Origin of the sequence: Acidaminococcus sp. HCP3S3_G9_1, from assembly GCF_052122455.1 — a bacterium.
Lineage (GTDB): Bacteria > Bacillota > Negativicutes > Acidaminococcales > Acidaminococcaceae > Acidaminococcus.
This window is the reverse complement of sequence record NZ_JBQKCH010000003.1, coordinates 111,927-169,597: the sequence shown is the minus strand read 5'-3', so window position 1 is coordinate 169,597 and position 57,671 is coordinate 111,927. Positions and strand designations below refer to the sequence as shown.

Annotated in this window: 51 protein-coding genes (1 of these 51 only partly in view); 12 read left to right on the top strand and 39 right to left on the bottom strand. The window is 55.8% G+C overall.

Annotation, left to right across the window (positions count from 1 at the left end; genetic code table 11):
* Nucleotides 1-47: 47 nt before the first annotated feature.
* The 3 genes from fba to crcB are packed head-to-tail and all read right to left on the bottom strand — an operon-like array spanning nucleotide 48 to nucleotide 2,217.
* Nucleotides 48-977 (bottom strand): class II fructose-1,6-bisphosphate aldolase, encoded by a 930-nt coding sequence (fba, locus tag ACTQY1_RS03380; RefSeq protein WP_022488060.1) that lies wholly within the window; start codon nucleotides 975-977, stop codon nucleotides 48-50.
* A 23-nt stretch (nucleotides 978-1,000) separates the two neighbouring features.
* On the bottom strand, nucleotides 1,001-1,858 hold the full coding sequence (locus tag ACTQY1_RS03375; RefSeq protein WP_281739027.1) for an RluA family pseudouridine synthase: 858 nt from the start codon (nucleotides 1,856-1,858) through the stop codon (nucleotides 1,001-1,003).
* The gene (crcB, locus tag ACTQY1_RS03370) at nucleotides 1,858-2,217 is read right to left on the bottom strand and encodes a fluoride efflux transporter CrcB (protein WP_012938360.1); all 360 of its coding nucleotides are present in this window, start codon (nucleotides 2,215-2,217) and stop codon (nucleotides 1,858-1,860) included. Before crcB ends, ACTQY1_RS03375 begins: the two co-directional genes overlap by 1 nt.
* 405 nt (nucleotides 2,218-2,622) lie before the next feature.
* Between crcB and larE the strand changes: the two genes are divergently transcribed.
* From larE to ACTQY1_RS03320, 10 genes are all read left to right on the top strand, one after another.
* Nucleotides 2,623-3,450: an ATP-dependent sacrificial sulfur transferase LarE gene (gene larE, locus ACTQY1_RS03365; RefSeq protein ID WP_441368676.1), complete on the top strand. Its 828-nt coding sequence runs from the start codon at nucleotides 2,623-2,625 to the stop codon at nucleotides 3,448-3,450.
* A 2-nt stretch (nucleotides 3,451-3,452) separates the two neighbouring features.
* Nucleotides 3,453-4,205 carry a nickel pincer cofactor biosynthesis protein LarB gene (gene larB / locus ACTQY1_RS03360; RefSeq protein WP_074704312.1) on the top strand — a complete coding sequence of 251 codons (753 nt, stop codon included), beginning with the start codon at nucleotides 3,453-3,455 and terminating at the stop codon, nucleotides 4,203-4,205.
* 4 nt (nucleotides 4,206-4,209) lie between these two features.
* Nucleotides 4,210-5,613 carry a nickel pincer cofactor biosynthesis protein LarC gene (gene larC / locus ACTQY1_RS03355; protein ID WP_441368677.1) on the top strand — a complete coding sequence of 468 codons (1,404 nt, stop codon included), beginning with the start codon at nucleotides 4,210-4,212 and terminating at the stop codon, nucleotides 5,611-5,613.
* A 3-nt stretch (nucleotides 5,614-5,616) separates the two neighbouring features.
* The gene (locus tag ACTQY1_RS03350) at nucleotides 5,617-6,609 is read left to right on the top strand and encodes an energy-coupling factor ABC transporter permease (protein WP_288310675.1); all 993 of its coding nucleotides are present in this window, start codon (nucleotides 5,617-5,619) and stop codon (nucleotides 6,607-6,609) included.
* Nucleotides 6,606-7,376: an energy-coupling factor transporter transmembrane component T family protein gene (locus tag ACTQY1_RS03345; RefSeq protein WP_022486973.1), complete on the top strand. Its 771-nt coding sequence runs from the start codon at nucleotides 6,606-6,608 to the stop codon at nucleotides 7,374-7,376. Before ACTQY1_RS03350 ends, ACTQY1_RS03345 begins: the two co-directional genes overlap by 4 nt.
* 46 nt (nucleotides 7,377-7,422) lie before the next feature.
* The gene (locus tag ACTQY1_RS03340; RefSeq protein WP_288310674.1) at nucleotides 7,423-8,172 is read left to right on the top strand and encodes an energy-coupling factor ABC transporter ATP-binding protein; all 750 of its coding nucleotides are present in this window, start codon (nucleotides 7,423-7,425) and stop codon (nucleotides 8,170-8,172) included.
* 70 nt (nucleotides 8,173-8,242) lie between these two features.
* Complete coding sequence (locus ACTQY1_RS03335; RefSeq protein ID WP_288310673.1) at nucleotides 8,243-8,980, top strand: NifB/NifX family molybdenum-iron cluster-binding protein; 738 nt, start codon at nucleotides 8,243-8,245, stop codon at nucleotides 8,978-8,980.
* A 101-nt stretch (nucleotides 8,981-9,081) separates the two neighbouring features.
* Nucleotides 9,082-9,609, top strand: coding sequence for a TlpA family protein disulfide reductase (locus tag ACTQY1_RS03330; protein WP_022486976.1), 528 nt, complete (start codon nucleotides 9,082-9,084; stop codon nucleotides 9,607-9,609).
* Entirely contained in the window at nucleotides 9,609-10,295 is a 687-nt protein-coding gene (locus tag ACTQY1_RS03325; protein ID WP_308664293.1) for a cytochrome c biogenesis CcdA family protein, read from the top strand. The genes ACTQY1_RS03330 and ACTQY1_RS03325 overlap by 1 nt, the downstream gene beginning before the upstream one ends.
* A gap of 143 nt (nucleotides 10,296-10,438) precedes the next feature.
* Complete coding sequence (locus ACTQY1_RS03320; protein WP_022486978.1) at nucleotides 10,439-11,659, top strand: dicarboxylate/amino acid:cation symporter; 1,221 nt, start codon at nucleotides 10,439-10,441, stop codon at nucleotides 11,657-11,659.
* A 46-nt stretch (nucleotides 11,660-11,705) separates the two neighbouring features.
* On the opposite strand, the gene ACTQY1_RS03315 is transcribed toward ACTQY1_RS03320, so the two are convergent.
* The 4 genes from ACTQY1_RS03315 to ACTQY1_RS03300 form a co-directional block, all read right to left on the bottom strand.
* A complete protein-coding gene (locus ACTQY1_RS03315) occupies nucleotides 11,706-12,305 on the bottom strand; it encodes a TIGR04100 family radical SAM protein (protein WP_288174347.1) in 600 nt (199 codons plus the stop codon).
* Nucleotides 12,280-12,846 (bottom strand): TIGR04002 family protein, encoded by a 567-nt coding sequence (locus ACTQY1_RS03310; RefSeq protein ID WP_022486980.1) that lies wholly within the window; start codon nucleotides 12,844-12,846, stop codon nucleotides 12,280-12,282. The genes ACTQY1_RS03315 and ACTQY1_RS03310 overlap by 26 nt, the downstream gene beginning before the upstream one ends.
* A complete protein-coding gene (locus ACTQY1_RS03305; RefSeq protein ID WP_022486981.1) occupies nucleotides 12,846-13,742 on the bottom strand; it encodes a bifunctional hydroxymethylpyrimidine kinase/phosphomethylpyrimidine kinase in 897 nt (298 codons plus the stop codon). Before ACTQY1_RS03305 ends, ACTQY1_RS03310 begins: the two co-directional genes overlap by 1 nt.
* Before the next feature lie 159 nt (nucleotides 13,743-13,901).
* Nucleotides 13,902-14,192, bottom strand: coding sequence for a hypothetical protein (locus tag ACTQY1_RS03300; protein ID WP_154488079.1), 291 nt, complete (start codon nucleotides 14,190-14,192; stop codon nucleotides 13,902-13,904).
* 98 nt (nucleotides 14,193-14,290) lie between these two features.
* On the opposite strand from ACTQY1_RS03300, the gene lexA reads away from it, so the two are divergent.
* Entirely contained in the window at nucleotides 14,291-14,941 is a 651-nt protein-coding gene (gene lexA, locus ACTQY1_RS03295) for a transcriptional repressor LexA (protein WP_441373787.1), read from the top strand.
* A gap of 144 nt (nucleotides 14,942-15,085) precedes the next feature.
* On the opposite strand, the gene ACTQY1_RS03290 is transcribed toward lexA, so the two are convergent.
* From ACTQY1_RS03290 to ACTQY1_RS03155, 28 genes are all read right to left on the bottom strand, one after another.
* A complete protein-coding gene (locus ACTQY1_RS03290) occupies nucleotides 15,086-16,330 on the bottom strand; it encodes a methionine gamma-lyase family protein (RefSeq protein WP_022486983.1) in 1,245 nt (414 codons plus the stop codon).
* A gap of 42 nt (nucleotides 16,331-16,372) precedes the next feature.
* A complete protein-coding gene (gene hflX, locus ACTQY1_RS03285) occupies nucleotides 16,373-18,187 on the bottom strand; it encodes a GTPase HflX (protein ID WP_154488078.1) in 1,815 nt (604 codons plus the stop codon).
* 19 nt (nucleotides 18,188-18,206) lie between these two features.
* The gene (locus ACTQY1_RS03280) at nucleotides 18,207-19,835 is read right to left on the bottom strand and encodes a DEAD/DEAH box helicase (protein WP_370834571.1); all 1,629 of its coding nucleotides are present in this window, start codon (nucleotides 19,833-19,835) and stop codon (nucleotides 18,207-18,209) included.
* A 45-nt stretch (nucleotides 19,836-19,880) separates the two neighbouring features.
* Entirely contained in the window at nucleotides 19,881-21,125 is a 1,245-nt protein-coding gene (locus ACTQY1_RS03275) for a competence/damage-inducible protein A (RefSeq protein WP_022487818.1), read from the bottom strand.
* 6 nt (nucleotides 21,126-21,131) lie between these two features.
* A complete protein-coding gene (gene rimO / locus ACTQY1_RS03270; RefSeq protein WP_022487817.1) occupies nucleotides 21,132-22,460 on the bottom strand; it encodes a 30S ribosomal protein S12 methylthiotransferase RimO in 1,329 nt (442 codons plus the stop codon).
* 14 nt (nucleotides 22,461-22,474) lie between these two features.
* Nucleotides 22,475-23,989: a helix-turn-helix domain-containing protein gene (locus ACTQY1_RS03265; RefSeq protein ID WP_154488077.1), complete on the bottom strand. Its 1,515-nt coding sequence runs from the start codon at nucleotides 23,987-23,989 to the stop codon at nucleotides 22,475-22,477.
* A gap of 47 nt (nucleotides 23,990-24,036) precedes the next feature.
* A complete protein-coding gene (locus ACTQY1_RS03260; protein ID WP_326831113.1) occupies nucleotides 24,037-26,358 on the bottom strand; it encodes an FtsK/SpoIIIE family DNA translocase in 2,322 nt (773 codons plus the stop codon).
* A 36-nt stretch (nucleotides 26,359-26,394) separates the two neighbouring features.
* Nucleotides 26,395-28,068, bottom strand: a complete 1,674-nt coding sequence (locus ACTQY1_RS03255; RefSeq protein WP_022487813.1) for a ribonuclease J — start codon at nucleotides 28,066-28,068, stop codon at nucleotides 26,395-26,397.
* A 205-nt stretch (nucleotides 28,069-28,273) separates the two neighbouring features.
* Entirely contained in the window at nucleotides 28,274-29,251 is a 978-nt protein-coding gene (locus ACTQY1_RS03250; RefSeq protein ID WP_022487812.1) for a TAXI family TRAP transporter solute-binding subunit, read from the bottom strand.
* Nucleotides 29,252-29,279: 28 nt separating this feature from the next.
* Complete coding sequence (locus tag ACTQY1_RS03245; RefSeq protein WP_022487811.1) at nucleotides 29,280-30,197, bottom strand: NAD-dependent epimerase/dehydratase family protein; 918 nt, start codon at nucleotides 30,195-30,197, stop codon at nucleotides 29,280-29,282.
* Complete coding sequence (locus tag ACTQY1_RS03240) at nucleotides 30,194-31,198, bottom strand: lysylphosphatidylglycerol synthase transmembrane domain-containing protein (protein WP_154488074.1); 1,005 nt, start codon at nucleotides 31,196-31,198, stop codon at nucleotides 30,194-30,196. Before ACTQY1_RS03240 ends, ACTQY1_RS03245 begins: the two co-directional genes overlap by 4 nt.
* 116 nt (nucleotides 31,199-31,314) lie before the next feature.
* Entirely contained in the window at nucleotides 31,315-32,280 is a 966-nt protein-coding gene (locus ACTQY1_RS03235; protein WP_441373781.1) for a ribonuclease HIII, read from the bottom strand.
* Nucleotides 32,277-33,173 (bottom strand): Asp23/Gls24 family envelope stress response protein, encoded by an 897-nt coding sequence (locus tag ACTQY1_RS03230; protein WP_022487808.1) that lies wholly within the window; start codon nucleotides 33,171-33,173, stop codon nucleotides 32,277-32,279. Before ACTQY1_RS03230 ends, ACTQY1_RS03235 begins: the two co-directional genes overlap by 4 nt.
* A gap of 21 nt (nucleotides 33,174-33,194) precedes the next feature.
* A complete protein-coding gene (locus ACTQY1_RS03225) occupies nucleotides 33,195-34,028 on the bottom strand; it encodes a PHP domain-containing protein (RefSeq protein ID WP_022487807.1) in 834 nt (277 codons plus the stop codon).
* A gap of 262 nt (nucleotides 34,029-34,290) precedes the next feature.
* The gene (locus ACTQY1_RS03220; RefSeq protein WP_154488110.1) at nucleotides 34,291-35,514 is read right to left on the bottom strand and encodes an MFS transporter; all 1,224 of its coding nucleotides are present in this window, start codon (nucleotides 35,512-35,514) and stop codon (nucleotides 34,291-34,293) included.
* A gap of 138 nt (nucleotides 35,515-35,652) precedes the next feature.
* Nucleotides 35,653-36,582 (bottom strand): LysR family transcriptional regulator, encoded by a 930-nt coding sequence (locus tag ACTQY1_RS03215; RefSeq protein WP_022487805.1) that lies wholly within the window; start codon nucleotides 36,580-36,582, stop codon nucleotides 35,653-35,655.
* Nucleotides 36,583-36,678: 96 nt separating this feature from the next.
* Nucleotides 36,679-37,557 carry a serine hydrolase gene (locus ACTQY1_RS03210; protein WP_022487804.1) on the bottom strand — a complete coding sequence of 293 codons (879 nt, stop codon included), beginning with the start codon at nucleotides 37,555-37,557 and terminating at the stop codon, nucleotides 36,679-36,681.
* A complete protein-coding gene (locus ACTQY1_RS03205; protein WP_022487803.1) occupies nucleotides 37,554-38,282 on the bottom strand; it encodes an N-acetylmuramoyl-L-alanine amidase in 729 nt (242 codons plus the stop codon). The genes ACTQY1_RS03210 and ACTQY1_RS03205 overlap by 4 nt, the downstream gene beginning before the upstream one ends.
* 109 nt (nucleotides 38,283-38,391) lie before the next feature.
* Nucleotides 38,392-38,862, bottom strand: coding sequence for a hypothetical protein (locus ACTQY1_RS03200; protein WP_279127177.1), 471 nt, complete (start codon nucleotides 38,860-38,862; stop codon nucleotides 38,392-38,394).
* 252 nt (nucleotides 38,863-39,114) lie between these two features.
* Nucleotides 39,115-41,025 carry a heavy metal translocating P-type ATPase gene (locus ACTQY1_RS03195; protein WP_022487801.1) on the bottom strand — a complete coding sequence of 637 codons (1,911 nt, stop codon included), beginning with the start codon at nucleotides 41,023-41,025 and terminating at the stop codon, nucleotides 39,115-39,117.
* A 35-nt stretch (nucleotides 41,026-41,060) separates the two neighbouring features.
* Complete coding sequence (locus ACTQY1_RS03190; protein WP_022487800.1) at nucleotides 41,061-41,279, bottom strand: cation transporter; 219 nt, start codon at nucleotides 41,277-41,279, stop codon at nucleotides 41,061-41,063.
* A 147-nt stretch (nucleotides 41,280-41,426) separates the two neighbouring features.
* Nucleotides 41,427-43,508, bottom strand: a complete 2,082-nt coding sequence (gene feoB, locus ACTQY1_RS03185; protein ID WP_441373780.1) for a ferrous iron transport protein B — start codon at nucleotides 43,506-43,508, stop codon at nucleotides 41,427-41,429.
* Entirely contained in the window at nucleotides 43,501-43,737 is a 237-nt protein-coding gene (locus ACTQY1_RS03180; protein WP_022487798.1) for a FeoA family protein, read from the bottom strand. The genes feoB and ACTQY1_RS03180 overlap by 8 nt, the downstream gene beginning before the upstream one ends.
* Before the next feature lie 315 nt (nucleotides 43,738-44,052).
* Complete coding sequence (locus ACTQY1_RS03175; protein WP_154488070.1) at nucleotides 44,053-47,442, bottom strand: DEAD/DEAH box helicase family protein; 3,390 nt, start codon at nucleotides 47,440-47,442, stop codon at nucleotides 44,053-44,055.
* A gap of 25 nt (nucleotides 47,443-47,467) precedes the next feature.
* Nucleotides 47,468-48,040 carry a restriction endonuclease subunit S gene (locus tag ACTQY1_RS03170; RefSeq protein ID WP_229778462.1) on the bottom strand — a complete coding sequence of 191 codons (573 nt, stop codon included), beginning with the start codon at nucleotides 48,038-48,040 and terminating at the stop codon, nucleotides 47,468-47,470.
* A gap of 22 nt (nucleotides 48,041-48,062) precedes the next feature.
* Nucleotides 48,063-49,046, bottom strand: coding sequence for a site-specific tyrosine recombinase/integron integrase (gene xerA / locus ACTQY1_RS03165; RefSeq protein WP_154488068.1), 984 nt, complete (start codon nucleotides 49,044-49,046; stop codon nucleotides 48,063-48,065).
* Between the two features lie 37 nt (nucleotides 49,047-49,083).
* Nucleotides 49,084-50,172 carry a restriction endonuclease subunit S gene (locus ACTQY1_RS03160; RefSeq protein ID WP_154488067.1) on the bottom strand — a complete coding sequence of 363 codons (1,089 nt, stop codon included), beginning with the start codon at nucleotides 50,170-50,172 and terminating at the stop codon, nucleotides 49,084-49,086.
* A 29-nt stretch (nucleotides 50,173-50,201) separates the two neighbouring features.
* The gene (locus ACTQY1_RS03155; RefSeq protein ID WP_288174676.1) at nucleotides 50,202-51,659 is read right to left on the bottom strand and encodes a type I restriction-modification system subunit M; all 1,458 of its coding nucleotides are present in this window, start codon (nucleotides 51,657-51,659) and stop codon (nucleotides 50,202-50,204) included.
* A gap of 654 nt (nucleotides 51,660-52,313) precedes the next feature.
* On the opposite strand from ACTQY1_RS03155, the gene ACTQY1_RS03150 reads away from it, so the two are divergent.
* Nucleotides 52,314-54,752 (top strand): EAL domain-containing protein, encoded by a 2,439-nt coding sequence (locus ACTQY1_RS03150; RefSeq protein WP_288174674.1) that lies wholly within the window; start codon nucleotides 52,314-52,316, stop codon nucleotides 54,750-54,752.
* A 35-nt stretch (nucleotides 54,753-54,787) separates the two neighbouring features.
* On the opposite strand, the gene ACTQY1_RS03145 is transcribed toward ACTQY1_RS03150, so the two are convergent.
* From ACTQY1_RS03145 to ACTQY1_RS03130, 4 genes are all read right to left on the bottom strand, one after another.
* Nucleotides 54,788-55,057 carry a TIGR04076 family protein gene (locus ACTQY1_RS03145; RefSeq protein ID WP_022487793.1) on the bottom strand — a complete coding sequence of 90 codons (270 nt, stop codon included), beginning with the start codon at nucleotides 55,055-55,057 and terminating at the stop codon, nucleotides 54,788-54,790.
* A 10-nt stretch (nucleotides 55,058-55,067) separates the two neighbouring features.
* Nucleotides 55,068-55,718 carry a cupin domain-containing protein gene (locus tag ACTQY1_RS03140; RefSeq protein ID WP_022487792.1) on the bottom strand — a complete coding sequence of 217 codons (651 nt, stop codon included), beginning with the start codon at nucleotides 55,716-55,718 and terminating at the stop codon, nucleotides 55,068-55,070.
* Between the two features lie 114 nt (nucleotides 55,719-55,832).
* Nucleotides 55,833-57,200 carry an MATE family efflux transporter gene (locus ACTQY1_RS03135; RefSeq protein ID WP_229778474.1) on the bottom strand — a complete coding sequence of 456 codons (1,368 nt, stop codon included), beginning with the start codon at nucleotides 57,198-57,200 and terminating at the stop codon, nucleotides 55,833-55,835.
* Between the two features lie 124 nt (nucleotides 57,201-57,324).
* Nucleotides 57,325-57,671 carry the end of a glycerol dehydrogenase gene (locus tag ACTQY1_RS03130; protein WP_154488160.1) on the bottom strand. It continues 733 nt past the right edge of the window, so only the last 347 of its 1,080 coding nucleotides appear in the window; its start codon lies beyond the right edge, outside the window; its stop codon occupies nucleotides 57,325-57,327.

The window sequence follows — 57,671 nt, the reverse complement described above, 5'->3', positions numbered from 1 at the left end:
GGTCCCGTAGGGGCCGCACGCCGGGCGGCCCGGAATCCCGCACTTTCTTACAGACGGTGGGAGGAATTCAGCACATCCCGCATCTTGTGGGCCACCATCATCTTGATGGCTTCCCGGCCCTTGCCCAGATAGGAGCGGGGATCAAAATCTTCCGGATGTTCATACAGGTACTTCCGGATGGAGGCGGTCATGGCCAGACGCAGGTCGGTATCGATGTTGATCTTGCAGACCCCGTAGGTTCCGGCCTTTTTCAGCATGTCTTCCGGACAGCCCTGGGCACCGGCCAGTTTGCCGCCGTATTTGTTGCATTCTGCCACGAATTCCGGGATAACGGTGGAAGCTCCATGGAGCACCAGCGGGAACCCGGGAAGCATGTTGGTGATCTTTTCCAGACGGGCAAAATCCAGTTCCGGTTTGCCTTTGAACTTGTAAGCCCCGTGGCTGGTGCCGATGGCGATGGCCAGGGAGTCCACACCGGTCCGTTCCACAAATTCCACAGCCTGGTCCGGATCCGTATAGGTGGCGTCTTTGGTGTTGACCTTTACGGCATCTTCTACGCCGGCCAGTTTGCCCAGTTCGGCTTCCACCACGACCCCTTTGTTGTGGGCATAGTCCACCACCCGTTTGGTCAGTTCGATGTTTTCTTCAAAAGGATATTTGGAGCCGTCGATCATGACAGAGGTAAAACCGCCGTCCACGCAGGCCTTGCAGATATCGAAATCAGCGCCGTGATCCAGGTGCAGGGCAATGGGCAGACCGGTGTCTTCCATGGCGGCTTCCACCAGGTGCAGCAGGTAGCTGTGCTTGGCATATTTCCGGGCCCCGGCGGATACCTGCAGGATCAGGGGAGATTCTTCTTCTTTGGCAGCATCCACAATGCCCTGGACGATTTCCATATTGTTGACGTTAAAGGCGCCAACGGCATAATGGCCTTCGTAGGCTTTCTTGAACATTTCTTTCGTGGTTACAAATGGCATGGTGAAACCTCCTTGAGTATCAGTTATTTTTTATTATACCATACTTTCCGGAAATCGGGCGGCAGGGGAGCGGTGATTTCCACCGGTCTGCCCGTAAAGGGTTCCCGGAAGGCCACCTTCCAGGCATGGAGATAATGGCGGCCGGGAGCCCCGGGGGTGCCGTAGAGGGTATCCCCCAGAAGGGGGTGGCCGGCGGCTGCCGCATGGACCCGGATCTGGTGGGTGCGGCCGGTTTCCAGCTGGAACCGGACCAGGGACAGGCCCTCCTTTTCGCCCAGTACCTGGTACCGGGTACGGGCAGGCTGTCCATCCGGGTCCACCTGCCGTTCCACAATGGAACCGGGCCGGCGGCCGATGGGCCAGTCCAGGATCCCTGCCGGCTGTTCCCAATGGCCCAGGGTCAGAGCCAGATAGGTCTTTTCCAGCCGGTTCCGGGACAGCATATGGTGGAGACAGGCGTTTTTGGCAAAAAGCACCACTCCGGATGTTTCCCGGTCCAGCCGGGATACCGGATGGACGGCGCTGGAAATGTGATGGGTCTGGAAATACCAGGCCACCCGGCGGCTGAGAGCGGGAGTCCGTTCCTTTCCTGCATTGTGGGTCACCAGGCCGGCCGGTTTGTCCACAGCCAGATACAGCTCCGTTTCCTCCAGGATGGACAGGGGTGCTTCTTCCGGTTCCAGGGTGCAGGGTTCCGGCAGAAAGGTCCAGGAAACCCGGTCTCCCGGCTGGAGCAGCAGATCCCGCTGGATGATTTCCTCGTTCACCTGGAGGGCACCGGCGGCCTTCAGCTTCTTCCAGTAGGTGCCGGAAAGGCCCTGGTCCCGGAGAAAGGATTTCAGTCGCTGGGGCAGGGCGGACGGGGCGAGACAAAGTTCCATTACAGCACCTTCTGGCCCAGGATGCAGGCCAGGATCCCGAAAAACAGGCTGAGCCCCATGTAGAGAGCTGCGGTGATTCCGGCTCCCTTATCCACCAGCTGCTGGCTTTCCAGGGCAAAAGAGGAAAACGTGGTGAACCCGCCGCAGATGCCCACTTTGAGGAACAGGGCCAGCCGGGGATGGAGGGAGTTCCGGGCGGCCAGGGCCGTTACCAGGCCGATGAGAAAGGCACCGGCAATATTGATGAAAAAGGTCTTCAGGGGAAAGCCGCTGCTGTGGCTCAGGGGCAGCAGCCCGATGAGATACCGGCAGATGGCGCCGATACAGCCCCCCAGACCAACGATCACACATTCAGTCATGGAAAAGTCTCCTTTGCATAGTCATACGGCATATTATACCATACTCAGTGCAGAGTGCAGAGTGAAGAGCACGGACGCTGAAAATCCAATGACCCATTGCGATGCCGTAGGGGCCGCACGCCGGTTGCCCGCCAGATCTGGATTTCGTGGTGCTGATGGTGCTGCCGGTGTGGATTTTCTTCAACCTGCCCCTGATGCTGTTGTATGAAATCAGCCTGGGGCTGATCCGGGTGCTGCTGAAATGCTGAGGAACCTGTCCTTTTGGAGGCGCTCATGGTATAATAAACAGGATGGAATGAGGGGATACCTCTTAATAAATTGAATAGGCTGTCTTAGAAATAGAGTCTTCCTTTCAAGACTCTATTTCTGTAAGATGGAAGAAACAGAACCAGAAAGGATTTTCACATGCAGAATTCTGAAGATACAGCGAAACTGAAACAGCTCCAGGCCATCCTCCGGGACCTGGGCAGTGTGGCGGTGGCTTTTTCCGGAGGGGTGGATTCCACCTTTCTCCTGAAGGTGGCGCATGATACACTGGGAGACAAGGTACTGGCCGTAACGGCCCGTTCCTGTTCTTTCCCGGAACGGGAACTGAAGGAAGCCAAAGCTTTTTGTGAGAAAGAAGGGATCCGCCATCTGGTAGTGGATTCGGAAGAACTGTTCATTCCGGGCTTTTCCCACAATCCCACCAACCGGTGCTATCTGTGCAAACATGAACTGTTCGAAAAGATCCTGGAAGTGGCCAAAGAGAACCACCTGGCGGCTGTGGTGGAAGGTTCCAACCTGGATGACGAGGGCGATTACCGTCCCGGGCTCCAGGCCATTGCGGAACTGAAGATCGCCAGCCCCCTGCGCCGGGCGGGCCTGTACAAAAAGGAAATCCGGGCGCTTTCCAAAGAGCTGGGGCTCCCCACCTGGAACAAGCAGTCCTTTGCCTGCCTGTCCTCCCGGTTCGTCTATGGGGAAGAAATCACGCCCCGGCGGCTGGGTATGGTGGACAAGGCAGAACAGCTGCTGCTGGATATGGGCTTCCATCAGCTGCGGGTGCGGATCCACGGGGGGAACCTGGCCCGGATCGAAGTGATGCCGGAAGAACTCTGGAAAGTGCTGGATCACCGGCTGGAGATCACGGAAAAACTGAAGGGATACGGTTTTGCCTATGTGACACTGGACCTTCTGGGCTACCGGACCGGCAGCATGAATGAAACCCTGTCCCCGGAAAAGAAGGCCTGACCATGGAAGCGAAAGAGATCCTGGAAAAAGTCCGGAACGGAGAGATTTCCGTGGAAGCCGCGGAAAAATTCTTCCGGCAGAAGCCTTTTGACGACCTGGGCTTTGCCAAACTGGATACCCACCGGAAGATCCGTACGGGCTTCGGGGAAGTGGTGTTCTGCAGCGGAAAAAAGGATGAGCACCTGCAGCAGATTTTCCGGAAACTGGCGGAAGAGGAAGGCAATGTGCTGGGGACCCGGGCCAGCCGGGAACAATATGAACTGATCCGCGCCCTGTGTCCGGATGCGGTATATGACTCCCTGTCCCGCCTGGTGAAAATCATCCGGAAACCGGTGGAACTCCGGGGCTCCGTAGCAGTGTGCACGGCCGGTACGGCGGATATCCCGGTGGCGGAAGAGGCGGCCCAGACGGCGGAATTCTTCGGTAGTAAAGTGAACCGGGTCTATGATGTGGGAGTCAGCGGACTCCACCGGCTCCTGGCCAGCCTGGACCCCATTCAGGAAGCCAACTGCGTCATTGCGGTGGCGGGCATGGAAGGGGCCCTGCCCAGTGTGCTGGGAGGCCTGGTGAGCAATCCGGTGATCGCCGTCCCCACCTCCATCGGCTACGGGGCCAGCCTCCAGGGGATTTCGGCTCTTCTCACCATGCTCAACAGCTGTGCCAACGGCATTGCGGTGGTGAACATCGACAACGGCTACGGAGCCGGATACATGGCCACCCAGATCAACCGGCTGGCCTGCGGAAAGGAACGGTGACGGTATGGAAAAAATGCTCTATCTGGAATGCAAAAGCGGCATCAGCGGGGATATGACCGTAGGGGCCCTGCTGGATCTGGGTGCGGATGAACAGGTGCTCCGGAAGGCCCTGGCCTCCCTGCCCCTGACCGGATATACGGTGGAAATCAGCCGGGTAAAGAAGGCCGGCCTGGACTGCTGTGACTTCCTGGTGCGGCTGGATGCAGAGCACGAAAACCACGACCACGATATGGACTATCTCTACGGCTTTGCCAAAAACCAGGCAGCACCGGAAGCCCCGGAAGGAGAAGGCCACCAGTACGGGAACCATGGACATCATCATGGACATGACCATGAGCACCAGGAGGGTGGCGCCGAAACCCATGCCCATCATCACCATCATGCCCACCGGGGGCTCAGGGAAGTGCTGGACATCCTGGCCCAGGGAGAACTGACGGAAGGGGCCCATGCCCTGGCGGTGAAGATCTTTACCATCCTGGGAGAAGCGGAAGCCAAAGCCCATGGTACTACCCTGGAAGAAGTCCATTTCCACGAAGTGGGAGCGGTGGATTCCATTGTGGACATTGCGGCGGCAGCCGTGTGCCTGGACAACCTGGGGATCCGGGACGTGGTGATCCCGGTACTCCATGAAGGGACCGGAAGTGTCCGCTGTGCCCATGGCATCCTGCCCATTCCAGTGCCGGCGGTGGCCAATATCGCAGCCGCCCACCATCTGCCCCTCCACATCATGCCCTTTGCCGGGGAATATGTGACTCCCACCGGGGCTGCCATTGCCGCTGCCATCCGGACCCGGAGCCAGCTGCCGGAAACCTTCACGGTAGCCAGAGTGGGGCTGGGAGCAGGGAAACGGGAACAGGCCATGCCCAGCCTGCTCCGGGCCATGATCCTGGAAGTACCGGAAGAACCGGTTCCGGCTCCCTGGGAAGAAGACACCATCTGGAAACTGGAAACCAACCTGGACGACTGCACCGGGGAAGCCCTGGGCCACGTGATGGACCAGCTGCTTTCAGCCGGCGCCCGGGACGTGCAGTATGCCCCGGTTTACATGAAGAAAAACCGGCCAGGTTGGCTGGTCACCGTACTTTGCAAAGAAGCGGAACGGACCGGCCTGGAAGCCCTGCTGTTTGCAGAAACCACCACCATCGGCATCCGCCGGAGCCGGATGGAACGGAGCATCCTGGAACGGCAGAGCCAAATGGCGGAAACCTCCCTGGGGCCGGTAGCGGTGAAAGCTGTCCAGGTACCGGTTGTGGATATTGAAGGCAGCGTGACAGGAGAAACGGAAACCCGGCTTTATCCGGAATATGACGCCATTGCCGGCCTGTGCCGCAGTACTGGCCGCAGCTATCAGGCAGTATGGCAGCAGGTGCTGGGAGAACTGGCTCCTGCCCCGAAAAAGGAGGAATGACCCATGCATATGGCGGACGCTCTGCTGTCTCCCGGTGTAGCCGGGGCCATGTACGCCCTTTCGGGAGCGGCGGCCTGGTACGGGGCCCGGAAAGTAAAAAAATCCCATGATCCGGGACTGGTGCCGGAAATGGGGGTACTGGGGGCCTTTGTGTTTGCTGCCCAGATGCTGAATTTTGCCATCCCCGGCACCGGTTCTTCCGGCCATCTGTGCGGGGGGATGCTTTTATCGGCAGTGCTGGGACCCAGTGCCGGCTTCCTGACCCTGATCGGAGTGCTGGCCCTCCAGTGCCTGGCTTTTGGGGATGGGGGCCTGCTGGCTTTGGGAGCCAATGTGTGGAACATGGCTTTTTACGGTTGTTTTGTGGGGGGCGGCATCCTGTGGCCCCTTTTGACCCGCAAAGGGCTGACAAAAGGGCGGATTGCTGCCTCCAGCATCCTGGGCAGCGTACTGACCCTCCAGCTGGGTGCCTTCTCCGTGGCGGCAGAAACCACCCTGTCCGGGATCACCCAGCTGCCTTTTGCCGCCTTTCTCCTGCTGATGCAGCCCATCCATCTGGCCATCGGCTTGGTGGAAGGGCTGATCACCACAGCGGTGCTGGTATTCCTCTATGAAAACCGTCCGGAGCTGCTCCGGCAGCCTTTTGGAGAAGGGAGGGCAGGGAAGAGTGCCTGGAGCCGGAAGAAGACCCTGGGGGTACTTACCGGCCTGGCCCTGGTGCTGGGGGGTGCCGTCTCTCATTTTGCGTCGGAAGATCCTGACGGACTGGAATGGTCCCTGGCCCGGCTCACCGGTTCCCCTGAACTGGATGGACCGGCAGGGGGAATCTACGGACTGGCGGCCAGGATCCAGGAAGTCACAGCGCTCTTCCCGGATTACCAGATTCCCGGACTGGAGGCCGGTTGGGGGACAGCTTTTTCCGGGATCATCGGGACGGTCCTGGTGCTGGGGCTGATCCATCTGGCCGGCCGGAAACTGACCGGACGGCAGTCATGAAGTCCCTGGACGGGGCCATCGGGACCCTCCATCTGCTGGATGACCTGGCGGCAGAGGATACGCCGCTCACCCGGCTGGCTCCTCTGGCCAAAATAGGGTCCCTGTTCCTGTACCTGGCCGCTTTTGCCAGCCTGGGCCCAAACCACCTGGCCGGGGCCTGTCTGCTGCTCCTGCCTTTGCCGGTGCTGTACCAGGTGGGGAAGATTCCCTGGAAGCCGGCTCTCCGCCAGTGTCTGCCGGTCCTGCTCCTTTTGGCCGGAGTGGGGGCGGTGAACCTGTTTTTTGCCCAGGGTACTGCTGTTACCTTGGGGACTTTCCGTCTTTCTGCAGGGGCTGCAGCCTTTCTGCTGCTTTTGCTCAAGGGCCTGGGCTGTGTGCTGTCCGGCTGGCTGCTGCTGGCTACCACCAGTCTGGAACGGCTGGCCTGCGCCCTCCAGAAACTGCCCCTGCCCCAGGTACTGATCATTTCCACCCTGCTTACCTGGCGGTACCTGGTGCTGCTGCTCCAGGAAGGCCGCCGGATGCAGCAGGCCTATGCTCTCCGGGCACCCCGGACCAGAGGGATCCCCTGGAAGATCAGCGGCAGTTTACTGGGACTGCTGTTTCTCCGGAGCCTGGACCGGGCCCGGACTGTCTACGAAAGTATGGAACTCCGGGGATTCCAGGGCCGCTTTCCGGAAACCGGAGCCGAAAGTTCTGTTTGCGCCAGCCTGCTGCTGGTGATCCTGACCCTGGTCTGGTGCCTGGTGTGCCGGAACCTGGGATAACTTGTCTTGCCATTTCATCCATTCTGCTGCTGAAGGAGTCCTGCCCATGTCTGCCATCCTCAAACTGTCCCATATCCGCTTCCAGTATGCCCTGCCGGGCCCGAAAAAAGCCGCTGTCCCGGTATTCCACGACCTGTCCTTTACTCTGGAACCAGGGGAAAAGGTGGGGCTCATCGGCAGCAATGGGGTGGGAAAGTCCACCCTGCTGAAACTGCTGGTGGGTCTTCTGCCCTTGCAGGCAGGGAACCTGGAGGTCTGCGGCCTGCCCCTGGACCGGGACCATCTTCCGGCCATCCGGGAAAAGACCGGGTACGTGTTCCAGGATTCGGACAGCCAGCTGTTCCTGCCAACGGTGGAAAGCGACGTGTCCTTTGCTCTGCGGAACCGGGGCGTGCCCCGGGAGGAAGCGGAACGGCGGACAGCAGAAGTCCTGGCCCAGGTGGGGATGGCGGACATGGCCCGGCGGCAGATTTACCGGCTGTCCGGAGGCCAGAAGAAGCTCACGGCCATTGCGGGCCTTCTGACCCAGAAACCGGACCTGCTGCTGATGGATGAACCCTCCGCTGCCCTGGATCCCCGGAACCGGCGGAACCTGATCCGGATCCTGGGTCAGCTTCCCTGTGCCCAGCTGATTGCTTCCCACGACCTGGACTTCATCTGGGATACCTGTGACCAAGTGATCCTGCTGCACCAGGGACAGGTGGAAAGAACGGGACCCACCCGGGAAATCCTCCAGGACGGTCCCCTGTTGGAAGCCTGCGGTCTGGAACTTCCCCTGCGTCTGCAGGAAATCTAGTCCTTGACAGTTGTTGGCATATACCATATACTTTCGTTAGTGGCATATGCCATTTATAAGGAGAGATGAGATGCCAAGACCTGTACGGAAACGAACGATTTACCAGAAGCCGGATTGTACTTTCTTTACCGCAGAAGAAGCCGGAAAGAAAACGGTCCAACTGACTCTGGACGAACTGGAGGCTCTGCGGCTGATGGACGAAGTGGGACTGGACCAGAAGGAATGCGCCCTGCGGATGCATGTGGGACGGAGCACCTTCCAGAACATCCTGAACGAAGCCCGGAAAAAAGCGGCCGGCGCCCTAGTCCATGGCTGGAATATCGCCCTGTATGGGGGCCAGGTGGAAGTTTCCGACGATGCAGAGCTGGGCTGCTGCCGGTTTGCCCTGCGGACCCTGGAACGGATAGGCGGCATCTCCCAAAGGGAGGAGAAAACGATGAAACTTGCAGTGACCTACGATCCGAAAAACGGAGAAATCTTCCAGCATTTTGGCCGGACGGAGTATTTCAAAATCTATGATCTGGCAGACGGGAAGGTACAGAAGGCAGAAGTGCACAGCACCCAGGGACAGGGGCACGGGGCTCTGGCCGGTGTGCTCCAGCAGCTGGGTATCGATGGGGTGATCTGCGGTGGCATCGGCGGAGGAGCCCAGGAAGGGCTGAAAAAGGCCGGAATCGCCTTTTACGGTGGCTGCAGCGGCCAGGCGGATCAGGCGGTAGAAGATTTCCTGGCGGACAAACTCCAATACCAGGAAGACATCCAGTGCGACCATCATGGGGAACATCATCATGGAGAATGTCATCATTGATGGATGATCCTGCTTCTAAGGGACCTGTTGCGTGCAGCAGGTCCCTTATGGTATTATAAAGAAAAATTCCTGATTACAATTTATTCTACAGGAGGACCATTATGAAGACAAAGATGATCGTTTCTGCTCTTTTGACGGCGGCCGTCCTGCTGGCATCCGGGTGCGGAGGCTTTTCCGGCAGTTCCCAGAGCAATGCCCCGGCTTCTTCCCAGGCTTCCGCCCAAAAAGCCCAGGCACCGGGATTCACCCTGAAGGATACAGCCGGGACTTCCCATTCCGTCCAGCCCGGTGACGGGAACGTCTATGTAATCAATTTCTGGGCCACCTGGTGTCCTCCCTGTCGGAGCGAAATGCCGGAAATGAACACCTTTGCCCGGAAGCACAAGGAGAAAGTCCGGTTCTACGCTGTCAACCTCCAGGAAGAAGGCGCCCAGGTCCAGGATTTCCTGAAGAACAACGGATACACCATGCCGGTGCTCCTGGACCGGGACGGGAAAGCCGCCACCCTGTACAAGGTCCGGGTGATCCCCACCACGGTGATCCTGGATGAAAAGGGCAATATCCTCCAGCGCCATGAAGGGGTGGCCACCGCCCAGCAGCTGGAAGACGTGCTGAAAGGGAAGCTGTAATGGGCTCCCTTACCCTGGGAGCGGCCTTCGGGGCCGGCTTCCTTTCCTTCATCTCCCCCTGCGTCCTGCCCCTGCTGCCCACTTTCCTGCTGCTGCTCACCGGTTCCGGCATGGGAGAGGCACAGGGGAAGGGACGGCTCCTGGCCAATACCCTGGCCTTCCTGGCCGGATTCACGGCGGTGTTCCTGGCCATGGGGGCCACGGCGACGGTTTTGGGGCAGCTGGTGCTGGACAATTGGAAAGTACTGGAAAAAGCGGCCGGGGTGATCCTGATCCTTCTGGGACTCTTTATGAGCGGTTTATGGACGCCGCTGTTCCTGCTGAAGGACCGGCGTCCTTTCCTCCAGCAGAAAAAACAGGGGGTATTGGGTTCCTTCCTGCTGGGAGGTTCCTTTACCCTGGGGTGGACCCCCTGTACCGGCCCCATCCTCACCGCCATCCTGATGGCAGCTGGCAGCCGGCAGACCGCCCGGGAAGGGCTGTTCCTGCTGCTGGCCTATGCCCTGGGGTTCTGTGTCCCCTTTCTTCTGGCGGCCCTGTCCTGGGAGAAATTCGGGCCCTGCCTGCGCCGGCACTACGCCTGGCTGCCCCGGATCCAGAAAACCATGGGCCTGTTCCTGATATTTTTCGGCATCCTGATGCTCAGCGGCATGACCCTGCGGATCATGGCCTTCCTGGCAGGGTAGGGAGGCCATGGATTTTCCTTCGTAATATTCTCTATTTTCAGATTTCTTCTCCATATAGAGTATGCTATAATGATTTTACAGTATACTGTAGAAGAATACGATACAATTTTTTACCAAAAGTTCTGCAAAGGAGGCTGGTTTGTATGGATGGAGAAGGAAAGAAGAAAAAAATCCCTCTGGCGGGGCAGATTTTCATTGCCCTGATCCTGGGTATCATTGCCGGGCTGGCCCTGCAGGGGAACGTGGCTTTTGCCGTCACCTACATTAAACCTTTTGGCACAATCTTTCTGAATCTTGTGAAATTCATCGTAGGTCCCATTGTGCTGTTTTCCATTATGGCAGGGGTGGTCTCTCTCAGTGATATCCGGAAACTGGGTTCCATCGGCGGCATTACCCTGGTCTATTACTTTATTACCACCGCCATTGCCACCACCATCGGCCTGATTATCGCCAACAGCTTCAAGCCCATGTTCCCGGTACTGTCCACAGCGGATCTGGCCTTTAAGGTGAAAAACACCAGCACTGGCCCCATGAAGATGCTGGTGGACCTGTTTCCCTCCAACTTCCTGGCGCCGCTGACCAGTGCCAACATGCTCCAGGTAATCGTTATGGCTCTATTGATCGGCATCGCCATTATCGCCCTGGGCCAGAAAGGGGAGAAGGCTGCTGATTTCATCAACACCTGGAACGATGTGTTCATGAAGGTCATGGAAATGATCCTGGCCCTGTCTCCCATCGGTGTATTCTGTCTGCTGTGCCCGGTGATTGCCCAGAACGGCACCGCGGTCATCGGTTCCCTGGCCAAAGTCATCCTCTGTGCCTACATTGCCTATGCTCTCCATGCCATCCTGGTGTATTCCATGGCAGTACGGGCCATCGGGGGCATGAGTCCCCTGAAATTCTTCAAGGGCATGATGCCTGCCATGCTGTTTGCCTTTTCCAGTGCCTCTTCCGTAGGGACCCTGCCCATTAATATGGAATGCGCCAACAAGCTGGGAGCCTCCAAGGAAGTCACCAGTTTCGCCCTGCCCCTGGGAGCCACCATCAACATGGATGGGACGGCCATTTACCAGGGCGTGTGCGCCGTGTTCATTGCGTCCTGCTACGGCATCGACCTGACCCTGCCCCAGATGCTCACCATTGTGGTAACCGCCACCCTGGCCTCTGTAGGGACGGCCGGAGTGCCCGGTGCCGGGATGATCATGCTGGCCATGGTGCTGGCCTCTGTGAACCTGCCGGTGGACGGCATTGCCCTAGTGGCTGGTGTGGACCGGATCTTCGACATGGGCCGGACCACCCTGAACATCACCGGAGACGCCTCCTGTGCCATTATCGTGACCCATTTGCTGAAGAAAAAGAAATAGATAGGAAAAGAGGGCTGTGAAAAATGATTTTTTCACAGCCCCTTTTTCATGCAAAATGCCGTACCCGCAGCTTGATCCCGCAGCTTTCTGCCACTTTCCGGCTGGCTTCGATCTGGTCCGGGGGCAGCACGTCCACCACGGTCATCCGGGTATCCGGGATCATTTTTTTGCATTCCCGGGCAAAATCCAGCATGGCCTGGTAGGCTCCCGGCAGGGTGGGGCGGGTCACCTTGTTGTAGTCCGCCTCATCCGGGGCGTTCAGGCTGATGGAAACCGCATCCAGCACCTGGGCCAGTTCCGGTACGATATCCCGGCCGTTTTCCAGGTTCCCCAGCCCGTTGGTGTTCACCCGCAGCTTCAGTTCCGGATGGATCTGCCGCACATACCGGGCCGTTTTCAGCATCAGATCCAGGGCACAGGTGGGCTCCCCGTATCCGCAGAACACCAGCTCTTTGAACCCGGTGAAATCAAAAGCATCCACCGCTGCCTTTACCTGTTCCCAATTGGGGTTCACCTTGTGCCACAGGGTGGGCGCATCCCCGATGCCCTCATGCTGGAACCGGACGCAGAACGTACACCGGCAGTTGCACAGATTGGTCAAATTGGCATAGACGCCATCTTTATAAGTATAAAGAATCTGAGCCATGATCATTCATCATCCTTTCTCCATGAAACAGTCTGGCTTTTACATCCTGTCTGTCCAGGACTCCGGCCACCAGATAATAGAACAGCAGACTGCCTCCGGACTGGAGAGCACTGCCCATAATGGAAGTCACCAGAGCTGCATAGGTCCCAAAAATCAGTCCTTCTGCCAGGTAATACCCGATGGTGGAAATGATCCAGGACAGGAACGGGGCGATCCGGTTCCGGGTGCACAGCAGCTTCTGGGCTTTCCAGGTAAAAGGCAGCGTAATCAGCGCCTTGATCACAATGGTGGCCGGTGCCCACATGGGTGCCATCAGCAGATCCGCCAGCCCGCCTCCAATGGCTGCCGCCACCAAAGCATAGGGCTGAGGCAGCAGGGACGCAGCCACGTAAATCAGGGTATCACCGAAATGGAGATATCCTCCATTGGATCCCATAGGGATATGACAGATATAGGCGGTGAACAGGCAGATCAGCCCGGCGAACACACCAGTCAGTACCAACAAATGGAGTTTTTCCTGTTCTGTTCGTTGTTGTTTCATCAGGTATCCTTCCTTTCAGCTTGGGAACCATGGGGCAGGGGAGGGGCCAGGAGCCCCAGATAGGGTTCATAATTGATGCCGTCATTGCAAGGGGTGTTTTCCCGCCGGGCATCCCCAATGCCCCTGGCAATGAACCCCACAGCCAGCCGGACTGCTTCTTCCAAAGACCTTTTCTGGAGCAGGGCCCCCAGGACCACCGCGGCAAACAGGTCCCCGGTGCCGGAATAACTGCCTCCCAGATGAGGACTGGAAACCACGGAGGATTTTCCTCCAGCCATTTTTACAATGAAATTCGAAAGAATCAGCGTTTCCCGGTTCTTATCCAGTACAGGGATCCCGGTGATCACCAGGGAACGGCCCTGGAAGCAGCCTGCTTTTTCTTCCAATATAGGGAACAGCGCTTCCGGATCTGTTTGTCCCAGTTTCTGGATGGGCCTCATATCCGTACCGGTGAGGATACAGAATTCCGTGAGATTGGGAGTCAAAAGATCCGCCTGGAAAGCCAGCTGCCGGACGGCCTCAATGGAAGCCTCGGTAAAGCCCCGGTAGGCCCTGCCATTGTCTCCCAGCACCGGGTCGCACAGGTACAGCACCCCGGGTCTGTGGAACCGGTCCAAAAAGGCCCGGACCTTTTCCGCTGCATCAGGCGTGGCAAGATACCCGGAAAGGATCCCGGCAAAGGAAACCTGGAGTTCCTGCCAGTGCTCCGTATAGTCATCCATACGATCGGCAAAGGACAGGCACCGGTATCCCGGGTAGCCGGTCTGGGATGTAAGCACTGCCGTAGGCATGGGACAGGCTTCGATGCCCATGGCTGCCAGCACGGCTATATCGGCTGTAAGCGAACATCTTCCTAGGCCGGAAAGATCATTGATGGCTGCAACACGCAGATGCATAACAAAAGCTCCTTTTGGTTAATATTGTAACGTTTTGACAAACTCTGTTATAACATAGAAACAATTGAAAGAAAAGGAACGGTTTGGGAAATTCTTGAGCCAAACCGTGTCTGAACGGCCGGAAGCACCGGTTCTCCAAGGCGCTTTATCCACACTATTTTACATAATATATATTATTGGACGTAAATTTTCTGGAAAACCAGAGATCTCGATTTGTCCAGAAACTGAGATTTTTCCCGGTATTTCCTTTGGGATCCTTCTTTCAGGACCGGGTTCCCGATCCGGCCGGGTCATTTTTCTGCTGATGCACCGGCCCTGGATTTTATTTTCATACTTCGGGATTTGGCCATACTCTTTAGGATTTATCCATACGGATTCACGGCTTGCACCTGGCTGGATTCCTGATTTTCTTCCAGGTTCCTGTTTCCTTTCTAAACACTCGTTTGACACACAATTGTTTTCCTGTTATACTTATTCTAATTAGATTGGACTCTTGTACCACAAATCCATCCTGTTCAAAGGAGATTTATACCATGACTGATACAGAAATGACGACGGATACGGAACAAAAGAAACCCTCCCGCTCCCATGGGATCAATGCCCGGCAGAGCCAGATCCTCGATTTTATCCGGCAGTACATCTTCACCAACGGCTATCCCCCTTCTGTGCGGGAAATCGGCAGTGCTGTGGGTCTGTCTTCCAGTGCTTCCGTCCACAACAACCTGAAAAAGCTGGCGGAAGTCGGTTTTGTCAGCTGGGATCCGGAAAAGCCCCGTACCTACGGGCTCCGAGAAGAAATCAGCTGGCGGAAGAAAAGCATGGTTCCGGTGCCTCTGGTGGGCGCTGTCCACGCAGGTGATCCCATGCTGGCTGTGGAAAACATCGAAGACACCTACCCCATCCCCCTGGATCTCATCGGCTGCAAGGAAGATGTGTTCATGATGGTGGTGGAAGGAGACAGCATGAAGAATGCCGGGATCCTGGACCATGATTATGTATTTGTCCGGAAACAGAATTATGCCACCAACGGGGATATTGTAGTGGCCCTCCTCAACGGGGAAGAAACCACCATCAAACGGTATTTCCGGGAACTGAAACAGATCCGTCTCCAGCCGGAAAATGATGCCTACCCTCCCATTGTGGGCACCGACAACATCGAAATCAAGGGAAAAGTCATTGCGGTATTCCGTACTTTATAAAGGTTGATGCCTTCCATAGGGCAAATTCCTTTCAGACGCTCAAATCTTTGATTTGAGCGTTTTTCTTTGGCTTTGCCATCCCAGTATAGCACGCATATGAAAAACAGCCTCTGAAGCGAAATTCAGAGGCTGTTTTTTGCTTTCTTATTTTTGCTTTTCCATAATCTGCCGGGCAGCGGCCATCACGGCGATCCGGCCGTGTTCAAAGGTCAGGCCCCCCTGCATGAACACCTTGTAGGGTGCCCGCATGGGTCCGTCGGCGCTCAGTTCGATGGAAGCCCCCTGGACGAAGGTACCGGCGGCCATGATGATGTCATCCTGATAGCCGGGCAGCGGAGAGGGGACCGGCGTCACATGGGCATCGATGGGCGAATGGGCCTGGATGGCTTCACAGAAGGCACAGAGATTTTCCGGAGTCTTCAGGGTGATGGTCTGGATAATGTCACTGCGTACATCATCGGGCAGCGGGGACACTTCAAAGCCCAGGGACTGGAAAACGGAAGCAGCGAACATGGAGGTCTTCACCGCCTGGAGAGCTACATGGGGAGCCATAAAGAGCCCCTGATAGAATTCCCGGGCCGTATCCCCCAGGGTGCAGCCCATTTCACCGCCCAGGCCGGGAGCAGTGAGCCTGTAGGAAGCCTGTTCCACCAGATCCTTTTTGCCTACAATGTAGCCGCCGGTGGGAGCAAAGCCGCCCCCCAGGTTCTTGATCAGGGACCCGGCCATCAGATCGGCCCCCACTTCCGTAGGTTCCTTGTCCTCAATGAATTCCCCGTAGCAGTTGTCCACGAAGCAGATGATGTCTGGACGGACCTTCTTCACCGCCTGGCAGATCTCTCCGATTTCCCCTACAGTCAGGGTCTTCCGTTTGCTGCTGTAGCCGCAGGACCGCTGGATGTGGACCAGACGGGTCTTGGGGGTGATGGCAGCCAGGAGGGCAGGGATGTCCGGATGGTCCCCTTCCATGGGGATTTCCTTGTAGGTGACTCCCAGGTCCACCAGAGAGCCGGGAGTCTTCACCGGATGGCCGATAATGGTCTGCATGGTGTCGTAGGGTTCCCCGGTGGCTCCGATCATTTCATCCCCGGGATGAAGATTCCCCAGAAGGGCCACAGCCAGAGCGTGGGTGCCGGATACGAACTGGGAACGGACCAGGGCGGATTCCGTCTTGAAGATATCCGCATAAATCAGGTCCAGCTGGTCCCGGCCCATGTCAGAATAGCCATAGCCGGTGGTGGGCTTCAGGTAAAAATCGGCCACCTGGAACTTGGCAAAGGCGTCCAGCACCTTTTTGGTGTTCACCAGGGCCGCGGCTTCATGGCTTTTGGTATGCTGGGCAACGGTGTCCAGTGCTTTCCGTTCGATTTCATCCCATTGTATATCCATTGGAATTGATTTCCTCCTTAATTGCTTGATTAATTGATGCTTTTATTTCCGGACATAGGGGGCCAATTTCTCTCCCAGGCCCTTGTCCATCCGGGCCCGGATCAGGATCCCGGTTTCCCCGTAGGTTTCCGAAAGGACCTGGGCCTCTTCATGGAGCCGGGCGGCCAGCCTGCTTTCCCCATAGGGAATGGACAGTTCCAGTTCCACCCGGTCCTGCCCTAAAAGCCGGGCCAGGTTTTCCAGCAGTTCCGGTACCCCTTCTCCCGTACGGGCGGACAGGCACAGGGCGTCCTCTTCCTGTTCCAGCCGGTGCCGGAGGCCTTCGTGCTGGGTCAGCCGGTCCACCTTGTTGTACACGGTGAGAATGGGCTTTTCAGTGACTTCCAGTTCCTGGAGCACCTGGTACACCGCCTCTGACTGTTCCCGGTACAGCTCGTGGGAGCAGTCGATTACATGGAGCAGCAGGTCCGCATCCTTCACCACTTCCAAGGTGGATTTGAAAGCGGCCACCAGCTGATGGGGCAGCCGTTGGATAAACCCTACGGTATCCGTCAGGGTGCAGTGGCTCCCATCCGGAAGTTCCAGTTGCCGGGTGGTAGGGTCCAGGGTGGCGAACAGCTGATCCTGGGCATAGATGTCCGAATGGGTCAGGGTGTTCAGCAGGGTGCTTTTACCGGCGTTGGTGTACCCCACCAGACACACCTGCTTCACTTCATTCTTGCTCCGGGCCCGCTGCTGCTGCCGGCGGTTGCCCTTCATCCGACGGATCTGATCTTCCAGGAAAGCGATCCGGTCCCGGATCCGCCGCCGGTCCACTTCCAGCTTGGTTTCCCCGGGCCCCCGGGTACCGATGCCGCCCCCCAGACGGGACAGGCTGGTGCCCTGGCCCATGATCCGGGGCAGCATGTACTGGAGTTGGGCCAGTTCCACCTGGAGCTTCCCTTCACTGGTCCGGGCCCGTTTGGCGAAAATGTCCAAAATCAGCCCGGTCCGGTCGATGATCCGGACCCCCAGGGCCCGTTCCAGGTTCCGCTGCTGGGCCGGAGACAGTTCGTCATCAAAGATGCACAGGTCGATGTCTTCCTGCTGGGCAAACAGGGACAGCTCCTGAACCTTCCCTTTCCCGATGAAGAACACCGGGTCCGGTTTGGGCCGGGACTGGACGAATTTGCCGATGACTTCCGCACCGGCGGTTTCCGCCAGCTGGGCCAGTTCCTCCACGGAATCCTGGGCGGTCCACCGGGAGGCCGTATCCCCCCAGGCCAGGGAGATCAGCATGGCCCGTTCCGGTCCTTCCGCCAGGTTGTGGCCCCGGGACCGTTTGGCCAGGATCTTTTCCACTGTGTGGAGCACATTCCCAAAGGGCATGGCCGCCACATCCTTCACCTTGAAGGGGCCGAATTCCTGGAGCACCGGCTGCTGATCCTCATCCAGATCCGTAATCATCCCGAAGCTGAGGAGAGGCTGGCTGGAGGGATTTTCCCAGGCCATGGCGGCCATGGCATCGAACCGCAGGTCCCGGAGGGCGGACAGATCCACCCGGCTGAGCCGGGGTGCCCCGGAGGGATGGGTGTGGATACAGGCCACCCCGCAGAGCCGGTTCTGGCTTCGGCGGGAATCGGTGCCCGGCAGCTCCACATGGCTGTCGCTGCCTACGGCCACCGCCGTCACCTGGCCCTTCCGGTCCACATAAATGGAGATTTCCCGGTTGATGGCTTCCGTCAAATCCCGCAAAACAAGGGCCAACTCCTCACTGATCAGTTGGCCCTCGTCCGCTCTCAGCTCATAGATCCCTTCCAACTGGGTGAGGACCTGTTTTTTCAGGCCCTCCGTCTTTCCGTAGATCGTTTGAGTCATAGGAGAACTCCTTTTGGTATTATACCCGTGCTTTGGCAGGCTCCATGTTCACCCGGCAGCCCCGGATGGTGTTCCGGTGCATCACTGCCAGGACTTTTTCCGCATGTTCCATGGGCACTTCCACAAAGCTGAATTTGTCATAGATGCTGATCCGGCCAATGCTCCGAGCAGGGATTTCCGCCTCGATGGCAATGCTCTGGACAATATCCCGGACCGTGACCCGGCTGGAACGGCCGATATTCACGAACAGCCGCACCATCCCCGGTTTGGCACCGGTGTTGGCCAGGGCATCCGGCAGGGAACCTTCCTCTTCCGGTTCTTCCAGGGCTTTGGCCCCTTCCTGCATGAACTTCAGGGCAGCAGCGGCGATATCCTGGACATCATAGTCCTTTTCCAGGGTTTCCACAATGGGCAGATAGTCCTGATACCGGTCCTGTTCCAGGATGGTCTGCATCTTGGATACAATCTGTTCCCGCTGCCGTTCCAGCACGCTGGCGTCGGTGGGCAGGGTGCCCCGGATGATTTTGGTCTTGATGCTCCGTTCAATCAGCTTCAGCTGACGGAATTCCCGGGGAGTGATGAAGGTAAGAGCCACACCGGTGTTCCCGGCACGGCCGGTACGGCCGATCCGGTGCACGTAGCTTTCGCTGTCACTGGGCACGTCGAAGTTCACCACATGGGTGATGTTGTCGATATCCAGCCCTCTGGCCGCCACGTCGGTGGCTACCAGGATGTCCACCTGGCCGCTGCGGAACTTTTTCATGACCCGGTCCCGCTGGTTCTGGCTCAGGTCCCCGTGGAGGCCCTCCGCTTCGTAGCCCCGGGTGGCCAGGGCGATGACCAGTTCATCCACGCCTTTTTTGGTCCGGCAGAAGATGATCATCTTGCAGTCGTCGGTGGTGTCCAGGATCCGGCACAGGCCGTCCACCTTGTCCCGGGTTTCATAGTAGTACTGGTCGATGGTGGGCGCAGTGACCACTTCTTTGTGGATGGCCACCATCTTGGGGGTACGCATGTATTTCTTGCTGATGCTCAGGATGGGCCGGGGCATGGTGGCGGAAAACAGCATGGTCTGCCGTTCCGGGGGAACGTTTTTGATGATGTTTTCCATATCGTCCACAAAGCCCATGTCCAGCATTTCGTCGGCTTCATCCAGCACCAGGAAGTTCACGTATTCCAGGTCGATGGTGCCCCGGCGGATATGGTCCAGGAGACGGCCAGGGGTCCCAATGACCACCTGGATGCCCCGTTTCAGGCTGCGGATCTGCCGTTCGATGGGCTGGCCCCCGTATACCGGCAGTACCCGGATCCGTTTGGTCCGGCCAATCTTGCTGATTTCGTCCGCCACCTGGATGCACAGTTCCCGGGTGGGGCTCATGACAAGGGCCTGGATGTGCCGGTCCTTTTCGTTGATCTTCTGGATGATGGGGATCCCGAAGGCGGCGGTCTTGCCGGTACCGGTCTGGGCCTGGCCGATCAGGTCGTCTCCTTCCAGAGCCAGGGGGATAGCCCCCTTTTGGATGGGAGAGGGTTCTTCAAAACCCATTTCCTTCAGGGCTGCCAGGATCTTCCGGTCCAGGTTCAGATCTTCGAAGGAAGTGATTTCCGGTTTGGCAGTTTCCGTTGTTTCCACCGGTTTCTTTTCCATTTCTGTGGTTTCAGTCATAATTTCTCCTTATCTTGTACAGGAGCGTTACAGCTCCTTCACCCGGTCCATGGCCAGAGACAGTGCATTCATGGCCGCCCGGAGTTTGATGGTGGTCCGGGCCGCCTTGAACCGGCATTCCAGGACTTTGGTTCCGTTTTTATCCGCTGCACCGATGTACACCAGGCCCACCGGCTGGGTGGGGGTCCCCCCTCCCGGTCCGGCGATCCCGGTAATGCTGATGCCCAGATCCGTTCCGATTCTTTCCCGGATCCCCTGGGCCATTTCCCGGGCAGTCTGTTCGCTGACGGCGGTGTATTTGTCCAGGGTTTCCTGTTTCACCCCCAGCAGCCGGTGCTTTACGTCATTGGTATAGGAGACCACCGACCCCATGAGATATTCCGAGCTTCCGGGAATATCCGTCACCAGACTGGAGGCCAGGCCTCCGGTGCAGGATTCGGCAAAGGCGATGGTCAGATGTTTTTCTTTCAGCCGTTTGCCCAGGGCTTCCGGCAGGGTTTCGTAATCCACTCCGTAGATGTACTCACCCAGCACTTCCCGGATCTTTTCCTCGATGGCCTGGTTCATGGCTTCCGCCTTTTCCAGGGTATCGCTTTTGGCGGTGATCCGGATGATGATTTCTCCCTTCCGGGCATAGAGGGCAATGGTGGGGTTGGTCTGGGCCATGATGATGGCATCCAGCTTTTCCGCCACCATGGATTCCGTCAGTCCCCGGAGATGCAGCACCCGGGAATGGATGATTCCCTGGGCCGCATAGCTTTTCCGGAGATAGGGCATCACCTGCTGACCGAACACGTGGGTGGTTTCCGCCGGAGGCCCCGGCAGCATGATGATCAGTTTGTGGTCCGGAGTCCAGACCCCGATTCCCGGTGCCGTGCCCACTTCGTTGTTGAATACCACGGCCCCTTCCGGGATCATGGCCTGCTTTTTGTTGTTGTCCGTCATGACCACATGCCGGGCAGCAAAATACCGGGTCAGCTTGTCCAGCCAGAAGGCACTGGGCACCAGAGGCAGATCCAGGTACCGGGCCACCATTTCCTTGGTGATGTCCCCCCGGGTGGGCCCCAGGCCCCCGGTGGTGATGATGATGTCCGCCCGCTTCAGGGCAATGGCCAGCACTTCCAGCAGCCGGTCCCCGTTATCCCCGATGGTGGTCTGGTACAGCACGTTGAACCCGGCATCATTGAGCATCCGGGACAGATACTGGAAGTTGGTATTCACAATATCGCCCAGGAGCAGCTCCGTGCCCGTATTGATGACTTCAACATTCACAGGAAATCACTCCTTTTCCAACTGCCCCACCGCTTCGTAGGTGAAGCCCTGGCTGATCCGGACTTTCACAAAATCCCCGGGGTTCAGGGAAGCCGCCTCTTCCACGTAAATCTTCCCGTCGATGTCCGGGGCTTCTGCATAGCTGCGGCCCACGGCCAGGTTGGGATCTTCCTCATCCTTGCCTTCGATGAGCACTTCCAGCACTTTCCCTTCCCGTTCCTGCTGGATCTCTTCGGAGATCTCCGCCTGGAGGCTCATCAGGGCATGGTACCGGTCCTGCTTTACTTCTTCCGGGATCTGGTTGGGCATAGCCCCGGCTTCCGTACCTTCTTCCTGGCTGTAGGTGAACACCCCGGCACACTGGAACCGTTCTTTTTTCACGAAATCCAGCAGTTCCTGGAACTGTTCATCGGTTTCTCCCGGGAAGCCCACAATGAAAGTGGTCCGCAGGCAGATGTCCGGCATCCGTTTCCGGAGTTTGGCCAGGAGCTCTTCCACCTGTTCCCGGGTATCTCTCCGGTGCATGGTGTGGAGCAGGCTGTTGCTGGCATGCTGCAGGGGCAGGTCCACATAATTGCACACCTTGTCACACTGAGCCATGGTTTCGATCAGTTCGTCGGTGAAGGAATCAGGATAGCAGTACAACACCCGGATCCATTTCAGGTCAGGGATGGTGTTCAGATCCCGGAGCAGTTCCGACAGACGCAGTTTGTGGTACAGGTCGATGCCGTACTGGGTGGTGTCCTGGGCCACCAGGATCAGTTCCCGGACGCCCTGGCTCACCAGATCCCGGGCTTCCTGGAGGACTTCCTCATAGGGACGGCTCCGGTAAGGGCCCCGGATCTTGGGGATGGCACAGTAGGAACACCGGTTGTTGCAGCCTTCGGCAATCTTCAGATAGGCCGTATACTGAGGGGTGGTCAGCACCCGTTTGGCCTTCTGGGTGTATTTTTGCGGAGGCTTCAGCAGGGTGAACCGTTCTCCCGCTTCCACCCGGTCGATGACGCTGCCGATCTGGTCGTAACATTCGGTTCCGATGATGGCATCCACCTCCGGCAGGTCTGCGAACAGTTCATCCGCATACCGCTGGCCCAGGCACCCGGTGACGATCAGCTTCCGATGGGGCTCATCCTTTTTGTATTCCGCCATCTGGAGGATGGTGTTGATGGATTCTGTTTTGGCACTTTCAATGAAGCCGCAGGTGTTGACGATGATCACATCCGCATGGGTGGGGTCATTGGTAATGGTCCACTGGCGCTCTTTGATGAGCCCCATCATCACTTCCGAATCCACCAGGTTCTTGGGACACCCCAGGCTGACTACTCCGATTTCCAATCTGTTCTCCTTCCTTATTTCGCCTTGAACGTACGGGTCACTACGCCCCATTCCTTGGAGCCGTAGGGTACTTCTTTTCCGTTGACAGTGATCACTACATCCCGGATGCTGCCCACATTGACGGAAATGCTCTTGCTCCCTTTGTAGGTACGGGTGGATCCTTTGGGCACCGTAGCCGCTTCCACCTGTTTCCCGTCAATGGTGGTCTGGGTCCAGACCGGTTTCTTGTAGGTGACCACCACCGTGACCCCGTTGCCCTTGCCCAGGGTCTTTTCATCCCCTTTGGACTCTTCTTCTTCCTTCTTGGGCTGGGCCTCGGCGGCTGCTTGTTTTTCTTTCTCGCTCTTTTCCGAAGAGTGGTCGGATTTCACTCCATCGGTGATGTTGGTGGTAGCCTTCAGGTCCGGAGTGGTTTTCCCGCCGAACACGAAATAGGCCATGACCACGGTGAATACGGCCAGGCAGGCCACAAACACCCCGGTGAACACCTTGAAGCTGAAGGCGGGAGTCTTGCTGTCTGCCCCGCCGGCGGCTCCGTATTCTTCCCCGGCTTCGTCTTCCGGAACGGTTTCATAGAGATTTTCGTCGATGAAATCCCGGATCCGGTCCAGGACACCTCCCACTTTGGCTTTGCTGGCGTCCAGGGCTTCTTCCATGTTTTCCCGGTTCAGCGCCGTTTCCACCTTTTTCAGGGCTTCCTTGGGGCTTTCATGGGATTTTTTGGGTTCCGTCCCCTTTCCTGCCGGTTTTTTCCCAACCGCAGCAGCCTGGGCCCCTTTGGCAGCCGGCTTCTCCGGCTGGGGAGCTTTCTTTTCTCCGGTTTTGTCCAACCGTTTGGCAGTCTCTTCCCCCTTGGGAGCTTCCGGCTTCCCGGTTCCAGCTACTGGCTGGGCAGCCTTGGGTCCGGGGGCCGTTTGGGGTTCCGGACCTGCCGCCTCCTTCGCTGCTTCCGGCTTTGTCGGTGCGGCCTGGGCCGACGGTTTCACCGGTTTCATCACCTGGGTGGCTTCCATGGCTTCCTTTTTCCGCTTCTGGGGAGCCTGGGCTTCCTGAGCGGTCCGACGGCTGTTTCCATAGCCCACCGGCTCCATATCCTTCAGGGCCTGGACCTTGTCAAAAGGTTCCGGAGCCTGAGAGGATTCCGTTTTGGGAGATGCCGGCTGAGGCACCGGGGGCTCCGTTTTTGCCTGCTTCTTTCCGGCAAAGGTTTCCGGACGCAGGATAATGGTATCGGAACTTTTCGGCAGCTCCGGCTGGGGTACCAACGGTTCCGGCGACTTCAGGATCTTTTCCGGTTCGCTGCCGGTCCGGTAGGCCTCCACAAGGCCGTTGCCGTCCAGGCCCAGATAGTTCCCGTAGTTCCGGAGAAAGCCCCGGATGAACACATCCCCCGGAATCTTGTGGAAATCTCCCTCTTCCAGGGCTGCCAGATAGGGTTCCCGGATGCCGGTATGTTCGGCAACCTGTTCCAGGGTCAGATGTTTGGCTTCCCGGTGCTGCTGTAAATAGGTTCCAATTTTGTTTTTCATGGTACAACCTCACTTTTAGACGGGGTAGAGCGGCGCAGGCAGGAGAATCACGGTTCTTCCTGCTTCAGCCCTTTGGTGAAGAACTTTTCTTTGATGGTGGCGGGGCTCATAATGAGCGGCCTTGGCTTGCTGCCGTCCGCCGGTCCTATGATGCCCTTTTCTTCCATGGCGTCCACCAGCCGTGCCGCCCGGGTGTACCCGATCCGGAACTTCCGCTGGAGCATGGACGAGGATGCCTGCTGGGTGGCCATGACCAGCTCCACCGCATCCTGGAAAAGTTCGTCTTCCTCGCTGTCTTCCCCTTTCTTTTCCTCTTCCGCCCCATTGAGCTTCTGAGTGGTCACTTCACTGGAATAGGAGGTGGGTATGGCTTCCGCCTTGATGAAATCCACCACCCGGTTCAGTTCGTCGTCGGCAATAAAGGCCCCCTGGACACGGATGGGTTTGTTGGCTCCCGTAGGAAAGAACAGCATGTCCCCCCGTCCCAGGAGTTTTTCCGCACCGCTGGCGTCCAGGATGGTCCGGCTGTCGATCTGGCTGGAAACCGCAAAGGCAATCCGGGAAGGGATATTGGCCTTGATGGTCCCTGTGAGCACGTCCACCGACGGCCGCTGGGTGGCCAGGATCAGATGGATCCCGGCAGCACGGGCCTTCTGGGCCAGCCGCAGGATAGCATCTTCCACGTCCACTGCAGCCACCATCATCAGGTCGGACAACTCGTCGATGATCACCACTATGAAGGGCAGCTTTTCTCCCGGCTGCACATGGGCATTGTAGTCGTCGATCTTCCGGACCTGGGTCTTGGCGAACAGACTGTACCGCCGTTCCATTTCCACCACCGCCCAGTGGAGGGCGGAAGCGGCCTGCTTGGGCCCGGTGACCACCGGTGTGAGCAGGTGGGGGATCCCGTTGTAGTTGGTCAGTTCCACCACTTTCGGGTCCACCAGGATCAGCTTCACCTCATCAGGAGCCGCCTTGTACAGCAGGCTGCAGATGATGGTGTTGATGCACACACTCTTCCCGGACCCGGTGGATCCGGCAATGAGCAGATGGGGCATCTTGGTCAGGTCCGCCACCACCACATGGCCGGAAATATCCTTCCCCAGGCCGATGCACAGCTTGCCTTTGGCATTCTTCACTTCCGGACAATCCACAATGGACCGGAAAGAAACCGGCTCCGAAGTCTTGGAAGGCACTTCGATGCCGATGGCCGCCTTTCCGGGAATGGGTTCGATCCGGACGCTGGACACCGCCAGTTTCAGGGCAATGTCTTCCGACAGGTTCTGGATCTTGTTCACCTTCACCCCGGGAGCCGGTTCCAGTTCATACCGGGTCACGGAAGGTCCCTTGGTCACGTTCACCAGGGTGGCGTTCACCCCGAAATCGTGGAGGGTCTGCTCGATGGTGCTCCCCTGGGTTTCGATTTCCGCCTGGAAGTTCTTCTTGTTCACCGGTTTGTCCCGGTTCAGCAGATCCAGAGGCGGGAATTCGTAGGGGATCACTTCCCCGGTTTCCGCGTTTTCCAGACGGGTGGTCTGGGCTTCCGGTGCCGGAGCTTCCCACTGGGGTTCCTCCTGGTCACGGGCATCGTCAGAGGTAGTAATGGTAAACTTCCGGGGCGGTTCTCCCGTCCCCATCTGTTCCTTCTGGAACTTCAGGATGGGAGCCGTACCGGCAGCATTTACCTTCTCTTTCAGCCGCTCCGCCAGAGAAGGTTTCTTTTCCGGTTCCGGCTTTTTCCGGGGATTCCCGTCATCCTTTTCCTGGTCGTAGAAGGAATCATGGTTCCGTTTCCGCCGTTCCTGGTAGTCCTCCCATTTCTGGGCCACCGTCTCGGCCCCTTCCTTTACCCCGTCCTGGGCGGTCTGGAGAGGACTCCGCAGGGAAAATTTCCCGGACAGCACCAGGGAAATCAGCGTGGTGGCGGTAAGGACAATGAGTGCCCCCACCCGGCCGGCCACCTTTGTTAAAACAAACACGATGGTGCCTCCCAGGAGGCCACCACCGGTCATCAGATACTCAGGAATCAGTTCATGGCCTTCCGGCACCTTGTGCATGTGCCACAGGCTCAGGACAGAAACAAGGAACAGCAGGAGTGTAAAGAACTTTTTGGAATACCGCAGATGTTCGTGATTCAGGATGTACCCCATCCCCAGCACCATTAAGTACAGAGGGAAGAGAAAAGCTCCCACCCCCAGGGCGTAGGTCAGGACCTTCTTGAGGAAAGCCCCGGCGCTGCCCATGGGGATTCCCCCCAGGGCACAAAGCACAATGAGGCCGAAGGCGCCCAACAGGATGCCCAGTACTTCCCGGTTGAAGGTGAATTCGATTTTCTTGTTGTTTCTGCGAGTCCGTTCTCTTTTTTCCACGCTGTTCCCTTCCTGAAGATTTTTGGTTTATTGGAATCAGATTTCCATGATCAGAGGGAGGATCATGGGACGCCGTCTGGTCTTTTCGAACAGATACCGGCCCAGGCTGTCCCGGACGGCACTCTTCAGTGCGGACCATTCGGTGATGTTGTTTTCATGGCATTTGTCCAGAGTGCTCAGCACCCGGTCCCGGGCGCCTTCCATCAGCTCTTCGGATTCCCGGACGTACACAAAGCCCCGGGATACGATATCCGGGCCGGCGGCGATCCGGTAATTGCTGTGGTCGATGGTCACCACCACGATCAGGATCCCGTCCTGGGACAATTGCCGGCGGTCCCGGAGCACCACATTGCCCACGTCGCCCACTCCCAGGCCGTCAATGAGTACCCGGCCGGCGGTGACTTTGCCGGAAATCCCGATGGAATCCCGGGTCAGGTCAACTACAGAGCCGTTTTCCGCAATGACGATGTTTTCCTTGGGCATACCCAGCTGCATGGCCAGTTTCTTGTGTTTTACCAGGTGACGGTATTCCCCGTGGACCGGCATGAAGAACTTGGGATGGACCAGCCGGTGCATCAGTTTGATTTCTTCCTGGCTGGCGTGGCCGGAAACATGGATCCCCTGTTCCCGTCCGTAGATCACTTCAGCTCCCTGTTTGTACAGGTTGTCGATGGTCCGGGCCACACCTTTCTCGTTGCCGGGAATGGGGGTGGCGGAAATGATCACCGTGTCACCGGGCATAATGGACACCTTCCGGTGGTCACTGTTGCTCATCCGGGTCAGGGCACTCATGGGTTCTCCCTGGCTGCCGGTGGTGATGATGGCAATCTGCCGGGGTGCATAGTTCCGGCATTCGTCAATGTCGATGAGCACACCCTGGGGCACCTTCAGGTAACCCATTTCAATGGAAATGTTCACCACGTTCACCATGCTCCGGCCGATCACCGCCACTTTCCGGCGGGTCATTACCGCCGCGTCGATCACCTGCTGGATCCGGTGCACGTTTGAAGAGAAGGTGGCCACGATCACCCGGTTCCTGGCCATCCGGAACTGTTCGTCCAGGGTCTTGCCCACGCTCTTTTCGCTGGGGGTATACCCGGTCCGTTCAATGTTGGTGGAATCGCTCATCAGGAGCAGCACGCCTTTGCGGCCCACTTCAGACAGCTTAGCATAGTCGGTCACCTGTCCGTCCACCGGAGTCTGGTCGAACTTGTAGTCACCGGTGTGGACAATCACCCCAACCGGAGTGTGGATGGCCAGGGCAACCGCATCGGGAATACTGTGGTTGACCCGGATGAATTCCACCCGGAAGGCGCCGGCCCGGACCGTAGCCCCAGGCTTCACCATTTTGCATTTGCTGTCAGAGACGCCGTTTTCCTTCAGACGGCCGGACAGGATCCCCAGAGTCAGGGGAGTGCCGTACACCGGCACGTCAAAATCCTTCATCACATAAGGCAGAGCGCCAATGTGGTCTTCGTGGCCGTGGGTCAGGAAAATAGCCTTGAACTTCTCCTTGTTTTCCATCAGGAACGTAGTATCCGGGATCACCAGGTCAATGCCCAGCATGTCATCATCGGGGAATGCCAGACCGGCATCCACCAGGATCATGTCGTTGCCATACACAAAGGCCGTCATGTTCTTGCCGATTTCTCCCAGACCGCCCAGCGGAATGATGGATAATTTTTTCTGTTGTCCTTTATTGTTATTCAAAGGGACACCTCCTTCGTATTTTTGCATATCAAAAGACTGGAGTATCTTCGCGTTCCATACTCCCTTTTCGAAACTATGTTTTCAATTCCCGTATCCCCTACGAATCCGAACGATAACCATCGCTTCTGGTTCTATAGGACTAGTCTCTTGTTCAACATTATACAGGTTTGACGCCTGTTTTGCAAATCAAGTTTTGGCTGACCCCTCAGGAACCGATTTTTTGTTCCTTTATGAATTGTTCGGCACCGGGGGCCAACGGAAGCAGCGGATCCAGGAAGAACCGTTTCTCCACATCCCGGTACAGGGCAGGTTGTTTGGTCTGGAGTTCCTTCCAGTGAGGCCACAGACGGTCCAGGAAATTCTTTACCGTGTCCTTGTGCACCGTCTTCCGGGTCACCAGGAGACACTGAAGAGCCACACTGGCACAGGGCCGGGTCTGGTTGGGATAGGTCCCTACCGGGATCACCACCGGCTGATACAGGGGATAGGCGGCCACCAGGTCTTCCAGGTCCTGGCCTTCGATAGGGACCAGCACCAGCCGCCGCTGCCGGGCCAGATCCCGGAGAGCCGGATGGGGCAGGGCGGAAGTGAGGATGGCCGCATCCACGGTGCCTTCCTTCAGAGCCCGGACCGTGTCATCCACCGAAAGATACTGGACCCGCACATCGTCTTCCGCAAGGCCCGCTGCTTCCAGTACCTGTCTGGCGTTGAGAGAGGAACCGGAACCGGCAGCCCCCAGGGATACGGTCTTTCCTTTCAGGTCCTGGAGTTTCCGGATCCCGGTCAGGTCGTAGGTAATGATCTGGACCGTTTCCCCTTGAAGGGTCCCCACCTGTTCCAGATCCTTCAGAGGCCGGTCTTCATAGGGCCCGGTGCCTGTATAGGCATACCAGGCCACGTCGCTCTGGACCAGGGCCAGGTCCGCTTTCTGCTGGCGCAGCAGTTCGATATTGGCCAAAGAGCCCGCTCCGTCCTGGAGCTTCAGCAGCGGCTGCCGGCCGTCCTGGTTCAAAGCGTTCACCAGGTCGTTCCCCAGACTGCCGTAAGCCCCCACCAGCTGGCCTCCTGCCAGCACCGTTTCTTTGGGAGGTGTTTTCCCCCGTTCCAGGTTTCCTGTCTTTGCCCCGCAGCCTGCGGTGCAGAAAAAGAGCAGGGCCAGAACGGAAAAGATCAGTTTCTTCATAGGTCTCTCCTTGTTCTCCCTGCTCCTGTTATTTCTGGAAATACGCCAGGGTCCCGGTGAGCCCCTTTTCCAGGTCCGTGTAGTCTTTCATGCCCAGGGTTTCCACCAGGGCCTTGTGGCTCAGTACGGAAGCGTAAATGTCTCCCGGCCGCACCGGTCCGTAATGGACATCCATTTTATGGCCCAGGATCTTTTCCATCACCCCGATCAGCTGGTTCAGGGACACTTCCTCATTGGTGGACACATTCAGGGTGGCACAGCCGTTATATCCCACCCCCAGGCTCATGGCCCGGGCAATATCCCCGGCATAGACGAAATCCCGGGTCTGGTTCCCGTCCCCAAAGACAGTCACCGGCTCGTGCTGGGCGATTTTCCGGGCAAAGACGGAGATCACGCCCCCTTCTCCCGTTTCTCCCTGCCGTTCCCCATATACATTGGCGAACCGGAAAATAATGTGCTTCAGACCGAAGCACCGGCTGTACAGACGGATGTAGTCCTCTCCCACCGCCTTGGACAGACCGTAGAAAGAAGTGGGAGCCGGCACTTCTGTTTCCTGAAGGGGCAGGTTCTGGTTGTCCCCGTAAATGGCCGCACTGGAAGAGAAGATGATCTGTTCCACGCCGCTTTTCCGGCAGCCTTCCAGTACATGGACCAGACCGGCCACGTTCAGGTCTTCGTCTGCTTCCGGGTATTCCATGGAATAGGGCACCAGGGTCTGGGCCGCCAGATGGATCACTGTCTGGAACTTTTCCGCCATCAGGAAATCCGTCAGCTCCCGGGACCGGATATCCAGCAGCTGGAACCGGGCTCCTGACGGCACATACGCCCGTTTCCCGGTGGACAGGTTGTCCAGCACCGTTACCTCACAATCACCCCGGCTGATGAGCGCCGGCACCACATGGGACCCGATGAACCCGGCTCCCCCTGTTACTAAGATTTTTCTCATGAATCCATTTCCCTCCGATCGCGAATCTTGGTCAGAATATCCAAGCCAAAGCATTTGATGGTCACAATGGCGCCGATGGTGAACGGAATGTATTCACAGAAGAAACGCCAGAGGATGGCCAGTACCCCGGCCACACCGGGAGGCAGCAGAGAATTGAACAGCACCAGGAAGCCGCCCTCCGCCACCCCGCTGCCACCGGGGGTGGGAGTAAAGTACAGTACCAGGTTGATCAGGCACATGCGTCCCATGACAATGTGCAGGGGCAGGCTGATGCCGAAGGCCTTGATGAACACCGGCACCACCGAATAGATGAACAGCAGGCTGATCCCCGATTCCATAAAGGCCCGGAACACCTGCCGGGGATTGTCCTTCAGCATGAACATGGCCTGCTGGAAATCCCGATACCCCAGGAAAATGGCTTCCTGGACCCGGGGAGAGAACCGGCGGCTGAACCGGGCCAGCCATTTTTCCAGCCGTCCCCCCATTACCAGGTGCCACAGGAGCCAGGGAGCCCCGATGAAAAAGGCGCACACCAGGGCAATGACACTGGTGGGCATCCAGCTTACCAGCACCGGATCCCACCAGAATACCAGGGGCATCACCAAAAACAGGAACAGGATGGAAAATACCGTCCGGACAATGACGATCAGGGTGGATTTGGCCACCGGTACCCCCGCCCGTTTCATGAACATGAGCATGGCAATACCTCCGCCCCCCTGACCGGGAGTCAGAAGTGCCAGGAAATAGTTGCTGAACACCGCGTAGAAAATATGGGCATAATCCATCTTCTCCCCGGAAAGCCTTGTCAGGGTGATCAGCCGGGTGGCATCGAAAAACAGCCCCACCGACAGCACCCCCAGGGCCAGCAGCGCATAATACCATTTAAAAGTGGTCAGATAGACCAGGGCCCGTACATCAAAAGTAAAATAAAGAACGCCTGCTGATACGATGATGACTACAAAGAACAACACGCACAGCATGCGGAATAGGGTTTTGTTCATAGAGTATGACCTGCCAGTATCGTTGTATTTTGAAAAGCTCTGAATCTGTCAATGCTGATACAATCTTTTATTATTATAGCATAGTACAGGAGCAAAAACATAAAACAAATCGTAAATCAGAGCCTGAGCTTTCCTGTGTTGGCAAAATGGAGCTTGACGTATTGGGAAAGAGCCTCTTCCCCCTGGGCTTTGGCCAGCTTCCGGGCCGCTGCCGTAGCCTGGCTGCCGCCCCCTTTGGGCAGTTCGAAGCCTGCTTTTTGGGACAGCTCCCCCATCACTTCCACAAAGGCGTCCCGGGCCAGGATGGACGCCGCCGCCACTGCCATATCCGCTTCCCCTTTGGGCTGCTGGTACACTTTCAGCCCGGGATAAGCTGCTTCCAGGGTGGAGGAAATGGCATTGTGCCGGGTAAACTGGTCCACCAGGGCAAAATGGCATTCCGGCACCTGCTGGAGCACCCGTCCCAGAGCATGGATGTGGCCGCTGGCCAAAAGATGGTTCAGGTTCAGGTTCTGCTTCTGGCTTTTCAGCTGGATATACCGCTGGTTGTAGAACTGGGGCTTCAGTACCAGCACCGTATGGGCTTTGGCGGTCTGCCGGATCTTTTCCGCCAGCTGATGGATTTTTCCGTCGGTCAGGGCCTTGCTGTCGCAGATCCCCCAGCTTTGGTACTGCCGGGCGGTTTCCAGGTCCAGGCACACCGCTGCCACCGCCAGGGGACCGAAATAGTCTCCCTTGCCGCTTTCGTCACTGCCGCACCAGAGCCCGTCGAATCCGGGTTTCCCGTCCAGCAGGGTCACTTTTCCCCCGCCGGCGGAAAGATCACCGGCAAGGGCTGAAGGTTCCGTCTCTCCGTCCAGCGCCTTCTGGCAGCAGTCCCGGAAGGAAGAAACTTTCCCGCTCCATACCTGTTTCAGGCCCTTTTTCCCATTGTAAAGGGCCAGGTTCACCGTGTCCGGGCCCTTCCGGACCTTCAGCTGCCGGCCGTAATTGATTTCCTTCTGCTCCACCGGTTCTTCCGTGAGCAGCTGGAGTTTTTCCCGCACCAGGGTTACATACTGGTCAAAATCATAAGGGGTCATGCCCCGCCTTCCTCCTTTTGTCCTTCCGGCAGGGTCGGGTCCGGCTCCTGGAGATTTTTCGGCAGATCAGGAGGCCGCACCGTCAGGCTGCGGATGGAGACATCGATATTTTTTACCGGCATGCTGGTCATGCCTTCCACTTTCAGTTTGATCTTGGTCTGAAGGCTCTTCACCACTTCGTAAATGGGCGCCCCGAAGAACAGGATGATCTCCAGGAAGATGGTCATCCCCTTGCTGGTGTCCGAAGGCCGGCGCACCTTAATGGAAGTAATCCGGTCCACTTCCTTGTTCTTCTTCACCACGATCCGTACAATGTCGCTGACCACGTAATCGGATACCGTGATCTTCCCGTAGTAGCTGAAAGCCGGCCGGACAATGGATTTTTCCGGCATGGCATGGGGCTTCCGGTTCCGGGAAAACAGCCGGTGAGGCAGATCCACCAGCACCCCGGACAGATGGGGCTTCAGTTCGATGGTGGGCACCGGCACCACGTGTTTTCCTTCCTTGATCCGGGTCTCCCGGGCCTTTTTCATTTCCCGGACGGTGGAAATGTCCTGGATGTACACCGTTTCCGAAGGCGCCGGGATCTGGAGCCGCTTGCAGATGGTCCGGACCATCTTGTCCGAAGTGCCGATCACCAGAAGAGTCCGGATGTCGCTTTTCAGCAGAGCTTCCCGGACTTCCTGGCAGTGGTCCTTTTCCATAAAGATGGCTCGTTTCACCGCCTGGACCTTGTTCTGTTCCGTTTTGGCACTGGTTCCGGCCAGGATCTTGGTCCCTTCGATCAGGAGCCCGTCATCGATGATGCCGTCGCAGTGATGGTCATGGGCGACCCCGATGGCCCGGAAGCTTTTCCCGGTGCCGCTGGGGCCTACAAATGCTACAGTTTTCATGGTATGCACCTGCTTTTCGGATCAGATTTTCTTTCCTTCGATGACACCCTTCACATTTTCGTAGGAAATGGGGAATTCTCCCAGGTGGAGGGGGAACCGTCCCGGATTCCCGTGGAGATCGCTGCCCCCGCTGGTCAGGAGACCATGGTTTTTGGCCACCTGGAGCCAGTCGTGGGGAGGTTTTTCCTTTAAAATAGAAGGATGCCACACTTCCATGCCGTCAAACGGCACCCTGTCCAGCAGTTCTTCCACCAGATCCGGGTTCCCGATTTCCGCCGGATGGGCCAAAACAGCAATGCCTCCCGCCCTGTGGAGCAGGTCCACAGCCTCTTTGGGCTGCATCTTCACCTGCCGGCAGTAAGCGGGCCTGCCGCTGGCAATCAGGGCATCGAACACCGCCTGGGTATGGGAGAACAGGCCTTTTTTCACCAGCACCCGGGCAATGTGGGGCCGCCCCAGGCTTTTGGACCCGTGGGCTTCTTCCCGGACTTCCTCCAGGGTTATGGGATATCCCAGCTGGTTGATTTTCTGGATGATCTTCCGGATCCGGGTGATCCGCCCCACCCGGGTCCAGGCCATGGCCTGGAGAAGAGGCTGGTTCTCCGGGTCGAAATGGTACCCCAGCACATGGACATCCTTCCCTTTGTAGTCCGTGTCGATCTCCACCCCCCGGATCAGCTGGATCCCCAGATGCCGGAAGTGAATGGTCCGGGCCGCCCGGTCGTAGGCCTGGATGTTGTCGTGGTCGGTGATGGCAATGGCGGCAATGCCGGACACCCGGGCCTGGGCAATGATTTTTTCCGGAGTGTAGACGCCGTCAGAAAAGGTGGTATGGATATGCAAGTCAGCCAGCATGACAATTCTCCTTCGTCATTTCTTATGACTTGATTATACCATAGTGGGCGGAAAAAGGAAAAAGGGCGCTGCCGCACAGGCAGCAGCCCCCGTCAATGGTCAATGGCCAAAGGAAGCCAGCCAAGCTGGCCCTGAACACAAAAACCGTAGGGGCCGCACGCCGGGCGGCCCGCCGACTGCACCAGCAGCCGTTGAACGGGCGGGCTCCCCGGCGTGGAGCCCCTACGGATTCGATTCTGTATGCAAAATATTTTCTGCCGTTTTATTCGGCTTCCGATTCCAGACTTTCCACAGAATCTTCCTGGAGATCTGCAGTCTTCCGTCTCCGGGCATACAGCAGCCAGTAGAGAACGGCACAGCCGATGGCACCCAGGCCCACGGCGGAATAGATGCCCTGGAATCCCAGCGGTTCCTTGAAGGCACCCAGGAGGTAAGGTCCTACCCCCAGCCCCAGGTCCAGCATGACGAAATAGGTGGAAACCGCCACCCCGATCCGGACTTCTTCCACCAGCTTCACGCAGATGGCCTGTCCGTTGGACATGAAGGTTCCGTACCCCAGGCCCACGAACACCCCAGCGGCCAGCATTTCCCAGTTCTGGGTGGTAATGGACAGCAGCAGGAGGCCGATGGCCAGGCAGGCATAGGTGGGATACATGACGAAGTCTTCCCCTTTCCGGTCGAACATCACCCCTGCAACAGGACGGGCCAGGGTGATGGACAGGGCATAGACCACGAAGAACAGGGTCCCGGCAGTCATCAGCTGCAGTTCCGCCGCATAGGTGGCCAAAAAGCTCAGCACGCTGGAATAGCACACCGCCACAAAGAAGCCCACAATGGAAATCCCCATGACCCGGGGTTCCAGGAAGTTGGACAGGGACAGCTGTTTCAGAGCCGCCCGGTGTTCTTCCGTCAGCTGGATCTCATCCACCTTCATTACAAAGGCGGCCCCCAGGCAGATCAGTACCATCACAATGGAAAACAGGATGATCACCCGGAAGGGGAACATCTGCTGCATCACCATGCCGATGAAGGGCCCGATGGCCGCAGCCAGGCTCATGCTGAGGGCATAGTAGTTGATGCCCTCCCCCCGCCGTTCCGCCGGGATCATGGCGGATACGATGGTGCTGGTGGCCGTGGAGGCAATGCCGTAGCCCACCCCGCTCAGGAACCGGACGATGTACATGATGGCCAGAGAATCGATGAGGAAGTACATACAGGTGGTCACCAGGAAGAACAGGATCCCGGCATAGAGCATTTTCTTCCGGCCGTACAGTTCCACGGACCGGCCCGCAAACAGCCGGGCCACCAGGGTCCCCAGCACGAAGATCCCGGCCGCCAGACCGGCTTCACTGACGGTGGCATGGAGGGAATGGATGGCTTCCGAAGCAATGATCACCATTAGCATGTAATAGATGATGTAAATCAGGAAATTGACCAGGGTATCCAGGACGAATCCTCTGGTCCACAGACGGGGTTTTGCAGACATGGACAAATCAGCGACCTTTCTTATTGGAATCACGGAATTTTTCTATGGTTCCGATTATACGAGGCTGCCGGTGATTTGTGTAGCGGATAAAAAAGATGGATGTAATCGGGAAAAGCGATTACATCCAGTCTGTTCGTTTCAAACGATGGGTTCCCCGGGCTTCTGGGCAAAACTGGCCAGCACCTGTTCCACATAAGGGCGGATCAGAGGAAGTTTGGGATTGTTCTTCCGGTAGATCAGGTACCCTTCCGCCTTCAGGGGCAGCTGGAGTTCATGCCAGCCGTTGTGATGGCCCAGGGTCCTCAGCAGCCGTTCCGGCAGCAGGGCCCCTGCCCCGTTTTCCTGGCAGTAGTGGATCATGGCATAGGGAGTGGACAGCCGGGCGGAAATCATGGGTTCCCGGTTTGTGCCGGCAAAATAGTCCTGGTAGATCTGGTTCATGAAATAGCTGGTAGGATACAGCACCAGAGGCCGGCTGAGCAGCTGGCTCCGGGTAAGGGGAAAGTCTCCCACCGGCAGGAGGGGTGCATAATACACCAGATTGTCCGTACAGAAGTGGATCACTTCATAGGCATTCGCCGGTTCCCGGTCCGGCAGGGATTCTTTCACAAAATAGGTGGAAACCACGTCCAGCCGGCCCTCGGTAAGAGCCTGGTGGATCTGGTAGGTGGGCAGATCAAACACGTTGAACCGAAGGCTGGGGTTGGTCTGGCGGAAATGGGCAATGTGCCGGTTCATGTGGATGTCCCCCAGGGACCGGAGGATCCCCACATTCAGCTCCACCGGCTGGGATTCTGCCACTGACCGGGTGTCATAGACGATTTTCCGCAGCCCGTCCATCCATTCCGTCACCCGGGCCAGGAAGACCTTTCCTTCCTCCGTCAGCTGGCTCCCCCGTTTGGACCGGTGGATCAGGGGGATCCCCAGGGCAGTCTCCAGGTTCTTGATCTGGGCGCTGAAGGCGGATTGGGTAATATGGGCCTCCCGGGCCGCCCGGGCAAAGTTCCCCACCCGTCCGTATATAATGAAGCATTCCATTTGGGCAATGGTCGGTAAATCTCCAGGCATGGCAATCTCTCCGTTGTGGTATAAGTTGTTCTTATTATAACAGATTGAGGAGAGGTGGTTAAGAGGGTAATGGGTAAGGGCGTGCCCAGTCTCTCCTTATTCTACAACCGCCTGATAAATCTTCTCCGACAGATCTGCCATGGTTTCGTAGGGGGTGTAGTTCCGGGTGAAGATCACCAGTACATAATCCCCGTTGGGGGTATACACGATGCCCCCGTCGTGGCGAAGGTCGTTGACTTCTCCCGTCTTGTGGGCCACCACCGTTCCCCGGGGCAGATCCCCGGGGATGCTGTCGTTGTCGGTCTGACGTTTGTAAATTGCCAGCATTTCCCGGTCCTGGGCCGGGCTCACGCATTTCCCCTGATACAGCCGTTTGAACAGCAGAGCGATGTCCCTGGTGCTGGTCAGGTTCTCCCTGCCGGCCGCCATGGCTTCTGTATCCATCATCTTCCGGCGGAGGACACTGTGGGTGTACCCATGGCGCTGCATATAGGCGTTGATCCGGTCCATGCCCAGCCGGTCGATGAGCAGGTTGGCGGCAGTGTTGTCACTTTCGGTAATCATCAGTTCCAGGGCCTCCTGGAGGGACACTTTGCTGCCGTACCCCCGTCCCTGGAGGACCCCTGCCCCGCCCACTACATTGTCCGGGGTAAGGGTGAAGGTTTCATTCCGGCTCAGGCTGCCGTTCTGGATGTCTTCATAGGCTTTGGCCAGGATGAAGACTTTGATCATGCTGGCAGCGGTCATGGTCTCACTGCCCCGGTACAGGCTCTGGTTGGTGGACAGATTGGTGAAGTACACCTGGGCAGGGCCGGCCGCCTGGATGATCCTGCCGATTTTCTGCATCCGGGGGCTGAGAGCAGCCCTGGCGGAAGCCGCCGGTGCACTGGCCTGGGCGGTACGGGGCATTCCCACCCCGGGCAGCAGAAGAAGGCCTGCCAGTACCAGGCCCATTCCCTTGTTCAATGGTTTCAAAAGAACTTCACTCCTTCTCCGGCCAGCCGCGCCTTCAGGCCCCCCATGAAACGGGGCCCCGGGTCGGTTTTGCCGTGATAATAGCCAGATATGTTTTCTTTCCATAAAGAGGTATGCCGGGCCAGGTCCTGCTGATAATGGCCCAGTACCCACTGGATAGTGGGGTATTTGCCCCGAAGATACCGGATCAGCCGTACATTGGCTTCCATCTGGGCCTGGGTCAGGTCTTCCCGGCCCTCCACACCGCCTACGTTCTCAATACCGATGGAGCACCAGTTCAGGCCGATGGCATGGCGGTTCAGAGCGGTTTCCGGGGTCAGCTGCCAGATGGTGCCGTCCCGGTCTACCAGGTAGTGGGAGGCCACATTCAAAGTGCCGTTTTTCAGCCGGGGATTTTCCTCGTTGTAAAAATACCGGTACACCCCGTCCCGGGAATTGGACGCCGTCCAGTGGACCACCACCGCCTGGGGCACAATGGTTTCCATTTCCCGGCCGTAGTGGATCCGGGCATAGTCCCTCATCAGCCGGCGGCGCAGGTCCGTAAAGGCAAGGGGACGGACCACCATGGCCGGTCTGGCGGGCGTGAGGGTTTCCTGTACCCTGGCGGCCCGGGCTGACGGTTCCGCCCCGGCGTATTTTCCCTGGACCGGGCTCCCAGGGCAGATGGCCAGGACCAGTACTCCCGCCAGCGCAAGGGCCTGCCCGGCCCGTTTTTTCTTGTTCATGGGCTCTCCTCCTTTCCGTCCATTGTACTCCTCAATTGTTTTTTCTTCCAGTCCGTTCAAAAAGAAAGGGACATTGCTCCCGCAACATCCCTTTGCCAAACGGAATTTTTCACTGTCCGACAGGACCGATTTCGATTTCGTCGATTTTTCCTTTTTCGATTTCAAAGATCAGACCCACCCCGGGCATTCCGGCCGCCTGGTAGATGATTTTATCCCCACGGACCTTGTCCGGTTTTCCGTAGGTCTCCTCCAGGACGGAAGCGTCCATGCCCACACGGATTCCTTCCGGGGTTGCCCAGCCGTTGTTGGCGGACACTTCTATATGATAGACGGCTCCTTCCGCCAGATGGATGGATACCCCATCCCCATATTCGTATTCCACCACCGATCCGGCTGGATGGGAAGAGGAATGTTCCTGTTCCGTTTCCGTGGGGGTGCCGTATATCTGCCGGACATAGGATTCCCCGGTCCCATAGCCAATGCCGCCCAGGTACAGGGATTTCTGGGGTACCGATGCCAATGCGGCCGAAGCAGCCAGTGTCAAAAGTGTCGTAAGACCTGCAATTGTCCATTTTTTCATCTGGTCCATCCTCCGTGTTTTTGAGAATTATTATTGATAACCATTTTATCATAATTATATGGCAATTTACAACTGTTTTTTAGAAAAGAGCAGAAGCAAGGCCCCCTGGGCGGCCGGGACGGGCTCCCCTCCGGGTAGCCCCTACGCCGTTGGGGGCGAATCCTCTCGTTCGATCTGTTGGACGTGATTGGCTGACTGTTGACAAAAAAAGTACTGCACATGTCCGATTTTCCCATGTGCAGTACTCTTTTTTCACTTTTTCCCCCCAAACAGACACCGCATGGAATTCAGCACGCAGAGGATCAGGACTCCGGTATCGGCGAAGATGGCGAACCACATGTTGATGAACCCCAGAGCCCCCAGAACCAGGCTGATGACCTTGATGCCGATGGCGAACACGATGTTCTGGTACACGATACCCACGCATTTCCGGGCGATCCGGATGGCTTTGCTGATTTTCAGCGGGTCGTCGTCCATGAGCACCACATCTGCCGCTTCAATGGCCGCATCGCTGCCCAGGGCCCCCATGGCAATCCCCACATCCGCCAGGGACAGCACCGGGGCGTCGTTGATCCCGTCCCCTACAAAGGCCACTTTCTCCTTGGGCTCTTTCCGGCGGATCAGCTCTTCCACCTGTTCCACCTTTCCCTGGGGCAGCAGCTCGCTGCGGACTTCGTCGATGCCCAGCTCTTTGGCCACCGCTTCCGCCGTCCGTTTCTCATCCCCGGTGAGCATGATCACCTTTTTCACCCCGTTGGCTTTCAGGGTCCGGACGGCTTCCACGGCATGGTCCTTGATCCGGTCGGCGATCAGGATGTGTCCATGGTATGCCCCGTCGATGGCCACATGGACCAGGGTCCCCACCATATGGCAGTTCACATAGGGAATGTGGAGCATTTCCATGAGTTTGGCGTTCCCGGCGGCCACGGTATGGCCGTCCACCCGGGCCACCACCCCTTTACCCCCGTATTCCTGGATATCCGTCACCCGGCTCCTGTCGATGGGTTTGCCGTAGGCCTGCTGGAGGCTTTTGCTGATGGGATGGCTGGAGGCACATTCCGCCAGGGCCGCCATTTCCAGCACTTTTTTTTCTTCCAGTTTGTTGTGATGGACGGCGGAAACTTCAAACACCCCCTGGGTCAGGGTCCCGGTCTTGTCCATCACCACATAGGCCGTATGGGCCAGGGTTTCCATATAGTTGGATCCCTTGATCAGGATCCCCTGCCGGCTGGCGCCCCCGATCCCCGCAAAGAAGCTGAGAGGAATGGACAGCACCAGGGCGCAGGGACAGCTGACCACCAAAAACAGCAGGCTCCGGTACAGCCACATGTGCCACAGAGGCGCCATGCCCAGGGCCATCCGCACCAGAGGAGGCAGCAGGAACAGGGCCAGTGCCGCGCTGCATACCGCCGGGGTATAGACCCGGGCGAATTTGGTGATGAACACTTCAGATTTCGCTTTCCGGGAGCTGGCGTCTTCCACCAGGTCCAAAATCCTGGATACGGTGGATTCCCCGAACTCTTTGGTGGTCTCTATGGTCAGCACCCCGCTGAGGTTGATGCAGCCGCTGATCACTTCATCCCCAGGGGCCGCTTCCCGGGGAAGGCTTTCCCCGGTGAGAGCCGCCGTATCCAGACTGGACCGGCCTTCCACCACCCGGCCGTCAATGGGGACTTTTTCCCCGGGCTGGACGATGATCCGGGTGCCGATGGCCACATCATCCGGGTCCACCCGGACCAGTTTCCCGTCCCGCTCCACATTGGCATAGTCGGGACGGATATCCATCAGTTCGCTGATGTTCCGGCGGCTTTTGTCCACGGCATAGTCTTCGAACAGTTCCCCCACCTGGTAGAACAGCATGACGGCCACCGCTTCTGCATAGTCCCCGTTCTGGTAGATGCCCAGACCGAAGGCCCCCAGGCTGGCCACCGCCATCAGAAAGTTCTCATCCAGCACCTGGCCCTTCCGGATATTTTTCGCCGCCTTCAGCAGGATGTCCCAGGCCACAGTCAGATAGGCCGCCAGATAGGGCAGCAGGTGGAGAAAGCGGTATTCCAGGTCCACCCCTTCCCCGCTCCAGGCATCCGGCAGAAAGGCCCCGGCCACCGTCAGCACAAAGGCGGCGGCGATCCGGCCGATCATGATCTTGTTTTCCTGTTCCATATTCCCATCCTCTCCGGTATCCATTCAGCCATTCTTTAACAGTAAATCTTGCAATCGTCATCCAGTTTGGCCACAGCCGCCTGGCAACGGCCCATGACTTCCGCCGGATCCGCCCCCTCTGCAAAGGTCACCTTCAGCCTCAGCAACATAAAGTTCAGCACCGCATCCTGGACTCCCGGAGTGGCCTTCACCGCTTCTTCCATCTTGGCCGCACAATTGGCACAGTCCACTTCCACTTTATAACTCTTTTTCATGATTCTTCCTCCTTGCTCTTGTCTAACGATTAAACAATCGTTTAATCGTTTTTCTGACTTATTTATACCACAAACCAAAAAAATAAGCAAGAGAAAGGGGAATTTTTCTTCTTTCTCTTGCTTATAATTCAATAACTGTTTATTTGTTTACAAAATGCTCAGCAGATGGTAGGCCACAAAGGTAACGATCCAGGCCGTTGCCAGCTGGAAGAAGGCTTCAAAAGCCGTCCATTTCCAGCTGCCGCTTTCCTTGTGGATGGTAGCCAGCGCCGCCGCACAGGGCACGTACAGCAGGCAGAAGATCATCAGGCACAGGGCGTTGAGGCTGGTGAACCCAATGGATTCCAGGTCAGCGGCAAATTCCGCCATGCCCGCTCCAGAGCTTGCGTTGGTAATGCCAAAGAGCACGGCACAGCTGGAAACCACCACTTCCTTGGCGGAAATCCCGGCCAGAAGAGCCAGACAGATCTGCCAGAAGCCCAGGCCGATGGGCCGGAAAACCGGCACCAGCACATGGCCCATAATGGCGCCGAAGCTTTCTCCTGCATCGGTGGTGTAGCCGCTGGGGCCGAAGTTCAGCAGGAACCAGATCAGGATGGTGGCCACGAAAATGGTGGTCCCGGCCTTTTCCAGGTAACTCTTCACCTTTTCCCACATGTAAATGCCCACAGTATGCATATCCGGCAGCTTGTATTCCGGCAGCTCGATGAGCAGGAAGTCTTCCGTCTGGCGGTGCTGGGCCTTTTCAATGCCATGGAGCACCAGAGCCACCAGGATGGCCACCGCCAGCCCGATCAGGTACATGGAATAGGCCACTACCATGGCATGGCTGCCGAAGAACATCTCTGCAAACAGGATATAGATGGTGAGCCGGGCGTTGCAGCTCATAAAAGGCGTCACCAGCATCACCTTGTACCGGTCCCGCTTATGTTCCAGGGCCCGAGATGCCATCACAGCCGGCACCGTGCACCCAAAGCCCAGGAGCATGGGGATGAAGGCCTTCCCCGACAGCCCCAGACGGCTCATCACGTCTTCCATTACATAGGCCACCCGGGCCATATACCCGGAATCTTCCAGGAAACCCAGTGTCAAAAACAGGATCAGGATATTGGGCAGGAAGGTGACAATGGTCCCCACGCCCCCCAGGACCCCGTCGATGATCAGGGATTTCAGGGCATCGCTGACGGACCAGGCGGTGAGCAGCCCTTCCAGTCCGTCTCCGAACCAGCCGATGAAGTCTTCCATATACCCCTTCAGCCAGTCCCCTACGGTAAAGGTCAGGAAGAACACCACCGCCATGATCAGCAGGAACACGGGGATCCCCCAGAACCGGTCCGTCAGCACCTTGTCCAGCCGGTCCGTCAGCTTGTCGCTTTCTTCCTTGTGGAGCAGCACTTCGTGGATGATTTCTTCAATGAAATCATATTTTTCCCGGATGATCCGGGTTTCGTAGTTCTGGTCCAGGATATCCGGCCGGTCCACCGGGTGTTTTTTCAGCACTTCCTGGTCCTGTTCCAGCAGCTTGATGGCATGCCACCGGGGATTGATGATGTCCGGATATTTCACTTCCAGTTCCGCGATCAATTGGTCGATCCGGTCCTCAATGGGATCGGAATAGACCATGGCGTACATTTTGTGGTCCAGCCGGTGGGCCCCCACGGCCTTGTGGTCGTGGATCAGCGGGTCCGTGTGTTTGGCGTCCCGGTGATGGATGGCCGCATGGAGCAGCACGTCCAGACCCCGGCGCTTCCGGGCGGAAACAGGGATCACCGGGATTCCCAGCATTTCCGGCAGCCGGTGCAGGTCGATTTCCATCCCCCGTTTTTCCACAATGTCCATCATATTGAGGGCCATAACCACCGGCTTCCCCAGTTCCAAAAGCTGGAAGGTCAGATACAGGCTCCGTTCCAGGGCGGACGCATCCACCACGTTGATGATCACATCCACTTCGTCACTGAGGATGAAGTCCCGGGAAACGATTTCTTCCATGGTATAGGAGGTGAGGCTGTAGGTGCCGGGCAGATCCACCAGGTGGATGTTCATGTTGTGGCGCCGTATGGCCCCTTCCACCTTTTCCACGGTGACCCCGGGCCAGTTGGCCACCTTCAGGTTAGCCCCGGTAAAGGCATTGAACAGGGTGGTCTTCCCGCAGTTGGGGTTCCCGATGAATCCGATGGTCAGGTTCTGGGCATCGTGGAGATGCTTTTCAGGCTGCTGCATATCAGTCATGGTCCACCTCCACCTTGTCCACGGTAATGTTCCGGGTCATGTTGTAGCCCAGGGCAAACCGGGTGCCCCGGAGCAGGATCACCATAATGCCCTTTCCCTTCCGGGTAATGCAATGGATCCGAGTCCCCAGGGTCATCCCCAGGGCCTGGAGCCGCCGTTCAATCTGGAACGGCAGATCGATCTGAGTAACGACTGCAGACTCCCCTGTCTGCAAATCCTTTAAAAGCATGTACTGTTTTCCCCCTGTAAGTAAATTCAGCGGTAAAGGAAACTGCCCAGTAACTGAAGGCCCGTATCCCTTTATGCATAACTAACCGCATTTGTAATTATAATCAATTACCCGGGTATTGTCCACAGGAGGGAGGGGCGGCCGGGACGGGCTCCCCTGCGGGGAGCCCCTACACCGTTGGGGTCAAGGGTTTTCGTGCTATTGATTGGACGGGGTCGGCACAGGGACGATGAAAACCGTTTTCCCCGCATCCCTGCCGAATCTCCGACCGTGACGGCGTAGGGGCGAGCCGCAGGCACGCCCTTCCCTGGCCTCCTACTGCATCACATTGACATTTTGATTGATTCCCTCCAACACCTTCCTGATCTGCAGCCAAACATCCATATCGTTGCCAAACAGTACATTGACTGTCCCACGATCGGTAAACGGGCTTTTCAGCAAAATGGAATTATCCTTCAGAAAGCCATTCACAGACAAATAATCAATGAGTTGCTTAACAAAATAAATCTGGTTGTCATTCAGGTTTTCCTGATTGATGTACTTGGCAAATGCCTGATTCAGTGCTTCTTTATCCATTCCTACCACTGAACGTACAAATTCTCCCAGCGGTTGGTTCTGATATTCGTTATGGTACTGTTCCTCTGTTCCCAGACGGTTCCACAACAAATCTTCCAAATCATCCATATCAACCTTTTGCATTGGCTCATTGTTCCGTAATTTTCGGATGGCCGGTATGTCTTCGTGTTGTTTCAAATAGAATTCCACTTTTTTCCTGTAATTGTCCAGGACTGGCGGTGCAACAGGTTGTTCATCCGGTCCTGTTTCCTTAATCTGTAACAGTGTATCCGTAAAATCCGTCTCATAGATTACTGCTTTGCCTTTTGGAATCAGTTTCATCAGATTCCGCAGTTCTTTGCGGATTTTTTCCCATTGGCTGATGCCTGCTTTCTGAAGATAATCTGTATGGAGAAGGCTAGTGATGAACTCTTTCTTCTGCTGTACAGCCGGGATAGTTCCCAAATGGGTCAAAGCCTCCAGCTTCTTTCTCAGATCCGTCAATCCACGGGGATAGGCTTTTCCTTCTGCACTGGCAAGTTCCAGCTGATACAACAGGGCATCAAACCGCACTGCATTAAAATCTTTATCCTCATTTTGCATCAGCGGCCCCAGATGTTTCTGGAGGTTCTCCACATCCTGATAGGCCAAAGCTGTAAACCGGTCTTTTTCCTGGAACCCATCCACATACTGGAGCTGCATCTGTACGGCAAAATTGTCCCTGGGCAGCGTCTGAATCTTAGTAATGACCTTTTCCACCAGTTCGTTCCTAACATTCTGCAATTCTGCCGTTTGCTGCTCCAGTTTCTGCAGCCGGAAGATCAGTTCCACTTCCAAAGAAAACACTCCCTGGGCCAGGGACACAACACCGCTGGCTTCGATTCCATTTGGGTTTTCCTGGAAAAAGTCGAAGTTCCCGCACAGATCAAAGATATAAAATTCCTTTTTATCTTCTCCATCCAGTAATTTTGGACAGGTCCGGGTTCCCCGGCCAATCATCTGCCAGAATTTGGCACGGCTCAGCACCGGTTTAAAAAATACAAGATTTAAAATAGAAGGGACATCCACCCCTGTATCCAGCATATCCACCGAAATCGCCACCTGGGGCAGTTTCTTTTCATCAGAAAAATCATCCAGTGCCTGCTGGGCGTATTCGATATAGTTGTCAATGACCGTACAGTAATCATCGCTCAGTTCGGGATACATTTCCTTCCAGACCTTCAGGATGGCTTCTGCATGAGCGTGGCTCCGGGCAAAAATAATGGTTTTGCCAATGGTGCTGTTGTACCGGATACGGATACCATCTGTCATCAAGACGGACAAAGCCTTTTTGATGGTATCCTTGTTGAAGATTTTCTGATTCAGCGCCGATCCATCGATGGACTGGGGCAGGTTTCCCTCTTCATCGGTGAACGTGTCCTCATAGGCCTTTTTTTCTTCGTCCGTCAGGTCTTCATAACGGATGCCTTCCTGCATCAGTTTCAGTTTGCAGTCCACCACATGATAGGGCACAAGGAACTTGTCCTTTACCGCCTGCTGCAGGTCATAGTTATAGGTGGGCACCCCATCCTCAAGATCAAATACACTGTAGGTATTCCGGTCGATTTCATCCCGGGGCGTCGCTGTCAGTCCAACCAAAAGTCCATCAAAGTAATCAAAAATAGCCCGATATTTGTTGTAGAGACTGCGGTGGGCCTCATCCACAATAATCAGGTCAAAATGGCCGCAGGTAAACATCCGGTGTCCCGTTTCGTCACGGATTCCATCAATGCAGTGGATCATGGTCTGGTAGGTGGAAAACACGCCCCGTGCACTGGGATTGGCATTTTTTTCGGTCAGGTTGGTGATGGTCAGATTGGGCAGATTGTTCCCAAAGGCTTTCTTGGCTTGGAGTACAAGACTGTTCCGGTCTGCCAGAAACAGGAAATTTCGAATCCATCCATGACGGAGCAGCACATCCACTAGAGAAATGACGGTACGAGTCTTGCCGCTGCCGGTAGCCATTACCAGCAGTGCTTTTCTCCGGTTCCGCTGATCAAAAGCTTCACAGACTGCTTTCGCAGCCGCCAGCTGATAATACCGTCCGGCAATATGGCTGTCCAGCTGAGCATTGATCAGAGGCTGTTTCGTTCCCATCTTGTAAAATTCTTTTTCCAGATCGCTGCGGGAATAAATCCCACTGACCGTCCGTTCCGGGTATCCGCCTTTCTGATCCGCCACGATCCTGGTTTCAAATCCATTGGTCAAAAAAATGATAGGACGCTGGCCAAACCGTTTTTCCAGACTGTCTGCATACAGCTTCCCCTGTTTCCGCCCGGCAGCCACATCCCGGCTGGTCTTTTTGGCCTCCACAACTGCCAGGGGTTTCCCATCCTGGCCAAACAGCACATAATCCGCTGCTCCATACCCGGTTGGGCTGGGCATCTGATCAACAGGATATTCATCCACCCAGTTTTGGCCCCGCACCCAGCCGGCTTCTGCAAGCATGACATCAATATAGGCCTTGCGGGTATCGGCTTCAGACATGGTTTCCGGAGGCAGATGGAAGCCCTGTGCTTTTTCTTTCCGGAGAGCCGTTGCTTCAGCCTCTGCCGCAGCATATTTTGCCTGGAAGGCCTTTAGTTCATTTTCTTTTTTCTCCAGAGCCGCCTTTGCTTTTGCCAGCTCTGCGGCCTGTTTTTCCAGGGTTCCTGTATCTGCCTTTAGAGGCTGAGAAATCCGTGCAGCAGAAAAAGCCTCTTCAGGCAGTTCGATCTGGCTGTAGCTGTATGCAATAAAACGCAGAAACATATACAAAGATTCCAGTGCCAGTACCGCCTGTTCCTGAGATACATTTTTACGGCTCTGGGGGCCTGCATGAGCTGCCGTATTCCCGATTCTGCGGATGTACTCCAGCCGAAGCTGGAGCTTGGCATCCACAATGGCTTTGAATTCATCGGTATTCAGCAAAGTGATGAGATTATCCTGATAAGGGATATGGAGATCCCGGTCGATGGAATACATCCATTTTACAGCAGTTTCCATGGCCTTCCGGCAGGTCATGGCACAGATGGCCGGATCGATGGCCAGGACTTTTTCTGCATTGCTGGCAACGTCATAAAGCGGTTTGAATTTGGGGTCCTGCTGTAAAAAATCAAAGTTTCCCATCATACCAGACTCCTTATCAGGAAAGGTTTCACTTCTCCCTATACTTTATCACATTTTGTATCATTTTTCTGCTGTTCTCTGTGGACAATTTTGATTTGTCGATGTGATTTTTTAATCGTGCAAATTTTCTCTGTTCCAATATTTTAGGTATTGGAACTACTAGTTGCTTTATAGCAGAAAGATTTAATGTTTTCTGTGCTATTCCTTTTACTTGCCTATCAATCTGCTGTTGAACATTGCTTGATAAAAGAGCACTATGCAAAAAATCACTATCTACAATCTCATGTTTAGGTTTTAGATAAGCGATATGCCGTTGAAAAAGAAACTTTTTATTATTTTTGACTACGGCCGGATGTCCATATGAACCAACCGTTGATAAAATAATATCTCCCATTTCAATTGGGGTCCGTACTATAAGACTGTTATAAGTTTCTTGAGTAATGTATTTTTCTGTATTGTAGGAAATCTCATTATTGACAATATTAGAAACAAAGATAAACGGAATACCACATGATACAAATTCAGGAGGCTGATGCGTGCCATCGGTGATTATTTTACAAACTTCATTCAGTCTATAGTGTTGCCTTTCATTACTAAACATCTCCACAAATCGGGATTGGCTCCTAGGCAATGAATTTCTGATGGGCATTCTTGACGTTTTTCTGGTTGATCATGGCGTACTGCATGGTGGTATCGATCTGGGTATGGCCCAGAAGCCGCTGGACCTGTTCTATGGGCATCCCCTTGTCGATGGCCCGGGTGGCCAGGGTCCTTCTGAATTTGTGAGGATGGACCTTGGGGATGTGGAGTTCTCTCCCCAGAGCCCGGAGCCTGCTTTCCACTCCGCTGATCTGCAGCCGGTTATAGGGCTGGAGCAGAGAAACAAAGAGAGCCGGATTATCATCCTTCCGGCTGTCCAGATAATTTTTCAGATGGATCTTGGTCCGTGCATCAAAATACACAGGCCGTTCTTTCTGACCTTTACCGAATACCACACATTCCCGGTTTTCAAAGTCAATGTCTTCCCGGTTCAGACGGACCAGTTCTCCCACCCGGATGCCTGAAGAAGCCAAAAGGTCGATGATGGCCAGGTCCCGCAGCGAATGGCAGCTGTCCCGGAGCTGTTCCAGCATTTCTTCTGAATAAGTCTCCTTGACCCGCTGGTCCACCCGGATTTTATGGATCCGGCGGACAGGGTTCTTCAGGATATAGTTTTCTTCCTCCAGCCAGTTGAAAAAGCTGGAAAGGATCCGGCGGATATTGTCCAGGTTGGCCTTGCTGCAGCCGGTCCGGTCTGCATATTGAGCCAGGTAGTTCCGGATATGTTCCGTCTCCATCTGAAGTACTGAAAGGGGGTGGAGTTCAAACAGTTTTTGGAGAACGGACTGATAATATTTCACAGTCCGCGGGCTGCAGCCTTCCACCCGCTTGGCATCCAGAAACTTCAGCAGCAGTTCCTGATTGGAGGGTCCCTGGCGTAAAGCCGTTTCTGGGATTGGTACCTCTTGGAGGCACTCCTCCAAGGTTTCTTTCAATCGGTTCAACTGGCTGTTGTCCAGGTAAGGCAGCATTCTCTGCAAAATAATGTCCATCAGATGATTTTTCATGGAATCCTCCGTTTTTGGAACAAGGATACCATAAAAATCAGTCGAAGTACTGCTGCATCAGGGAATTTTTCAGTGTTTCCAGTTCTTCCAGGCTTTTTTGCACCGCCAATTTTGATTTTTCGATGTGGTGAGTAAAAATAGAAAACCTTATCTGCTCACCTATTGGTGGTAATGCTACTGGTAATCCACGCAATTGCTTCATATTGATACTTGCGATTCCTGTTGTCTGTTTTGCAGCTTTCAAAAAATATTTTCTTGCAGATTTACATTGAAGATATTCTTCAAAATATTCCGGTGTTAATAAATTACAATTTAGTCTCACCCTAAAAATATGATTTTGGTGAATACAATTTTTGGGTGGATTTATTATAACAGCACCTCTTCCTACCTTATCTGGATCACCACCTTCAGTAATTAAAACATCATTAGATTTTAATCTGTATTGTTCTACCTCTGCTTTAGTTGCTAAGATTGTTTTAATGGTCGACCAGTCAATAAATCCTCTTTTAACGTTAGAAACAGCCATATAAGGGACTTCCAACAAATTATTATCTTTTGTCTTTCTACCCTTTGTTATTCCAGAGACAATATTTGAAACTTGATATAAATTACAAATGCTGTAATTGCCATCCCCAAACATCTCCACAAATCGGGATTTGACTAAATTATCAAGTTCGACTATTTCTTTTTTCCGTGCATCTATGATATTTTCAACCAAGCCTAAAACATTAATTATTCGTTGTTGTTCATCTCTCGATACTAAATTAAATGGCTCATTCTTGTAGTCCTTAAAATAAATATGAGGAATTGTTGCACCAGTAAAGTATTTTTCCAGATGCATATGGCAAATGACATAGTAAAGATATTGAGGAAGAACATTATCCCTTGGCAGCAAATATTGCAATGTCCCAATAACGGATGATTTCTCTGGACATAAAATAGCTCTTCCGATACCAGCTCCATCTTTGATTACAGCAATATATGGTTTTTCTTGATGAAAGAAATTTACCTTGCCAAGAAGACCTGAGGCTCCATAAATTGGATATACCCCTTTATTACTTGGTATATCAGATTGTTTGATATTTGACGATGCTTTTTCGCAAACATCTCCTAGTTTTACTTTCATGATTATCTTATATCTCCAAATCTAAAAAATCACTTTAACATTTTTTCCAAGGTAAGCATATCCTGATTAATTTGTTCTTCTAAAGTCTTTAGATTTGCCATAATCTCACTGGTCGGTGGGTATTCCACCGGCACATACTCGATTTCTTTGTACTTGTTGATGGACAGGTCATAGTCGTTATCCACGATTTCCTGTTTGGGTACAAAGAAACTCTGTTCCGTCCGTTTCCGACTTTTTTCTGCTTCCCGGTTATGGTAGCGCTGGATGATATCCGGAATGTCGTTCTCCTGTACAGGGGACCGTTTGTCATCCAGAGAAAATCCATCGGCTTTCATGTCGTAGAACCATACATCATCGGTGCCGCCGGCTCCGGTTTTGGTGAAGATCAGGATGGCCGTGGACACCCCGGCATAGGGCTTGAAGACCCCGCTGGGCATGGAAATGACGGCTTCCAGGCGCTGGCTCTCGATGATTTCTTTCCGGATGGCCTTATGGGCCTTGGAGGAACCAAACAGTACCCCATCCGGGACGATGCAGGCGCACCGTCCGCCGTTCTGGAGCATCCGCACGAAAAGAGCCAGGAAAAGGAGTTCTGTTTTCTTGGTTTTCACCACTTTCAGCAGGTCATCGGCCACCACATCATAATTCAGGCTGCCCTTAAAAGGGGGATTGGCCAGAATCAGGGAATACCGTTCTGTATCAGCATTCTGTTCTGACAAGCTGTCTTTGTACTGAATATCCGGATTTTCCACCCCGTGGGTCATCATATTCATAGCCCCAATCCGCAGCATGGTCCGGTCCATATCGTACCCATGGAACATCTCATCGTTGTAATGTTTCTTGCTCTTTGGTTCAAACAGCACCTGGTCCCGGTAATGTTCCCTGAGGTATTCCCCGGCAGCTACCAAAAATCCACTGGTCCCGCAGGCAGGGTCACAGATTACATCTTCCGGGTTGGGCGTCACCAGGTCCACCATCATACGGATGATATGCCGGGGCGTACGGAACTGACCATTGGTCCCGGCAGTAGCGATTTTGGACAACAGGTATTCATAGAGATCTCCCCGGATATCGCTGTCCTTCCAATCGATTTCGTCCATGGCCGTAACAATCTGTTCCAACAGTTGGGGTGTGGGAATCTTGAAAATGGCATCGGCCATGTATTTGGAATAGGCACTTTCTTCATCCCCGTGAAGTCCCTTGATAAAAGGAAATACCTGTTCCTGGACAATTTTATACATTTCTTCAGCAGGATAGTTTTTAAATTGGGACCACCGGCACAGCTGATGAGTTTCATCGAAGATACTGTTATAAGGAATTCCCAGCATCAGGCTGCTGGAACTTTTTTCGTTGTCCACCACATCCAGTTCCCGGATGAACATCAGGTACGTAATCTGTTCGATCACATCCAGCGGATTGGTAATTCCACCGGTCCAAAACATTTGCCAAAGACGGTCTACTTTATTTTTCAGTTCACCAGTAATCACAGCCAGCACCCCTTGTACGGATTATTCATTCAAGCAAAGCATCATGAAGCCATTATATCATACTTTTCAGTTTTCCTCTTCTCAAGGAAGCAGGTCATTTGTGTCAACAGGTTCTCGTTGAAACCTTTATCACAGTATAGTTATCCATTCATATCCGAAAGTGAAGCGTGCTGCATGACCTCCGGCCAAACCCATCCACCGTCCTGTGGACGGTCCCCCTTCCCTTTCAGGGAAGGACTTCAACGTGGTATGCCTGCTTATGCCCCCATGGTATGTAGAGCTTTGTCTTTTTGATCTTTTTTTCTCTTATTAAACTATATTATATTAATCTATACTATACTAATCTATGCCGCCATCTGACGGACATCCTGGATACCCGTTGGTATGCCATTGGTTGCCCGGGGAAACGGACCCCCGTGCAGGCGGGCGGCTCTGGCGATATTTTGCCTTCGGCAAAAATCTTGAACCGCCCCTACGGCGGTGGGCGTGGCATAGGATGAAAATCGGACCGCACGACTGTACCGGCTGGCACCAACGCAACTGTCTTTACATCCTTGCCCTTCCATGTAAACTGTGGGATAATTAATAGAGTGAAAAAAAGAAGCAAAACAGCACTGGAAACAAGGAGATGGCACTATGGTAGCAGCAGACTGTATGGGAAAGTACATTCTCCAGCACTTGGAGGAGGCACTGGAAAACCACTGGGTCCAGGTGTATTATCAGCCGGTGATCCGTACCCTTACAGGGGATCTGTGCGGTCTGGAGGCCCTGGCCCGATGGGTGGACCCCCAGTCGGGAATCCTTTCCCCGGCCACCTTCATCCCGGTGCTGGAAGAGGCCCGGCAGATCCACCGGCTGGATGCTTATATGCTGGAAGAAGTGTGCCGCACCATCCGCCAGCGGCTGGATGCCAACCTTCCCATCATCCCGGTTTCCTTCAACCTGTCCCGGTATGATTTCTCCAGCCTGGATGTTTTTTCCCTGGTGGAAGATACCCGGCAGAAATACAACATTCCCCGGGATTTCCTCCATGTGGAGATTACGGAAAGCGTCCTGGCCCAGAATGCGGGAGAGGTGCATCAGGAAGTGGACCGGCTCCGGGCTGAAGGCTACGAGGTGTGGCTGGATGATTTCGGCAGCGGCTTCTCTTCTCTCAACATCCTGAAGGACTTCCAGCTGGATCTGATCAAGCTGGACATGGGCTTCCTCCGGAATTTTACGGAAAAGTCCCGGACCATTGTTTCTTCAGCCATTACCATGGCCAAGCGTCTGAGGCTCAAGACCCTGGTGGAAGGGGTGGAAACCCGGGAACAGGCGGACTTTTTGGCCTCCATCGGCTGCGGACGGCAGCAGGGCTTCTACTATGGAAAGCCCCAGCCTCTGAAGGATACCCTGGCTTTGATGGAACAGGAAAAACGGGTGGTGGAACCCCGGAAGTGGTGCCACTATTATGACCGGGCCAGCGGCGAAATCCACGAAACGAACAGTCCCCTGGCTCTTTTTGGCATGGATGAAAAAGGGGCCATCCGTTATCTTTATACCAATGGGGCTTATGACAATGCCATCCGCCACATGGGCTATACCCTCCAGGAGATCCAATACAATCTGAATCATCCGGAAAACAGGGATGCCCTCCGCACCTACCTGTTCTGTGTGGAACGGTCCCGGACCACGCACCGACCGGAATCCTATGTCTACATCGACGGCGGAGATTACGTGCTGGTCCGGCTCCAGGTGGTCTGTGAGATGAACGGCCATCTGCTGATCACCACCACCCTCACCAACGTTTCCCAAAGCAACGCCCAGATCCGCCAGAACAAAATGGATGCCAATCTCCGGTATCTGTACAGCATGTTCGATGATGTGAACCTGGTGGATTTGAAAAAAAATACCATTGAGATGCTTTATGCCAACAACAACTCCAGCCATGTGTCCAGTCCCCGGAAGTTCCAGGATATCCGGACGGCCTTGAAGGATTTTGCCCGGAAGAGGATATTCGAGGAAGACCAGGCGACTTATCTGGCCTTCACGGACCCGGACACCGTGCTGGCCCGCATCCAGAAAAGCCCCACCGGAAGGATTTCCCAGCTGTTCCGGTGCCGGAACAGCACGGGCAACTACACCTGGCGGGAATGTATGGCCATCCAGCTGACCCATGGGGACAGTTCTCTGATGCTTACGGCAGACCGGACCCTGGAAGATGAGGATAGAATGCCGGTTGTTCCTGCAAAAACGGCGGAGGTCCTCCCTACCCTGCTCTGGGACAGCCTGAAAAAGAACACCCAGATCAAATATTTCTGGAAGGACCGGAACCGCCGTTTTCGGGGGGCCAGCCAGGCCTTTCTGGACCATTACGGCTTCCAGTCTGAAAAAGAGATTATCGGGAAAACCGATGAGGACATGAACTGGCACCGGGATAATATCCCCTACCGACAGGATGAACTGGATGTCCTGCAAAAGGGAATCACTGTTAAAGACGTGCCGGGAGAATGTATCGTAAAAGGCCAGCTCCATCCCATTACCTGCAGCAAATGGCCCCTGTACTGGAACGGGCAGATCATCGGGCTTATGGGATATTTTCTGGATATGGAGAAACTGAACCGAAAGCTGCGTCACGAACTCCCCACACCCTATGATGATGTAATATCCGGTCTGCGGAACCGGCAGGGATTCCTGGAAGACCTGATCCACTGCCAGGAAGATACAGAAGGAGAGGCCCGCCTCTATTGTCTGATTTTACTGGAAAGCTGTTTTGACAACTATCTGAAAAAAAGCTACGAACCGGCTCTGCTCCAGGATCTGATCCGGAAAGAGGCTCAGATTATCCAGAACCTGGCTGGCAAAGATTCCGCCATTTCCCGGCTCTACAATTCCACCTTTGCCATTATCCGCCGGGAAGCCAACCCGGAAGAATCGGAAGCCCTGGCCCGGAAGATCCAGAAACGGCTCCAGGCCATCCACCAGGTCAACGGGAACCCGGTAACGGTAACTTTCCGCTGGAGCATCGTCCATTCCACCGATCCTCTGCTGAAGAAAAAAATCGGTCCCAGCCAGATCTATCGGCTGGCGCTGAAGAAGTTGAGGGAAGAATAAAAGGGACTGCTGCACGCAACGTGCAGCAGTCCCTTTTATTCTTCCACCACTTCCGCCTTGAACACCATAATGGTATCCGCATCGCTGCAGCAGAACTCGGCGGTGCCTTTAGGCTGGCCGGGGATCTGGCCTCCGTACCGGAGAATGTCGATGTAGGGAAAGGCACAATGCATGGCCATGGGGCAGATTTTGCCCCGGTCTTCGTCGAAATCGAAGACCTCCCCCACATGATGGCCCCGGTGGCAGCCCATCTTCCCCCGCCGGTCGGTAACGGTGATCCGGATCTTCGGTCTGCGTCCAGCCATGGCTTTCTCCCTATTCCAGGGTCAGCAGCAGAGCCATTTTAAAGGGCTTTTCTGCCTTCACCCAATGGAGCCCGTTTTTGGCGAACCGGAACTGTTCCCCCGCTTTCAGTGTATGGGCCTTTCCTTCGTAACCGATGATCCCTTCCCCGTCCAGGGCAAAGATCAGGGCATCCCCGGGGGCCGCATGTTCACTGAGACCGGTGCCGGCGTCAAAAGCCATGACCACGAATTTCATCTTTTCATTGTGGACCACATCCATATTCACGATCCGGCCTTCCTGATAGGGCAGCAATTCTGCCAGTTTGAATGCTTTGCCTGCTTCCACTGCTTTGTTCATGATATCCTCCTTCTGAATCTCTACTTCCACATACACCGTATCCACTTCTGCGCTCATGCCCACAGGGACTCCTGTAGGAGTCAGGATGCTCTGACCCGGTTCCAGCACCGTGCCTGCCAGGGCTCCGGTGAGCTGGAGCCGGCCTTCCTGGACCAGGAGCAGTTTGTAATAGGGATAGATCTCCCCGCTGATGTCCGTCCCAGCCCCCAGAGAAAAGACCCACACCGGGTTCCGTCCTCCGGCGATCTGCTGGGAAACCGTGCACCCGGCCACCGGCTGATGGGTCCGGCCCAGAGAAAACACCTGTCCCGCCGTCAGTTTCATGGGTACCACCTGCTTTCCTTTTGTTGGTTGTATTGTAACATGGGAAAAAGGGAAAGTACGTTGGTGAGACAACGGAAAAGGGGTGTTGCACGTTATGTTCAACACCCCCCTTTTTTATTCCTCCCCCTCCGGCAGCTTCTGGAAGAACTTCCGGATCAGCACAACTGCCAGGAGGAAGCCGCAGAAATCGGAAACGCTCTGGCTCCATTCCAGGCCGGTGATCCCCAGAGCCCTGGGCAGCACCAGCAGAGTGGGAATCAGGAACAGACCGCTGCGTCCGGCGGCCACCAGCATGGCTCCGGCGGTTTTCCGGGTGGTCTGGAGACACATGTTGGTTAAAATGGTGAGAGGCACCAGGAAGAAGGTAAGGGCCTGGCACCGTAAGGTACGGGACCCGATGGCAATCACCAGGGGATCATCCCGGAACTGTTCCAGAATGGGTACCGCCCACACAATGGCAGCGGCAGCGGCTATGAGAGCGAACAGGGTGCCGCTTTTCACCGCAAACCAGAAGCCTTCCCGGAGCCGGCGGTACTTTTTGGCTCCGTAGCTGAACCCGCACACCGGCTGGAAACCCTGGCCGAAGCCGATGATCACGGAGGCCGCAAAGAAACTGAGCCGGGTGACGATGGACATAGCCGCAATAGCTGCATCCCCGAAGGCCCCGGCCGCCACATTGAGGAAAATGGTGGACAGGCTCTGGGTGCCCTGGCGGATCAGGGACGGAGCCCCGCCGGCGATGATTTCCTTCAGGATGGGCCAGGATGGATGCATGTTCTTCAGCCGGATGGGGATGTTGGCCCCCTGCCGGGTCATGAAAAGGAGGATGCAGAAACTGACAAACTGGCTGAGGATGGTGGCATAGGCTGCCCCGGCCACCCCCAGATGGAACTGGAAGATAAAGAGAGGATCCAGGAACACGTTGAGGAATCCTCCGATGGTGATCCCCACCATGGCAAAGGCGGCGCTGCCCTGGAACCGGAGATGGTTGTTCATCACCAGGCTGGACATCATTACGGGCGCCCCCACCAGGATCACGCTCATGTACTGGACTGCATAGGGCAGGATGGTAGGGGTGGAACCGATAAGGGTAGCCAGCTGGGGAGCGAACAGGTTCCCCACCACTGCAATCAGAAGGCCGCAGAGAAACACGTACAGGAAGCTGGTGGAAGCCATGGTTTCCGCCTCCGGCCGGCGTCTGGCCCCCAGGAGCCGGGAGATGCTGTTGCCGGAGCCGATGCCGAAAAAGAAGGCAATGGCATGGATGATGGCCATGGTGGCAAAGGTGACCCCCACCGCTGCAGTGGAGGCGGTATCGATTTTGCTGACGAAATAAGTGTCCGCCATATTGTAGAAGCTGGTGCACATCATGCTGATAATGGAGGGCAGGGCCAGGGAAGCAATCAAAGGCTTCACCGGGGCCTCCAGCATCTTCTGGTACTTTCTGGCTTCTTTGGAAGGCTGAGGTGCTGTATCTGACATAAGAAAACCGCCAATCTGTCCGGACTGGGCTGGACAAGTATTTTTTCTATTATACCATAAAGGAGCTGTTGCATGAGCAACAGCTCCTTGTCAATGGTCAATTGTCAATGGCCGATGGAGGCTCTTATTTCCCCAGGGCATCTGCCTGGATGATGGCGGCATAGAGCTGATCTTCGGTTACGTCGGCCACCATGTTGTGGATGCTTTCTCCGGGCACACAGGCAGCTCTGGCAATCTGCCGGATCTGTTCATCGGTGGTGATGCCCAGTTCGGCCAGGGTGGTGGGCAGGCCTACTTCTTTGCAGAAGCCCTGGACATCCCGGAATTCATCCTCTTCCACCCCTTCCAGCACCAGCTGGACCAGGGTACCGAAAGCCACACAGTTTCCGTGAGGAGCGCTGTGACCGCCCAGGGAGGTGATCCCGTTGTAGAAGGAATGGGCACAGGCCAGCCCGCCGTTGTCCGCCCCCA

Bases quoted from the DNA above. Each gene is read 5' to 3' on its own strand.
- ACTQY1_RS03350 (WP_288310675.1), top strand. From the start codon at position 5,617: ATGCATATGGCGGACGCTCTGCTGTCTCCCGGTGTAGCCGGGGCCATG.
- ACTQY1_RS03170 (WP_229778462.1), bottom strand. From the start codon at position 48,040: ATGTTTAGTAATGAAAGGCAACACTATAGACTGAATGAAGTTTGTAAA.
- ACTQY1_RS03305 (WP_022486981.1), bottom strand. From the start codon at position 13,742: ATGCATCTGCGTGTTGCAGCCATCAATGATCTTTCCGGCCTAGGAAGA.
- ACTQY1_RS03330 (WP_022486976.1), top strand. From the start codon at position 9,082: ATGAAGACAAAGATGATCGTTTCTGCTCTTTTGACGGCGGCCGTCCTG.
- ACTQY1_RS03320 (WP_022486978.1), top strand. From the start codon at position 10,439: ATGGATGGAGAAGGAAAGAAGAAAAAAATCCCTCTGGCGGGGCAGATT.
- ACTQY1_RS03200 (WP_279127177.1), bottom strand. From the start codon at position 38,862: ATGAAAAAATGGACAATTGCAGGTCTTACGACACTTTTGACACTGGCT.
- ACTQY1_RS03160 (WP_154488067.1), bottom strand. From the start codon at position 50,172: ATGAAAGTAAAACTAGGAGATGTTTGCGAAAAAGCATCGTCAAATATC.
- ACTQY1_RS03245 (WP_022487811.1), bottom strand. From the start codon at position 30,197: ATGAGAAAAATCTTAGTAACAGGGGGAGCCGGGTTCATCGGGTCCCAT.
- ACTQY1_RS03250 (WP_022487812.1), bottom strand. From the start codon at position 29,251: ATGAAGAAACTGATCTTTTCCGTTCTGGCCCTGCTCTTTTTCTGCACC.
- ACTQY1_RS03190 (WP_022487800.1), bottom strand. From the start codon at position 41,279: ATGAAAAAGAGTTATAAAGTGGAAGTGGACTGTGCCAATTGTGCGGCC.
- ACTQY1_RS03325 (WP_308664293.1), top strand. From the start codon at position 9,609: ATGGGCTCCCTTACCCTGGGAGCGGCCTTCGGGGCCGGCTTCCTTTCC.
- ACTQY1_RS03345 (WP_022486973.1), top strand. From the start codon at position 6,606: ATGAAGTCCCTGGACGGGGCCATCGGGACCCTCCATCTGCTGGATGAC.
- ACTQY1_RS03215 (WP_022487805.1), bottom strand. From the start codon at position 36,582: ATGCCTGGAGATTTACCGACCATTGCCCAAATGGAATGCTTCATTATA.
- ACTQY1_RS03375 (WP_281739027.1), bottom strand. From the start codon at position 1,858: ATGGAACTTTGTCTCGCCCCGTCCGCCCTGCCCCAGCGACTGAAATCC.
- ACTQY1_RS03235 (WP_441373781.1), bottom strand. From the start codon at position 32,280: ATGACCCCTTATGATTTTGACCAGTATGTAACCCTGGTGCGGGAAAAA.
- ACTQY1_RS03240 (WP_154488074.1), bottom strand. From the start codon at position 31,198: ATGAACAAAACCCTATTCCGCATGCTGTGCGTGTTGTTCTTTGTAGTC.
- ACTQY1_RS03135 (WP_229778474.1), bottom strand. From the start codon at position 57,200: ATGTCAGATACAGCACCTCAGCCTTCCAAAGAAGCCAGAAAGTACCAG.
- larC (WP_441368677.1), top strand. From the start codon at position 4,210: ATGGAAAAAATGCTCTATCTGGAATGCAAAAGCGGCATCAGCGGGGAT.
- feoB (WP_441373780.1), bottom strand. From the start codon at position 43,508: ATGACTGATATGCAGCAGCCTGAAAAGCATCTCCACGATGCCCAGAAC.
- ACTQY1_RS03150 (WP_288174674.1), top strand. From the start codon at position 52,314: ATGGGAAAGTACATTCTCCAGCACTTGGAGGAGGCACTGGAAAACCAC.
- crcB (WP_012938360.1), bottom strand. From the start codon at position 2,217: ATGACTGAATGTGTGATCGTTGGTCTGGGGGGCTGTATCGGCGCCATC.
- ACTQY1_RS03205 (WP_022487803.1), bottom strand. From the start codon at position 38,282: ATGAACAAGAAAAAACGGGCCGGGCAGGCCCTTGCGCTGGCGGGAGTA.
- larB (WP_074704312.1), top strand. From the start codon at position 3,453: ATGGAAGCGAAAGAGATCCTGGAAAAAGTCCGGAACGGAGAGATTTCC.
- ACTQY1_RS03195 (WP_022487801.1), bottom strand. From the start codon at position 41,025: ATGGAACAGGAAAACAAGATCATGATCGGCCGGATCGCCGCCGCCTTT.
- ACTQY1_RS03140 (WP_022487792.1), bottom strand. From the start codon at position 55,718: ATGAAACTGACGGCGGGACAGGTGTTTTCTCTGGGCCGGACCCATCAG.
- hflX (WP_154488078.1), bottom strand. From the start codon at position 18,187: ATGACTCAAACGATCTACGGAAAGACGGAGGGCCTGAAAAAACAGGTC.
- ACTQY1_RS03180 (WP_022487798.1), bottom strand. From the start codon at position 43,737: ATGCTTTTAAAGGATTTGCAGACAGGGGAGTCTGCAGTCGTTACTCAG.
- xerA (WP_154488068.1), bottom strand. From the start codon at position 49,046: ATGAAAAATCATCTGATGGACATTATTTTGCAGAGAATGCTGCCTTAC.
- lexA (WP_441373787.1), top strand. From the start codon at position 14,291: ATGACGACGGATACGGAACAAAAGAAACCCTCCCGCTCCCATGGGATC.
- ACTQY1_RS03310 (WP_022486980.1), bottom strand. From the start codon at position 12,846: ATGAAACAACAACGAACAGAACAGGAAAAACTCCATTTGTTGGTACTG.
- ACTQY1_RS03220 (WP_154488110.1), bottom strand. From the start codon at position 35,514: ATGTCTGCAAAACCCCGTCTGTGGACCAGAGGATTCGTCCTGGATACC.
- ACTQY1_RS03145 (WP_022487793.1), bottom strand. From the start codon at position 55,057: ATGGCTGGACGCAGACCGAAGATCCGGATCACCGTTACCGACCGGCGG.
- ACTQY1_RS03225 (WP_022487807.1), bottom strand. From the start codon at position 34,028: ATGCTGGCTGACTTGCATATCCATACCACCTTTTCTGACGGCGTCTAC.
- ACTQY1_RS03290 (WP_022486983.1), bottom strand. From the start codon at position 16,330: ATGGATATACAATGGGATGAAATCGAACGGAAAGCACTGGACACCGTT.
- ACTQY1_RS03230 (WP_022487808.1), bottom strand. From the start codon at position 33,173: ATGAAAACTGTAGCATTTGTAGGCCCCAGCGGCACCGGGAAAAGCTTC.
- ACTQY1_RS03280 (WP_370834571.1), bottom strand. From the start codon at position 19,835: ATGGAAAAGAAACCGGTGGAAACAACGGAAACTGCCAAACCGGAAATC.
- larE (WP_441368676.1), top strand. From the start codon at position 2,623: ATGCAGAATTCTGAAGATACAGCGAAACTGAAACAGCTCCAGGCCATC.
- ACTQY1_RS03175 (WP_154488070.1), bottom strand. From the start codon at position 47,442: ATGATGGGAAACTTTGATTTTTTACAGCAGGACCCCAAATTCAAACCG.
- ACTQY1_RS03335 (WP_288310673.1), top strand. From the start codon at position 8,243: ATGCCAAGACCTGTACGGAAACGAACGATTTACCAGAAGCCGGATTGT.
- ACTQY1_RS03315 (WP_288174347.1), bottom strand. From the start codon at position 12,305: ATGGCTCAGATTCTTTATACTTATAAAGATGGCGTCTATGCCAATTTG.
- ACTQY1_RS03265 (WP_154488077.1), bottom strand. From the start codon at position 23,989: ATGAAAAACAAAATTGGAACCTATTTACAGCAGCACCGGGAAGCCAAA.
- fba (WP_022488060.1), bottom strand. From the start codon at position 977: ATGCCATTTGTAACCACGAAAGAAATGTTCAAGAAAGCCTACGAAGGC.
- ACTQY1_RS03340 (WP_288310674.1), top strand. From the start codon at position 7,423: ATGTCTGCCATCCTCAAACTGTCCCATATCCGCTTCCAGTATGCCCTG.